Origin of the sequence: Variovorax paradoxus (assembly GCF_022009635.1) — a bacterium.
Classification (GTDB): domain Bacteria; phylum Pseudomonadota; class Gammaproteobacteria; order Burkholderiales; family Burkholderiaceae_C; genus Variovorax.
In genome coordinates, this window is the sequence record NZ_CP091716.1 from 3,258,146 (window position 1) to 3,313,686 (window position 55,541).

Annotated in this window: 51 protein-coding genes and 1 pseudogene (2 of these 52 running past the window's edge); 36 read left to right on the top strand and 16 right to left on the bottom strand. The window is 66.9% G+C overall.

The features are described 5' to 3' along the window. Positions 1-322 carry the 5' portion of an ABC transporter ATP-binding protein gene (locus L3V85_RS15090; RefSeq protein ID WP_237679940.1) on the bottom strand. The gene continues 1,535 nt to the left of window position 1, outside the view, so only the first 322 of its 1,857 coding nucleotides appear in the window; it begins with the start codon at positions 320-322; its stop codon lies off the left edge, out of view. 219 nt (positions 323-541) lie between these two features. Between L3V85_RS15090 and L3V85_RS15095 the strand changes: the two genes are divergently transcribed. From L3V85_RS15095 to L3V85_RS15120, 6 genes are all read left to right on the top strand, one after another. Continuing rightward, entirely contained in the window at positions 542-1,771 is a 1,230-nt protein-coding gene (locus L3V85_RS15095; RefSeq protein WP_237679941.1) for an ABC transporter substrate-binding protein, read from the top strand. 83 nt (positions 1,772-1,854) lie between these two features. Further along, on the top strand, positions 1,855-2,730 hold the full coding sequence (locus L3V85_RS15100) for a branched-chain amino acid ABC transporter permease (RefSeq protein ID WP_237679942.1): 876 nt from the start codon (positions 1,855-1,857) through the stop codon (positions 2,728-2,730). 25 nt (positions 2,731-2,755) lie between these two features. Then, positions 2,756-4,681: an ABC transporter permease subunit gene (locus L3V85_RS15105; RefSeq protein ID WP_237679943.1), complete on the top strand. Its 1,926-nt coding sequence runs from the start codon at positions 2,756-2,758 to the stop codon at positions 4,679-4,681. A gap of 34 nt (positions 4,682-4,715) precedes the next feature. Continuing rightward, positions 4,716-5,438: an ABC transporter ATP-binding protein gene (locus L3V85_RS15110; protein ID WP_237679944.1), complete on the top strand. Its 723-nt coding sequence runs from the start codon at positions 4,716-4,718 to the stop codon at positions 5,436-5,438. A 77-nt stretch (positions 5,439-5,515) separates the two neighbouring features. Continuing rightward, positions 5,516-6,400, top strand: a complete 885-nt coding sequence (locus tag L3V85_RS15115) for a LysR family transcriptional regulator (RefSeq protein ID WP_237679945.1) — start codon at positions 5,516-5,518, stop codon at positions 6,398-6,400. 121 nt (positions 6,401-6,521) lie between these two features. After that, a complete protein-coding gene (locus L3V85_RS15120; protein WP_237679946.1) occupies positions 6,522-7,346 on the top strand; it encodes a DODA-type extradiol aromatic ring-opening family dioxygenase in 825 nt (274 codons plus the stop codon). 3 nt (positions 7,347-7,349) lie between these two features. Here L3V85_RS15120 and L3V85_RS15125 read toward each other — a convergent pair whose 3' ends face one another. After that, positions 7,350-8,807, bottom strand: coding sequence for a glycosyltransferase family 2 protein (locus L3V85_RS15125; RefSeq protein ID WP_237679947.1), 1,458 nt, complete (start codon positions 8,805-8,807; stop codon positions 7,350-7,352). A gap of 137 nt (positions 8,808-8,944) precedes the next feature. On the opposite strand from L3V85_RS15125, the gene L3V85_RS15130 reads away from it, so the two are divergent. Both L3V85_RS15130 and L3V85_RS15135 read left to right on the top strand, forming a co-directional pair. Next, the gene (locus L3V85_RS15130; RefSeq protein ID WP_237679948.1) at positions 8,945-9,517 is read left to right on the top strand and encodes a cytochrome b; all 573 of its coding nucleotides are present in this window, start codon (positions 8,945-8,947) and stop codon (positions 9,515-9,517) included. Positions 9,518-9,525: 8 nt separating this feature from the next. Next, positions 9,526-10,377 carry an alpha/beta fold hydrolase gene (locus L3V85_RS15135; protein WP_237679949.1) on the top strand — a complete coding sequence of 284 codons (852 nt, stop codon included), beginning with the start codon at positions 9,526-9,528 and terminating at the stop codon, positions 10,375-10,377. Positions 10,378-10,395: 18 nt separating this feature from the next. Here L3V85_RS15135 and L3V85_RS15140 read toward each other — a convergent pair whose 3' ends face one another. Then, positions 10,396-11,412 carry a Bug family tripartite tricarboxylate transporter substrate binding protein gene (locus tag L3V85_RS15140; protein ID WP_237679950.1) on the bottom strand — a complete coding sequence of 339 codons (1,017 nt, stop codon included), beginning with the start codon at positions 11,410-11,412 and terminating at the stop codon, positions 10,396-10,398. Then, positions 11,409-12,404, bottom strand: coding sequence for a Bug family tripartite tricarboxylate transporter substrate binding protein (locus tag L3V85_RS15145; protein WP_237679951.1), 996 nt, complete (start codon positions 12,402-12,404; stop codon positions 11,409-11,411). Before L3V85_RS15145 ends, L3V85_RS15140 begins: the two co-directional genes overlap by 4 nt. A 155-nt stretch (positions 12,405-12,559) precedes the next feature. Between L3V85_RS15145 and L3V85_RS15150 the strand changes: the two genes are divergently transcribed. The 7 genes from L3V85_RS15150 to L3V85_RS15180 all read left to right on the top strand — a co-directional run bounded on the left by L3V85_RS15150 (position 12,560) and on the right by L3V85_RS15180 (position 20,661). Next, positions 12,560-14,011, top strand: a complete 1,452-nt coding sequence (locus L3V85_RS15150) for an FAD-dependent oxidoreductase (RefSeq protein ID WP_237679952.1) — start codon at positions 12,560-12,562, stop codon at positions 14,009-14,011. An 82-nt stretch (positions 14,012-14,093) separates the two neighbouring features. Then, on the top strand, positions 14,094-14,936 hold the full coding sequence (locus L3V85_RS15155; RefSeq protein ID WP_237679953.1) for an IclR family transcriptional regulator: 843 nt from the start codon (positions 14,094-14,096) through the stop codon (positions 14,934-14,936). Positions 14,937-14,992: 56 nt separating this feature from the next. After that, complete coding sequence (locus L3V85_RS15160; protein ID WP_237679954.1) at positions 14,993-16,288, top strand: aconitase X; 1,296 nt, start codon at positions 14,993-14,995, stop codon at positions 16,286-16,288. Beyond that, positions 16,285-16,737 carry an aconitase X swivel domain-containing protein gene (locus L3V85_RS15165; RefSeq protein ID WP_237679955.1) on the top strand — a complete coding sequence of 151 codons (453 nt, stop codon included), beginning with the start codon at positions 16,285-16,287 and terminating at the stop codon, positions 16,735-16,737. Before L3V85_RS15160 ends, L3V85_RS15165 begins: the two co-directional genes overlap by 4 nt. Beyond that, positions 16,734-18,434, top strand: a complete 1,701-nt coding sequence (locus L3V85_RS15170; RefSeq protein WP_237679956.1) for a dihydroxy-acid dehydratase — start codon at positions 16,734-16,736, stop codon at positions 18,432-18,434. The genes L3V85_RS15165 and L3V85_RS15170 overlap by 4 nt, the downstream gene beginning before the upstream one ends. Before the next feature lie 122 nt (positions 18,435-18,556). Continuing rightward, complete coding sequence (locus tag L3V85_RS15175) at positions 18,557-19,684, top strand: porin (RefSeq protein WP_237679957.1); 1,128 nt, start codon at positions 18,557-18,559, stop codon at positions 19,682-19,684. 14 nt (positions 19,685-19,698) lie between these two features. Continuing rightward, positions 19,699-20,661, top strand: coding sequence for a Bug family tripartite tricarboxylate transporter substrate binding protein (locus tag L3V85_RS15180; RefSeq protein ID WP_237679958.1), 963 nt, complete (start codon positions 19,699-19,701; stop codon positions 20,659-20,661). Here L3V85_RS15180 and L3V85_RS15185 read toward each other — a convergent pair. After that, a complete protein-coding gene (locus L3V85_RS15185; protein ID WP_414080219.1) occupies positions 20,648-21,589 on the bottom strand; it encodes an aldo/keto reductase in 942 nt (313 codons plus the stop codon). The two genes, L3V85_RS15180 and L3V85_RS15185, sit on opposite strands and share 14 nt — an antisense overlap. 90 nt (positions 21,590-21,679) lie before the next feature. Here L3V85_RS15185 and L3V85_RS15190 point away from each other — a divergent pair, with 90 nt between their 5' ends. Next, entirely contained in the window at positions 21,680-22,594 is a 915-nt protein-coding gene (locus L3V85_RS15190; RefSeq protein WP_237680568.1) for a LysR substrate-binding domain-containing protein, read from the top strand. Here the strand turns inward: L3V85_RS15190 and L3V85_RS15195 are convergent. Continuing rightward, positions 22,583-23,188: a 2-hydroxychromene-2-carboxylate isomerase gene (locus L3V85_RS15195; RefSeq protein WP_237679959.1), complete on the bottom strand. Its 606-nt coding sequence runs from the start codon at positions 23,186-23,188 to the stop codon at positions 22,583-22,585. The genes L3V85_RS15190 and L3V85_RS15195 overlap by 12 nt on opposite strands. Beyond that, the gene (locus L3V85_RS15200; RefSeq protein WP_237679960.1) at positions 23,185-24,024 is read right to left on the bottom strand and encodes a CmcJ/NvfI family oxidoreductase; all 840 of its coding nucleotides are present in this window, start codon (positions 24,022-24,024) and stop codon (positions 23,185-23,187) included. Before L3V85_RS15200 ends, L3V85_RS15195 begins: the two co-directional genes overlap by 4 nt. Before the next feature lie 174 nt (positions 24,025-24,198). Between L3V85_RS15200 and imuA the strand changes: the two genes are divergently transcribed. The 4 genes from imuA (at position 24,199) to L3V85_RS15220 (ending at position 30,679) form a co-directional block, all read left to right on the top strand. Continuing rightward, complete coding sequence (gene imuA / locus L3V85_RS15205) at positions 24,199-25,005, top strand: translesion DNA synthesis-associated protein ImuA (protein WP_237679961.1); 807 nt, start codon at positions 24,199-24,201, stop codon at positions 25,003-25,005. After that, positions 24,974-26,329 (top strand): Y-family DNA polymerase, encoded by a 1,356-nt coding sequence (locus L3V85_RS15210; RefSeq protein WP_237679962.1) that lies wholly within the window; start codon positions 24,974-24,976, stop codon positions 26,327-26,329. The genes imuA and L3V85_RS15210 overlap by 32 nt, the downstream gene beginning before the upstream one ends. Continuing rightward, complete coding sequence (locus L3V85_RS15215; RefSeq protein ID WP_237679963.1) at positions 26,322-29,675, top strand: error-prone DNA polymerase; 3,354 nt, start codon at positions 26,322-26,324, stop codon at positions 29,673-29,675. The genes L3V85_RS15210 and L3V85_RS15215 overlap by 8 nt, the downstream gene beginning before the upstream one ends. 74 nt (positions 29,676-29,749) lie before the next feature. Continuing rightward, positions 29,750-30,679, top strand: coding sequence for a hypothetical protein (locus tag L3V85_RS15220; RefSeq protein WP_237679964.1), 930 nt, complete (start codon positions 29,750-29,752; stop codon positions 30,677-30,679). Positions 30,680-30,695: 16 nt separating this feature from the next. Here the strand turns inward: L3V85_RS15220 and L3V85_RS15225 are convergent, their stop codons facing one another. From L3V85_RS15225 to L3V85_RS15240, 4 genes are all read right to left on the bottom strand, one after another. Beyond that, positions 30,696-31,712: a phosphotransferase gene (locus L3V85_RS15225; protein ID WP_237679965.1), complete on the bottom strand. Its 1,017-nt coding sequence runs from the start codon at positions 31,710-31,712 to the stop codon at positions 30,696-30,698. Between the two features lie 33 nt (positions 31,713-31,745). Continuing rightward, the gene (locus L3V85_RS15230) at positions 31,746-32,273 is read right to left on the bottom strand and encodes a 2'-5' RNA ligase family protein (protein WP_237679966.1); all 528 of its coding nucleotides are present in this window, start codon (positions 32,271-32,273) and stop codon (positions 31,746-31,748) included. 10 nt (positions 32,274-32,283) lie between these two features. Then, entirely contained in the window at positions 32,284-32,505 is a 222-nt protein-coding gene (locus tag L3V85_RS15235) for a hypothetical protein (RefSeq protein ID WP_237679967.1), read from the bottom strand. 78 nt (positions 32,506-32,583) lie between these two features. Continuing rightward, entirely contained in the window at positions 32,584-33,855 is a 1,272-nt protein-coding gene (locus L3V85_RS15240) for an SGNH/GDSL hydrolase family protein (protein ID WP_237679968.1), read from the bottom strand. 114 nt (positions 33,856-33,969) lie between these two features. Between L3V85_RS15240 and L3V85_RS15245 the strand changes: the two genes are divergently transcribed. After that, complete coding sequence (locus L3V85_RS15245) at positions 33,970-34,878, top strand: LysR family transcriptional regulator (RefSeq protein ID WP_237679969.1); 909 nt, start codon at positions 33,970-33,972, stop codon at positions 34,876-34,878. A gap of 18 nt (positions 34,879-34,896) precedes the next feature. On the opposite strand, the gene L3V85_RS15250 is transcribed toward L3V85_RS15245, so the two are convergent. From L3V85_RS15250 to L3V85_RS15260, 3 genes are read right to left on the bottom strand one after another with little or no spacing between them, the layout of a single operon-like run. Next, positions 34,897-35,418, bottom strand: coding sequence for a hypothetical protein (locus L3V85_RS15250; protein WP_337250118.1), 522 nt, complete (start codon positions 35,416-35,418; stop codon positions 34,897-34,899). A gap of 21 nt (positions 35,419-35,439) precedes the next feature. Next, positions 35,440-36,984: an amidase gene (locus L3V85_RS15255; protein ID WP_237679970.1), complete on the bottom strand. Its 1,545-nt coding sequence runs from the start codon at positions 36,982-36,984 to the stop codon at positions 35,440-35,442. Between the two features lie 9 nt (positions 36,985-36,993). Then, complete coding sequence (locus tag L3V85_RS15260) at positions 36,994-37,989, bottom strand: Bug family tripartite tricarboxylate transporter substrate binding protein (RefSeq protein ID WP_237679971.1); 996 nt, start codon at positions 37,987-37,989, stop codon at positions 36,994-36,996. A gap of 123 nt (positions 37,990-38,112) precedes the next feature. On the opposite strand from L3V85_RS15260, the gene L3V85_RS15265 reads away from it, so the two are divergent. Then, on the top strand, positions 38,113-39,024 hold the full coding sequence (locus tag L3V85_RS15265) for a LysR family transcriptional regulator (protein ID WP_237679972.1): 912 nt from the start codon (positions 38,113-38,115) through the stop codon (positions 39,022-39,024). Positions 39,025-39,231: 207 nt separating this feature from the next. Here the strand turns inward: L3V85_RS15265 and L3V85_RS15270 are convergent, their stop codons facing one another. Next, on the bottom strand, positions 39,232-40,140 hold the full coding sequence (locus L3V85_RS15270; protein ID WP_058142330.1) for a LysR family transcriptional regulator: 909 nt from the start codon (positions 40,138-40,140) through the stop codon (positions 39,232-39,234). Positions 40,141-40,264: 124 nt separating this feature from the next. Between L3V85_RS15270 and L3V85_RS15275 the strand changes: the two genes are divergently transcribed. Continuing rightward, entirely contained in the window at positions 40,265-40,543 is a 279-nt protein-coding gene (locus tag L3V85_RS15275; RefSeq protein ID WP_058142329.1) for a metal/formaldehyde-sensitive transcriptional repressor, read from the top strand. A gap of 195 nt (positions 40,544-40,738) precedes the next feature. Here the strand turns inward: L3V85_RS15275 and L3V85_RS15280 are convergent. After that, a pseudogene (locus L3V85_RS15280) lies at positions 40,739-42,031 on the bottom strand (heavy metal translocating P-type ATPase); the annotation flags it as partial. Between the two features lie 16 nt (positions 42,032-42,047). Between L3V85_RS15280 and L3V85_RS15285 the strand changes: the two are divergent. From L3V85_RS15285 to L3V85_RS15345, 13 genes are all read left to right on the top strand, one after another. After that, entirely contained in the window at positions 42,048-42,194 is a 147-nt protein-coding gene (locus tag L3V85_RS15285) for a hypothetical protein (protein ID WP_212635703.1), read from the top strand. 74 nt (positions 42,195-42,268) lie between these two features. Further along, the gene (locus L3V85_RS15290; RefSeq protein WP_058142328.1) at positions 42,269-42,553 is read left to right on the top strand and encodes a metal-sensing transcriptional repressor; all 285 of its coding nucleotides are present in this window, start codon (positions 42,269-42,271) and stop codon (positions 42,551-42,553) included. 59 nt (positions 42,554-42,612) lie between these two features. Then, positions 42,613-43,938 (top strand): MFS transporter, encoded by a 1,326-nt coding sequence (locus L3V85_RS15295; protein WP_058142327.1) that lies wholly within the window; start codon positions 42,613-42,615, stop codon positions 43,936-43,938. 41 nt (positions 43,939-43,979) lie between these two features. Continuing rightward, positions 43,980-45,806 (top strand): heavy metal translocating P-type ATPase, encoded by a 1,827-nt coding sequence (locus L3V85_RS15300; protein WP_201020794.1) that lies wholly within the window; start codon positions 43,980-43,982, stop codon positions 45,804-45,806. Positions 45,807-45,808: 2 nt separating this feature from the next. Next, a complete protein-coding gene (locus L3V85_RS15305) occupies positions 45,809-46,303 on the top strand; it encodes a hypothetical protein (protein ID WP_058142325.1) in 495 nt (164 codons plus the stop codon). Positions 46,304-46,378: 75 nt separating this feature from the next. Then, on the top strand, positions 46,379-47,503 hold the full coding sequence (locus tag L3V85_RS15310; protein WP_077190953.1) for an efflux RND transporter periplasmic adaptor subunit: 1,125 nt from the start codon (positions 46,379-46,381) through the stop codon (positions 47,501-47,503). Between the two features lies 1 nt (position 47,504). Next, a complete protein-coding gene (locus tag L3V85_RS15315; RefSeq protein WP_058142323.1) occupies positions 47,505-50,597 on the top strand; it encodes an efflux RND transporter permease subunit in 3,093 nt (1,030 codons plus the stop codon). After that, positions 50,590-50,892 carry a DUF3240 family protein gene (locus L3V85_RS15320; protein ID WP_058142322.1) on the top strand — a complete coding sequence of 101 codons (303 nt, stop codon included), beginning with the start codon at positions 50,590-50,592 and terminating at the stop codon, positions 50,890-50,892. The genes L3V85_RS15315 and L3V85_RS15320 overlap by 8 nt, the downstream gene beginning before the upstream one ends. Continuing rightward, the gene (locus L3V85_RS15325; RefSeq protein WP_058142321.1) at positions 50,889-52,130 is read left to right on the top strand and encodes a TolC family protein; all 1,242 of its coding nucleotides are present in this window, start codon (positions 50,889-50,891) and stop codon (positions 52,128-52,130) included. The genes L3V85_RS15320 and L3V85_RS15325 overlap by 4 nt, the downstream gene beginning before the upstream one ends. A gap of 193 nt (positions 52,131-52,323) precedes the next feature. Further along, positions 52,324-53,220 carry a LysR family transcriptional regulator gene (locus L3V85_RS15330; protein ID WP_058142320.1) on the top strand — a complete coding sequence of 299 codons (897 nt, stop codon included), beginning with the start codon at positions 52,324-52,326 and terminating at the stop codon, positions 53,218-53,220. Between the two features lie 562 nt (positions 53,221-53,782). Further along, positions 53,783-54,541, top strand: a complete 759-nt coding sequence (locus tag L3V85_RS15335; protein WP_058142319.1) for a hypothetical protein — start codon at positions 53,783-53,785, stop codon at positions 54,539-54,541. Positions 54,542-54,666: 125 nt separating this feature from the next. Beyond that, a complete protein-coding gene (locus L3V85_RS15340; protein ID WP_058142318.1) occupies positions 54,667-54,885 on the top strand; it encodes an AlpA family transcriptional regulator in 219 nt (72 codons plus the stop codon). Positions 54,886-54,925: 40 nt separating this feature from the next. Further along, positions 54,926-55,541 carry the 5' portion of a ParA family protein gene (locus L3V85_RS15345; protein ID WP_058142317.1) on the top strand. It continues 263 nt past the right edge of the window, so the window shows 616 of its 879 coding nt (coding positions 1-616); the start codon lies at positions 54,926-54,928; its stop codon lies off the right edge, out of view.

Genomic DNA, 55,541 nt, shown 5'->3' on the forward strand with positions numbered 1-55,541 from the left:
GCGTCTGGTGCTTGACGATGGTCTGCAGCGCCACCACGCCGATGCTGATCACCAGGAACGCGGCCAGCCACATCAGCGTGGTGCCGCGGTCTTCCCACAGGCGCGAAGGCACCTGCCCGCCGAGCCAGTCGACGATGCGCCCGAGGATCGCGAACAGCGCGGCCTCGAAGATCGACATGACCGCCGTGAGCACGGCCATGGCCGCGATCTTGCCGCGCACGCCGTGCGTGCAGGCCCAGAGGAATGCGAAGAAGCCCTGCGGCGGCAGCGAAGGTTCGGCGGCGGGGTAGGGATGAAGCAGTTTTTCGAAGAAGCGGAACAAGGCGAACGGTCTCCCAGAGAGCCTTTGACTGTAGCCGTGCATGCATGACCTTGCCCCGAAAAGGTGCGTTCCTCGGGTGTCGCCCGGGGAACAGTCCGGCTAGGGTTGTCACTCTCCGGAGGCCGAATCGTTATCGACTATGTTTTGGTGGCTTCGCGCTTGCGCGTCGTCGCTTTCGGTCCGACCAGAAATTTCACAACAACGTTGGAGACGTTTTCCATGCACTTTCGTTTCAAGCTGCTGGCGCTGACCAGCGCGCTCGCCTTCTCGATGGGCGCCCTCGCTGCCGATCCGATCAAGATCGGCGTGGACGGCCCCTTCACCGGAGGCTCGTCCTCGATGGGCGTGAGCATGCGCGACGGCGTTCGCCTGGCCGCTGAGGAGATCAACAAGTCGGGTGGCGTGCTGGGCCGGCAGATCCAGCTGATCGAGCGCGACGACGAGGCCAAGAACGAACGCGGCGTGCAGATCGCGCAGGAGTTCGTGAACAAGGAAAAGGTCGTGGCCGCCGTGGGCTACATCAACACCGGCGTGGCGCTGGCCTCGCAGCGCTTCTTCCAGGACGCGAAGATTCCGGTGCTCAACAACGTGGCGACGGGCTCCGTCATCACCCACCAGTTCGACAAGGACCCGGAGAACTACGTTTTCCGCAACGCCGCGCACGACAGCATCCAGGCGCCGATGATCGTGGAAGAGGCGATCACGCGGCGCGGCTACAAGAAGGTCGCCATCCTGGCCGACTCCACCAACTACGGCCAGCTCGGCCGCGAGGACCTGGAGCGCGCGCTCAAGAACAAGGGCATCACGCCCGTGGCGGTCGAGAAGTTCAACATCAAGGACGTCGACATGACGGCCCAGCTGCTGAAGTCGAAGGAAGCCGGCGCCGAGGCCGTGCTCACCTACGGCATCGGCCCCGAGCTGGCCCAGATCGCCAACGGCATGACCAAGCTGGGCTGGAAGGTGCCGATCATCGGCAGCTGGACCCTGGCGATGGCCAACTTCATCGACAACGCCGGCCCCGGCGGCGACGGCGCGCGCATGCCGCAGACCTTCATCCAGGAGCCGACGAACCCCAAGCGCAAGGCCTTCATCGACGCCTTCGTCGGCAAGTTCAAGCCCAAGAACAACCGCATGGATTCGCCGGTGTCGGCGGCGCAGGGCTACGACTCCATCTACCTGCTGGCGGCCGCGATCAAGCAGGCAGGCAGCACCGACGGGCCGAAGATCAAGGCCGCGCTGGAAGACCTGCAGGCGCCGGTCGAGGGCGTGGTGACGACCTACAACAAGCCCTTCACCAAGACCGACCATGACGCCATCACCGCCAACATTCCGGTGTTCGGCGAGGTCAAGGGCGGCCGCGTGGTGTTCGCCAACCCCGACGACCAGAAGAACGCCGGCACCGTCCGCATGAAGGACGTGGCGGCCAACGACGCCTTGCTGAAGAAGTAAGCAGCGGCCCGAGCGCCGGCGCCGCCCCGGGGCCTGTTCCCGCGGCGGCGCGTTTTTTGGTTCAACGCTTCTCTCGAGCCGCCATGCAAATCCTTACCCAACTCATCTTCAGCGGCATTGCGCTGGGCATGATCTACGCCGTCATCGCGTTCGGCTATCAGCTCACCTTCGCCACTTCGGACACGCTGAACTTCGGCCAGGGCAACGCCCTCATGCTGGGCGCCATGGTCGGCCTCACGCTGGTGAACATGGGGCTGAACTACTGGCTGATGATTCCGCTGGTGTGCCTGTTCGGCGCCTTCCAGGGGGCGGTGGTGGAGCGCATCGCGGTGCGCCCGGCCATCAAGATCAAGTCGGAGTTCGGCTGGATCATGTCGACCATTGCGCTGGGCATCATCTTCACCAACGTGGCAGAGAACGTGTGGGGGCGCGACGACCTGAAGTTCCCGTCGCCGCTGCCGGAATCGCCGCTGCATTTCCTGGGCGCCAACGTGCTGCCGATGGAAATCCTGGTGGTGATCGGCGCGCTGCTCATGATGCTGGCGGTGGAGCTGTTCAACCGCCGCTCGATCTACGGCAAGGCCGTGGTCGCGACCTTCAACGACCGCGACGCCGCCAAGCTCATGGGCATCAACACCGGGCTGGTCATCACCTTCTCGTATGCGCTGTCATCCATGACGGCGGCCTTTGCCGGCGTGCTGATCGCGCCGCTCACGCTGACCGGCGCCTCGATGGGCGCGGTGCTCGGCCTGAAGGCCTTCGCGGTCGCCATCATCGGCGGGCTCACCAGCGGCATGGGCATCGTGGTGGGCGGGATCATCCTGGGCATTGCCGAGACCACCACCGGCTTCTACCTGAGCACCGGCTACAAGGACGTGCCCGGGTTGGTTCTGCTGCTGATCGTGCTGGCCGTCCGGCCCTCGGGCCTGTTCGGCAAGGCCGCCATCAAGAAGGTCTGATCGCGTGGCCAAGAATCCCGAAAAAATGAAAACCAGCCATCTGCTTCTGGCGATAGCGGGCGTGGCGGCGCTGCTGCTGTTCCCGATCGGCATCGACAACCCGTACTACATCCACCTGCTCGAGACCATCATGATCTACGCGATCCTGCTGTTCGGGCTGGACATCGTGGTGGGCTACACCGGCCAGGTTTCGCTGGGCCATGCGGGCCTGTTCGGCCTGGGCGCCTACGCGGCCGGCGTGCTGGTGTTCAAGCTGTCGGCGCCGTTCTGGATCACAGTGCCTTTCGCCATCGTGTTCACGGCCGGCTTCGGCGCGCTGCTGGCTTTGCCGGCGCTGCGCGTGTCGGGGCCTTACCTGGCCATGGTGACGCTGGCCTTCGGCACCATCATCCAGATCCTCATCAACGAGATGAGCTTCCTGACCGACGGGCCGATGGGCATCAAGCTGGAGAAGCCCTCGCTCTTCGGCCACAAGCTCGACGACCGCGAGTACTACTGGGTGGTGGCGGTGCTGATGGTGCTGGCGCTGGTGGTGGTGCACCGCATCCTGCGTTCGCACCTGGGCCGTGCTTTCGAGGCGCTGCGCGGCAGCCCGGTGGCCTCCGACTGCATGGGCGTGTCGGTGTACCGCTACAAGGTCTACGCCTTCGTCATCAGCGCAGGCTTCGCGGGGCTCGCGGGCAGCCTCTATGCCTACTCCGAGCAATACATCTCGCCCAACTCCTACAACTTCGAGCTCACGGTGCTGTTCCTGCTGGCGGTGATCATGGGCGGGCGCAAGAGCCGCATCGGCTCCATGCTCGGCGCCACCATCATCGTGCTGCTGCCCAAGCTGCTAGACGACGTGGTGCTGTTCCGCTATGTGTCGGTGGGGCTGGCCGTGGCGGTGCTGGTGGCCGCGGTGGTCGCCATCAGGCGGCAGCGCGCCACGCCGGGGCAGATGGCCATTCCGGTGGTCGGCAGCATCGCGCTGGCGGGCCTGGCCTTCTGGCTCGACGCGATGACCGACTGGCGGCTGTCGATCTTCGGCGTGATCATGCTGTTCGTCATCTACTACCTGCAGGACGGCATCGTCGGCTTCGTGCGCAAGGCGCTGAACATGCGCCGGCCGGTGGCGTCGGTGGATGCGTCGGACGTCGACGCGGCACCGGCCGACGCGGTGTCCACCGCGGCCTATGCAGGCGGCACCGAAGACGTGCTCGAGGCCTCCGGCGTGCTGATGCAGTTCGGCGGCCTGAAGGCGCTCAACAACGTCGACCTGCGCATCAAGCGCGGCACCATCCACGGCCTGATCGGGCCCAACGGTTCCGGCAAGAGCACCATGATGAACGTGCTGACCGGCATCTACGTGCCGACGGCGGGCGCCATCTCCTTCGGGGGGCGTTCGCTGGTGGGGCGCACCTCGGCCGACATCGCGCTGTCGGGCATTGCGCGCACCTTCCAGAACGTGCAGCTGTTCGGCGAGATGACCGCGCTGCAGAACGTGCAGGTCGGGCTGCACCACAGCTTCGCGAGCAACCTGCTCGACGTGGCGGCCGGCACGCCGCGCTACCGGCGCGAGAGCGCCGCGGCGGTGCAGCGCGGGCTGGGCTTGCTGAAGTTCGTCGGCCTGGAATCGTTTGCCACCGAGGAGGCGCGCAACCTGCCTTACGGCAAGCAGCGCCTGCTGGAGATCGCGCGGGCGCTGGCGCTCGATCCGCAACTGCTGCTGCTCGACGAACCGGCCGCCGGGCTCACCGCGCCCGACATCAAGGAGCTGCTCGGCATCATCCGCAAGATCCGCGAGCACGGCGTGACCGTGATCCTGATCGAGCACCACATGGACGTGGTGATGAGCATGTGCGACACCGTCTCGGTGCTCGACTTCGGCCAGAAGATCGCCGAGGGCGAACCGGCCAGGGTGCAGGCCGACGAGAAGGTGATCGAGGCCTATCTGGGCGGCGGCGCATGACGGGCGCCGGCCACGCAAGACCAGGAACCCCAACATGCTGACCATCCAGAATCTTTTCGCGGGCTACGGCAAGGTGCAGGTGCTGCACGGCATTTCGATCGAGGTGCCCAAGGGCAAGGTCGTGACGCTGATCGGCTCCAACGGCGCCGGCAAGACCACCACCATGCGGGCCGTCTCCGGAATGATCGCGCCCACGGCCGGCGAGATCACGCTCAACGGCAAGCGCATCGACGGGCTGGAGTCGTACCACATCGCCAAGCAGGGCCTGGCGCATTCGCCCGAAGGCCGGCGCGTGTTCGCGACCATGACCGTCACCGACAACCTCACGCTGGGCGCCTTCCCGCGCCTGACCGGCAGCCGCCCGCGCGGCGACGTGGCGGGCGACCTGGAGCGCGCGCTCGAACTCTTTCCGCGGCTGAAGGAGCGCCGCACGCAACTGGCCGGCACGCTCTCGGGCGGCGAGCAGCAGATGCTGGCCATGGCGCGCGCGGTGATGCTGAACCCCGAGGTGGTGCTGCTCGACGAACCGTCGATGGGCCTGGCACCGATCCTGGTGGCCGAGGTGTTCCGCATCATCGAGCGGCTCAAGAGCGAAGGCGTGACGATGCTGCTGGTGGAGCAGTTCGCCGCCGCCGCGCTCGGCGTGGCCGACTACGGCTACGTGCTGGAGAACGGGCGCATCTCGCTGCACGGGCCGGCGGAGAAGCTGCGCAGCGATCCGGCGGTGAAGGCGGCTTATCTGGGGGGCGGGCACTAGGCACGGGCCGCTAGACTCCTGCGCGTGAAACCTGAAGGAACCCGGACCCTCGAGCCAGTCATCCCGCAAAGGCGCCCATGGACCGCATGACCAGCCTGCGCGTGTTCCGCGAAGTCGTCGAGGCGGGCAGCTTCGTGGCCGCCGCCGAGCGTCTGGGCATGTCGCCGCCCATGGCCAGCAAGCATGTGGCGCAGCTTGAAAAATCGCTCGGCGCGCGGCTGCTGCACCGCTCCAGCCGCCATCTGAGCCTGACCGAGGCGGGCACCGCCTGGTACGAGCAGAGCCGTCGCGCCCTCGACCTGCTGGACGCGGCCGAGGTCGCCATCGGCCAGACCCACGACACGCCGCGCGGCCAGCTCAAGGTGAGCGCGCCCGTGTGGTGCGCCACGCCGCGCTTTGCGCGCATGCTGGCCGACTACCGTGCGCAGTACCCCGAAGTGCTGGTCGACATGCACCTGGAAAACCGCAAGGTCGATCTCGCGGCCGACGGCTACGACCTGGCCTTGCGCGCCACGCAGGAGCCGTCGCCGGCGCTCATCGCGCGGCCGCTGTGCAGCGTGCCTTTTCATCTGGTGGGCACGCCGGCCTATGTCGAGCGCATGGGCGGGCTGCCCGCGCTGCCGGCCGACCTGGCGAAGCTGGGCGCCATCGTGCCGAGCTACGTGAACCTGGAGAACCTCGCGCTCAAGGGGCCGGGCGGGCGGATGTTTCCGCTGCGGCTGGCGCCGGCCATGCGCTCCGACGACACCACGCTCACGCTGCACGCGGTGCGCGCGGACATGGGCATCGCCTACATGCCCTCCTGGCTGGTAGAGGAAGACATCGAGGTCGGGCGGCTGCTGCGGCTGCTGCCGGAGTTCCATTCGGGGCCGGTCACGCTGTTCGCGGTGTACACGAGCCGGCAGTACATGTCGTCGAAGCTGCGGACCTTCATCGACTTCCTGAGCGAGCGGCTGGGGTAGGGCGGCGGAAAATCAACCCCTTCGATGTTTCCTGTGGGGAACTGATCCCATGCATGGGCGCCTGTCGATTTCCTCGCAGGAAATGTCTACAGTCGATGCAAAGCCTTCAAGGAGCATCGACTTGACCCACGACGACACCCGCACTTCACGTCTGCCCACGTACTTCATTTCCCACGGTGGCGGCCCCTGGCCCTGGATGAAGAAGGAAATGGGCCCCACCTACGACAAGCTCGCCGCCTCGCTGGCCGACATGCCGCGCCAGATCGGCCGCAAGCCCGCCGCCATCCTCATGGTGTCGGCGCACTGGGAGGCGCCTGCATTCACCGTGCAGGGCAACCCCAAGCCGCCGATGATCTACGACTACGGCGGCTTCCCCGCCCACACCTACGAAGTGCACTACGACTCGCCCGGCTCGCCCGAACTCGCGCGGCGCGTGCAGTCGCTGATTGCCGAAGCCGGCCTGCCGGTGCAGATCGACCCGGAACGCGGCTACGACCACGGCATGTTCTCGCCGATGGCGGCCATCTATCCGCAGGCCGACGTGCCGGTGGTGCAACTGTCGCTGCGGCGCGGGCTCGACCCGGCCGAGCACCTGGCGCTGGGCCGCGCGATTGCGCCGCTGCGCGACGAGAACGTGCTGATCGTCGGCAGCGGCCTGAGTTATCACAACCTGCGCAACTTCGGCCCGCAGGCGCACGGCGTGTCGAAGGCCTTCGACGACTGGCTCGATGAAGCGGTGGTGAAAAGCGGCGCCACCGAACGCAGCGCGCAGTTGCTCGACTGGGCGTCAGCGCCCGCGGCGCGCATGGCGCATCCGCGTGAAGAGCATCTGATTCCGCTGATGGTGGCGGTCGGTGCGGCGGAGGCCGAAGTAGGTGAGCGCGTCTATCACGAAGACGCGTTCATGGGCGGGCTCGTGGTGTCGAGCTTTCGCTTCGGCGCCTGAAGCTCAACTGCGGCGCACGCCGTCGGCATCCACCAGCCCGACGCGCGTCTGCCGCCCCCAGGTCCCGCGCCCTGTGAGGAACGTCCACCATCCCCAGGCCGCACCCGTGTGCCGCAGGATCTGGAAGGTGAAGGGCTCGACCAGCGCGGCCAGGAAGGCCTGGGCCATGTTGGCCTCGCTCTGCTGACCAATCCAGCGCCGATACAGGAACACCGACCACAGGTGGAAGAGCAGGTCGAGCACGATCTTCGCGCCGATCACGCCGGCCACCGGCGCCAGCACGCCGAAGTTGCCGCGCACCAGGTACATCAGCAGCAGGCCGAAGGCGGCCAGGCCGTAGAGCGGTTGCAGGGTGTCGATGGCCTTCACCGGCAGCATCGCGATGCCGAGCCAGCCGTAGCGCCGGTCGCCGACCATGGCGCGATACCAATACTGCGTCTGCAGGAAACCGCCGAACCAGCGGCGGCGCTGGCGCAGGAAGGCGCCGGTGCTGCTGGGCGCGTCGGTGTGGGCTTGTGCGTCGCCGAGCACGCGCACGGTCCAGGGCAGGCCGTGCGCCTGGGCGTGGCGGTGCAGGCGGTGGATGAGTTCGTAGTCTTCGACCAGGCAGTCGGTGTCGAAGCCGCCCACGGCGCGCACCGCATCGGTGCGAAAGCCGGCGAAGGCGCCCGAAATCAGCAGCAGCCCGTTGACGCGCATCCACGCATAGCGCGACAGGAAGTTGCGGATGTATTCGTATGTCTGGAACCACTGGAAGCAGCGCCCCGCCAGCGTGCGGCTGCACACCGGCGTGATGACGCCGGTGGCAGCCACGAGGTTCGGTTCGTCGGAGAAAGCCCGGCGCACTGCGGCGATGGCCTTGCTGTCGAGCAGCGTGTCGCCGTCCACCGTGAGCACGGTGTCGGTGTCGATGCACAGGATGGCCGCGTTCAGCGCCACCGCCTTGCCGCCGTGCGGCAGCCGCAGCCAGTAGAGCGCGGGGTGCGTGGCGCTGGCGGCGCTCAGTTCGCCCAATGCCGGTGCGACCAGGCCGTAGCGGGTGGTGAGCAGTTCGGCGGTGCCGTCGCTCGAGCCGTCGTCGGCGATCACGATGCGGTCGGGCACGTCGGTCTGGCCGAGCAGGGCGGCCAGCGTGACGGGTAGAACGGCGCACTCGTTGTGCGAGGCGACGATCACGCCCAGCGTGGTGCGGCGGTGCGTACCGGTCGACTGGGAGGGGGGGCGGGGCCGCAGGATCGGCAGCGTCATCCACCCGACGAACAGCAGCAGCACCGTGTCGTAGAGCACATAGGCCACGCCCACCGACCAGGCGCCGACGTTGCCGACGCGAAAAGCCATGGCGAAAAGCAGGCCCCACAGCACGAGCACGCCGCCATGGATCAGCCAGCTTCGCAGCGGGGTGGCGGGGGGAGACAGGCGCGGCGAGGCGGCCACGAACGCGGATTGGAGGGAATTGTTCAAGGGAGATGCCAAGGGATGCCAGGGCGACGAACGGTCATACGCAAGAACTGGGGCAGCGGTTTCCAAAAAGCCCGGGTGGAACCGGGACAATCGCAAAAGCCACAGACAGACTCGGCCCACGCCTGAAAATTCCCCGCATGCTCCCACAAACCCGCTACACCCGAACCGCGATGGCCTTGCACTGGCTCGTCGCGCTGCTCATGGCCATCAACATCGCGCTGATCCTGCTGGTCGACCACTACCCGGACGACTGGGTGCGCCCGGCGGTCGACACCCACAAGTCGATCGGCATCACGGTGCTGGGGCTGGTCATCCTGCGGATCTTGTGGCGCCTGACGCACAAGCCGCCGGCCATGCCGGGCTCCTACGGCGCGCTCGAGCGCCTTGCCGCGCACGCGGCCCACGGCGTGCTTTACCTGCTGATGGTGCTGCTGCCGCTGTCGGGCTGGATGCACGACTCGGCCTGGAAGGACGCCGGCACGCATCCCATGTACCTCTTCGGCCTGTTCGAATGGCCGCGCATCGGCTGGATCATGGCCATCGAGCCCGCGGTCAAGGAAACCTGGCACACCGTGCTGGGTGGCGTGCACGCCTGGGCCGGCTACGTTCTTTACGTGATGTTCGCGCTGCATGTGCTGGGCGCACTGAAGCACCAGCTGCTGGACGGCGAGCGCGAGCTGCAGCGCATGTGGCCGGGAGCACGCGGATGAGCGGCGGCATGAACGAAGAAGAAGCGCGCGCCGCCATCGCGCGCGTCGATGCGCTCTCGACCCGCCACGACCCGGTGCACGGCGGCGTGCGCGTGCGCTGGCGCCGCTTCGGCACCGACACCACCCGGCCGCCGCTGGTGCTGCTGCACGGCGGTCACGGCAGCTGGATGCACTGGCTGCGCAACGCCGAGGCGTTGTCGGCCGGCCGCACGCTGTGGCTGCCCGACATGCCGGGCTTCAACGAATCCGACGCGCCGCCGCGCGTGGCGCCCGGGCAAGACTCCCTGCCGCCCCTGCTCGACGCGCTCGGCGGCACGCTCGACCAACTGATCGGCGCGGGCACGCCCATCGACCTGGGCGGTTTTTCCTTCGGCGGGCTCACGGCCGCGCGCTTCGCGGTGCGGCGCGGCGCCATCCGGCGGCTGGCGCTGGTGGGCAGCGGCGGCCACGGCACGCTACGGCGCATGACGGTGCAGATGATCAACTGGCGCTCCGCCTCCGACCGCGAGCAGGAGCGCGCCGCGCTGCTGCACAACCTGGCCGCGCTGATGCTGCATGACAAGGCCGCCATCGACGCGCTGGCCTTCGAGATCCACGACATCTCCTGCCACGGCACGCGTTTTCGCAGCAAGGAGGTGTCGCTGTCGGGCGGCCTGCAGCAGGCCATCGACACGCTGGGCGTGCCCACGCTGCTGCTGTGGGGCGAGTTCGACGTCACCGCCGACCCGCGCCCGCTGGTGGCGCGGCTGGTGGCCGAAGGCCCGGGGCGCGAGGGCACGGTGATCGACGGCGCCGGGCACTGGGCGCAGTACGAGCGCGCCGACGAGGTCAACGCCCGGCTGCGGGCGTTCTTCGACTGAGGCGGCGCTCGCGGCGCTTCACTGCTGCTGCTTCACCAGCCCCAGCTTGCGGATGATGTCGCCCCACTGGTCGTAGGTGGCGCGCGTCAGCTCGGCCAGTTGTTGCGGGCTCGACGACTCGGCCTCGTAGGCGCCCTGGCGGAAGAAGTCGCGCGTGGCCGGCATCGCCAGCACCTGCGCGAGCGCCGCGTTGAGCTTCTCGACCACTGGCGCCGGCATGCGCGCCGGGCCGTAGAAGCCGAGCCAGCTCGGCATGTCGACGCCGCTCACGCCTTGTTCGGTCATGGTGGGCACGTCGGGCAGCATCGGGCTGCGCTTCGGCGCTGCCACCGCCAGCATGCGTACCTTGCCCGTGGCGGTGTTCTGGATGGCGTTGGGCGCGGCGTCGAAGTAGTACTGAACGCGGCCCGCGAGAAAGTCTTTCGCTGCATCGGCGCCGCCCTTGTACGGCACGTGCACCACGTCCAGCCCGGCCTGCCGCGCGAAGGCCTCGCCGTAGATGTGCGACGAGGTGCCGGTGCCGAAGGAGGCATAGCTCATCTTGCCCGGATTGGCCTTGATGTACGCCACCAGCTCCCGCACCGTGCGCGCCGGCACGCTCGCATGCACGGTCAGCACCAGCGGGCCGCGCGCGCCGAGCGAGATGGGCGTCAGGTCCTTGAACGGGTCGTAGCGCACCTGCGCCAGCGTCTGCGGGTTCTGCGCCACCACGGAGGAGGGCGCGTACATGAAGGTGTAGCCGTCGGGCGCGGAGCGGATCACTTCTTCCGTCGCCAGGATGAAGCTCGCGCCCGGCCGGTTCTCCACGATCACCGGCGTCTGCAGCACCTCGGCCAGCCTCAGCGCGACGAAGCGCGCCTGCGTGTCCGACGCGCCGCCGGCCGCCAGGCCCAGCACGATGCGGATGGGGCGCCCCTTCTCCGGAAAAGGCCCGGCGGCGCTGGCGCCCAGCGGTGCCAGGGCCGCGCCGAGGGCGCCGGCCGCGAGCGTGGCATTGAAGCGGCGGCGGCCCGGCATGGTCTGCACGGCGCTCATTGCTTGGCCAGCCCGACCTGCTGCACCATCGTTCCCCAGCGGTCGTAGGTCGCGCGCGTGATGCCGGCGAACTCCTCGGGCGTGGTGGCGCCGGCCTCGTAGCCGCCGCTTCGATAGAACTCCTGCACCTGCGGCATCGCCAGCACCTTGGCGAGCGCGGTGTTGAGCTTGGCGACCACCGGCGCCGGCATGCGCGCCGGCCCGTAGAAGCCCAGCCAGCTCGGCAGGTCGAGCCCGGCGTAGCCTTGCTCGGCGAAGGTGGGCACGTCGGGCAGCGCAGAAATGCGCGCACTGGCGGCCACCGCGAGGATCTTCACCTTGCCCGTGGCCGAGGTGATGACGGCCGACGAGGCCGAGTCGAACATGTACTGCACGCGCCCGCCGATCAGGTCTTTCGCAGCGTCGGAGCCGCCCTTGTAGGGGATGTGCACCGCGTCGATGCCGGTCTTCTTCACGAAGGCCTCGCCGTAGATGTGCGACGAGGTGCCGGCGCCGAAGGAGGCATAGCTCACCTTGCCCGGATGGGCCTTCACGTAGGCGACCAGTTCCTTCACGCTGTTCACCGGCACGCTGGTGCTCAGCGACAGCACCAGCGGCCCGCGCCCGCCCATCGAGATGGCGGTGAAGTCCTTGAACGGGTCGTAGGGCACCTGGTTGAAGGTGTGCGGGTTCTGCGCCATGGTGGACGAGGGCGCGTACAGCAGCGTGTAGCCGTCGGGCAGGGCGCGCGACACCTCGTTGGCCGCGAGCATGGTGCTGGCACCGGGCTTGTTGTCGACGATCACGCTGGTGCCCAGCACCTCGCCGAGCTTCTGCGCCACGATGCGCGCCTGCCCGTCGGTGCCGCCCCCGGCGGTGAAGCCGACCACGATGCGTATCGGCTTGCCGCGCGCCGGAAAGTCTTGCGCCACGGCCAGTGACGCCAGGCCAAGCAAGGCCGCGGCGCCAAGGGTCGAGCTGAAGGCACGGCGTGTGCCCCGAAGTTTCTTCATCAATGTCTCCGTTGGAATGTTTCTTTTATATTGATCTTGAAATCCATAAAAATCCATATCTTCCAGGGAATACCCTGAATATCACTCTTTTTGTTTTGACAAAATGGAAAGTGAAATCAAAATACGACGAAATAAGCCAAGCCGAGACCGCATCCATGAAAACTGTCGTCCGTACCGACGAGCGCATCCTGTCCTCCGACATCTTCGACCGCGACAGCCGCGTCAAGCGGCCTGACCACGGCAGCTGGGCCGAGCCCGGCAAGCGCATTCCCGTCTATCACCGCTGCGGTGTGCTGGTGGTGGGCGGCGGGCCGTCGGGCACCGCGGCAGCCGCAGCGGCAGCCCGCGCGGGCGCCGACGTCGCGCTGCTGGAGCGCTACAACCACCTGGGCGGCCTTTCCACCGGCGGCCTCGTCATCTGGATCGACCGCATGACCGACTGGGAAGGCAAGCTGGTGATCCGCGGCTTCGCCGAAGAGCTGTTCGACCGCCTGCCGGCCGAGGCCATCGCCGGCCCGGTGCGCGAGGACTGGGGCTCGCAGGACGCGGCCAAGGCCGCGCACTGGTCGCAGCGCACCGCCGCCTATCACGGCGTCGTCACCTGGTCGCCCACCATCGACCCCGAGAGGCTCAAGCTGCTCTCGCAGGAGATCGTGCTGGAGCGCAAGGTCAAGCTCATCTATCACTCGTGGGCCGCCATTCCCATCGTGCAGGACGGCGCCGTCAAGGGCGTGGTGTTCGAGAGCAAGGAAGGCCGCATGGCCATCATGGCCGACGTGGTGGTCGACGCCACGGGAGACGGCGACCTGTTCGCCCGCGCCGGTGCCGACTACGTGAACGACATCGAGGAAGCCGACGTGCACCACTGCATGAACACCTCCTGGCTGTTCGGCGGCGTGGACATGAACCGCTGGATCGAGTTCAAGGCCGGCCAGCCCGAGGCCTTCACCGCCTTCATGGCGGGCGGGCGCGCGCAGTGCGGCCTGTTCGAGCGGCCCTTCGTCTCGTGGCGCAACGACGTGGCTCTTTTCATGGGGCCGCGCCAGTCGGGCTATTCCGCGCTCGACGTGGACGACCTCACCGCCGTGGAAGTGCGCTCGCACCGCGCCATGGCCGCGCACCTGGACTACTTCCGCGCCCATGCGCCCGGCTTCGAGAACGCCTACCTGATGTTGAGCGCGCCGCAGATCGGCGTGCGCCACGCGCGGCGTCTCGTCGGCGTGGGCTCGGTGCTGCGCAGCCAGTGGCCCGACGGCGTGCCGCTGGCGGACGAGATCGGCGTGTCGCCCGCCGTTTCGCCCAAGTTCCCGAACATCTCCATTCCCTACGGCGCGCTGGTGCCGCAAAAGCTAGACGGCCTGCTGGCCTGCGGGCGCCATATTTCCTGCGACCGCAATTCGCACGGCTTCATGCGCGAGATTCCGCAGTGCTGGATCACCGGGCAGGCCGCGGGCGTGGCGGCGGCACTGGCATCGCGCGGCGGCATCGCGCCGCGCTTCGTCGACGTGGGCGCGCTGCAGTCCGGCCTGCTGGAGCAGGGCGTGTACCTGCGCGCAGCGGTGGGGCAGGGCGCGGCGTCGCCCGCCGCGGCCGAGGCCGGTGCCTGAGCCGCCGGCCATGAACTCGGACGCGCGCTCTTCGCGACCCTCTACATTGGAGCGTCCAGAGAGTCTTGTGAAGGGTTCCTCCATGTCCACTGAAAAAAACGACACCTCCTTTTCCGCGGCCGAGCCGGCCGATGCGCGCGGCGAGCGTTCCGACACGGTGAGCGCGCTGGAGCGCGGCATCTCGGTGCTGCGCTGCTTCAGCGAAGAGCGCCCGGTGCTGGGCCATGCCGATCTGGCGCGCATCACCGGCATTCCGCGCCCCACCGTCAACCGGCTGGTGGCCACGCTGCTGTCGCTGGGCATGCTCAAGGCGGCGCAGGCGCCCGACCGCTTCATGCTCGGGCCGGGCGTGGTGTCGCTGTCGCGCGTGTTCCTCGGCAGCCTCGACGTGCGGGCCGCCGCGCGGCCGAGCATGCAGGCGATGGCCGAAGAGGTCGGTGCCTCGGTCTATCTCGCGATCCGTGACGGCATGGAAATGGTGCTGATCGAAGCCTGCCGCCCGCGCTCGTCGATGCTTTCGGCGCGGCTGGACGTCGGCTCACGCGCCCCGCTGGCCAACTCGGCGCTGGGCCGGGCCTACCTCTCGGCGCTGCCCGAGGCGCAGCGCAACCAGCTGGTCGATTCGATGCGCCTGCTGCGCGGCCCCGAGTGGGACAGCATCGCGCCCAACATGAACCGCGCCATCGGCGAGTCGAAGCGGTTGGGCTACTGCCTGTCGCTCGGCGAGTTCCACCGCGAGATCAACTCGGTGTCGGTGCCCCTCGTCGGGCCCGACGGCGAAGTGATGGCGCTCAACGGCGGCGGCGCCGCCTTCGTGTTCACAGAAGACCGGCTGCGCAACGAACTCGCGCCGCGCCTGCACGACATCGCGCTGAGCATCGCGCGCGACATCGGCGGCCACGTACCCACGCCCTCGCCGGGTTAGCAACCCGGCCGGGGTTTCATTCCCCTGAGACGACAGAAGAACGGAGACAACAGGCCATGCACCTGAGCGATGAAGAAAAAGCCATGTACGACGGGCGCGACGGCCCGGCCGTGCAGAAGGCGATGGACCTGCTGATGCGCTACGGCGAAGCCCTGGGCGCCGAGCGGCTGGTGGAAACGCGCAACGTCTGCGCCACCATCACTTCGACCACGCCCTTCCAGCGCGACTTCGCGCTCGCCAAGGGCGGCGGCATGGACGCGGTGTTCTCCGAATTCAGCCTCGACAGCCAGGAGACCGTCGAGATTCCGAAGTTCAAGGTCTTCACCAGCCACCTGCAGTTGGGCTTCGACCCCGGCCAGCCCGAGCGCATGGGCGTGAGCGAGGAGATCGTGCAGTTCTACAACCGGAGCGAACGCCACGCGGCCGGCCTGGGCGCGCAGATCATGAACACCTGCACGCCCTACCAGGTCGGCAACATCCCGACGCGCGGCGAGCACTGCGCGTGGATGGAGTCGTCGGCCGTGGTGTATTGCAATTCGGTGCTGGGCGCGCGCACCAACACCGAAGGCCGCGAGAGCACCGGCGCCGCCATGCTCACCGGCCGCATTCCGTACTGGGGCTATCACCTCGACGAAAACCGCCGCGCCACGCACGTGGTCGAACTCGACATCGAGGTCGAATCGGTGCAGGACTGGGGCCTGCTGGGCTATTTCATCGGCGAGCATGTGCAGGAGCGCGTGCCGGTGGTGCACAGCCGGCGCGGCATCTCGCGGGTGCCGAACCTGCCGCGGCTCAAGCACTTCGGCGCGGCTGCATCGTCCTCGGGCGGCGTGGAGATGTATCACATCGCCGGTGTCACGCCCGAAGCGTTGACGCTGGAACAGGCGCTCGGCAACAGGGCGCCGGTGGAGGTGCTGCGCTACGGCGAGGCCGAGCGCCGCGCCACCTACGAGAAGATCAACACCACCGGCAAGGACGCCGAGGTGCAGTACGTGATGCTGGGTTGCCCGCACTACACCATCGAGCAGATCTGGGAGGCCGCGCAGCTCATCGAGGGGCGCAAGGTGCACCCCGATTGCGAGCTGTGGATCTTCACGCCGCGCGCCATCAAGTCGCTGGCCGACCGCAACGGCTACACGAAGATCATCGAGGACGCGGGCGGCATCATCATGAGCGACAGCTGCTCCGCCATGAGCCGCGCCGTGCCCAAGGGCACGAAGACCGTGGCGCTCGACTCGGCCAAGCAGGCCCACTACCTGCCCGCCATCCTCGGCGTGCAGGCCTGGTTCGGCAGCACCGCCGAATGCATCGACGCCGCCTGCACCGGCCGCTGGAACGGAGGCTACGCATGAGCACCGAAGTCATGACCGAACGAACCATCGTCATCCGCGGCCGCAAGGTGGTGGGCGGCGTGGCCGAAGGCGAGGCGCTGGTCACGCGCGACCGCATCTCCGGCTGGGGCGGCATCGACCCGCGCACCGGCACTGTCATCGAGACGCGGCACGAGCTGCGCGGCCAGAGCTTCGCGGGCAAGGTGCTGGTGTTTCCAGGGGCCAAGGGCTCCTCGGGCTGGTCGGCCATGTTCCACATGACGCGGCTCATGAACTCGGCGCCGGCCGCGTTCCTGTTCAACGAGATGACGACCAAGATGGCGCTGGGCGCCGTGGTCACGCACGCGCCCTCGATGACCGACTTCGAGCGCGACCCGCTCGAATGCATCGAAACCGGCGACTGGGTGCGCGTGGATGCTGACCGCGGCGTGATCGAGATCACGAAGAAAAAGGCCGGAGGTGCCGCATGACCAGACCCTTGCGCAGCAACTTCCCGCGCGGCTCCTACCTGTGGTCGGTGCGCAATGCGCATTGGCGCGCGCTCGGCATTCCCGAGGAGGACTGCGAGAAGCCCAAGATCGCCATCGTCAACAGCTCGTCGGAGCTGGCGGCATGCTTCAGCCACCTCGACCGCGTGGCGGTGGAAGTGAAGGCCGCCATCCGCGCGGCGGGCGGCGTGCCCTTCGAGATCCGAACGGCAGCGCCCAGCGACTTCATCACCGGCGCGGGCGCGCGCGGCGCCTACATGCTGGCCGCGCGCGACCTGGTCACCAACGACATCGAGGTGGCCGTCGAAGGCGCGCAGCTCGACGGCATGGTGTGCCTCACTTCGTGCGACAAGACGGTGCCGGGGCAACTGATGGCGGCGGCGCGGCTCAACATCCCGACGCTGCTGGTGCCCTGCGGCTACCAGCCCAGCGGCGAGTACAAGGGCCACCACATGGACATCGAAGAGGTGTTCATCGGCGCGATGCATGCCGTCACCGGCAACCTGCCGGTGGAGGAACTGGTCGGCATGAGCCGCGAAGCCATCCGCGGCCCCGGCGTGTGCTCGGGCCTGGGCACGGCCAATTCGATGCACATCGTGTGCGAAGCGCTCGGCCTGGCCCTGCCGGGCAGCGCGCCGGTGGCCGCGCTCAGCCCGAAGATGATGGCCGACGTGCGCGCGGCCGGCACGCGCATCGTGCAAATGGTGCTGGACGACCTGAAGCCGCGCGACGTCCTCACGCACGGCGCCTTCGTCAATGCGGTGCGCGCGGTGCTGTCCATCGGTGGCTCGCTCAACACCGCCAAGCACCTGCAGGCGGTCGCCACCGAAGGGGAGTGCGGCGTCGACGTGTACGGCCTCTTCGAAAGCCTCGGCCCCACGACGCCCGTGCTGGCCGGCGTGCGGCCCATCGGAAGCGATTCCATCGAAGCCTTCGAGGCGGCGGGCGGTTGCCGCGCGCTGATGAAGCAGCTCGAGCCGCTGCTGGACACCAACGCGCTCACGGTCACCGGCGCCACCGTGGCAGACAACCTGCGCAACATCGACGTGGCAGATGCCGAAGTGATCCGCCCCATCGGCCGCCCGGTCGCGCCGCTGCCGGCCATCGTGCTGCTGCGTGGCAACCTCGCGCCGGAGTCGGGCCTCATCAAGACCGGCATCGTCGAGCGCAAGGTGCGCCGCTTCACCGGCCCGGCCGTGTGCTTCTGGACTTCAGACGCGGCCATCGCCGCGCTGAAGAAGGGCGAGATCGTGCCCGGTCAGGTGGTCGTGATGCGCGGCGCCGGCGCCTGCGGCGGGCCGGCCATGGGCGGCGGCGCGTCGCGCATCGTCTTCGCCATCGACGGGGCCGGGCTGGGCGACCAGGTGGCGCTGCTGACCGACGGGCATCTCTCGGGCCTGGTCTGCAAGGGGCTCGTGGTGGCCGAGGTGTCGCCCGAAGCCGCGCTGGGCGGCCCGCTCGCGCTGGTGCGCGACGGCGACAGCATCACCATCGACCTCGACGCGCGCCGCCTCGACATCGCGCTGACCGACGCCGAACTCCAGGCCCGCCGCGCCGACTGGCAGGCGCCGCCGCCGGTGCATGACACCGGCTGGCTGCAGCAGTACCGGCGCAACGTGGGGCCGCTCTCGAAGGGCGCCGTGCTCGTGCGCACCGAACGACCCCGGCCCCCGGGCTAGCCCTTTTTTCCGGCTTTCGCCAACCGGTGCGGACTCCTGTTCGCAGCCGGTGGCGCAGCCCTGCGCGCGTCGCGTTCGTTCCGAGTTTTTCAACCAAGAAAAGAAGCAGGAGACAAGAAACCATGAAGAGATTTTTGATGTGCTCGGCGCTGGGGCTGGCCGGCGCGGGCGCGGCGCACGCGCAATCGAGCGTCACGATGTTCGGCGTGATGGACCTGGGCATCCAGTACACGAAGGGTGACGGCAACGGCTCGGTGAAGGCGCTGTCGAACGGCGGCCTTTCCACCAGCCGCATCGGCTTTCGCGGCACCGAAGACCTGGGCGGCGGCCTGCGCGCGGGCTTCTGGCTCGAAGGCAGCCTGAACCCCGACCTCGGCACCGGCCGGCCGAGCAACAGCAACAACCAGACCAGCGGCGCGGGCACGGCGGGGCCGATCACCTTCGACCGCATGTCTTTCGTGAGCATCTCGTCGGACACGCTGGGCGAGCTGCGGCTGGGCCACGACTTCATTCCCACGCACTACAACAGCATCTACTTCGACCCCTTCAACGCCAACGGCGTGGCGCGCGCGGGCAACCTCACCTTCGCGACGGTGGGCACCGGGCCGCTGCCCACCACCATCACCGGCAGCAACACCGTGAGCTACTGGCTGCCGCCCAAGCTGGGCGGCCTCTACGGCATGGCGATGGTGGGCACCGGCGAGAACGACTCCACCGCGCTGAATCGCGACGACGGCAACTTCGCCGGCGCGCGCCTGGGCTTCGCCTCGGGTGCGTTCGACATCGCGGCGGCCATCACGCGCTCGCATTTCAATTCCACGGCCACCATCGGCAACTACACGCACGCCAACATCGGCGCCTCGTGGGACGCGGGCTTCGCGAAGTTCTTCGCGCTCTACAACACGGTGCGCGTGAATATCGTGGCGGGCACGGTGCGCAAGAACACGGCCGAGATCGGCGCGCACATCCCGGCCTTCGAGGTCGGCCGCATCCGCATCAGCTACGCCTACCTGGACGACCGCAGCGACGACAGCGTGCGCAACGCCGACGGCATGCCGCGCAACCGCGACGACGCCCGGCAGTTCGGCATCGGCTACGTGCACAACCTCTCGAAGCGCACCGCGCTCTACGGCACCTATGCGCGGCTGATGAACAGCGGGCAGGCGCGCTACGTGGTCAGCGGCGGCGTGGCGCCGGCGGCCGGCCAGCGCTCGACGGGCTGGGAGTTCGGCGTGCGCCATCTCTTCTGAAGCGGAGGCACCTCATGCGACGCAGAACCCTGACTCTCGCGGCCCTGGCCGCCACGGCGCTGCCCGGCGCGGCGGCCTGGAGCGCCGATGCGTATCCGAACAAGCCGCTGAAGCTGATCGTCGGCTTTGCCGCGGGCGGCGGCGCCGATTCGCTCACGCGCATCATCGCGGAGGGGCTGGCCAAGCAGCTCGGCCAGCAGGTGATCGTGGAGAACCGCCCCGGCGCCGACGGCGTGCTCGCGGCGCAGGCCACCTCGTCGGCCAAGCCCGACGGCTACACGCTGCTGATGGGCACCAACACCGCGATGGTGGCGGCGCCCACGCTGCGGCCGACGCCGCCCTACGACCCGTTCAAGGCCTTCACGCCGATCAGCTCGGCCGGGCAGTTCTCGATGTTCCTGGTGGTGCCGTCCGGCCTGCCTGTGAAGAGCGTGAACGAGCTGCTGGCGCTGGTGGCCTCGAAGCCCGGTGCGCTCAATTCGGCTTCGAGCAACAGCGCCTCGGAACTGGCAATGCTGCAGCTGCTGGGCGAGCGCAAGGTGGTCAACGCGCGCTACAAGGGCGACATGCAGGCCATGACCGACCTGCTGGGCGGGCAGATCCACATGATGTTCACCACCGGCACGCTGGCGCCGGGCTTCGTGAAGGAAGGGCGCATCCGCGCGCTGGTGACGCTGCTGCCCCAGCGCAGCGGCCTGCTGCCCGACGTGCCCACCGGCGGCGAGCTGGGGCTGGGCAAGCTCACCATCACGCCGTGGGCCGGCTTCTTCGGTCCGCCGGGGTTGCCGCAGGCCATCACCGACCGGCTCTCGCAGGAGTTGCAGAACACGCTCAAGCGGCCCGAGGTGCATGCCCAGCTGGTGCAGCAGGGCTTCGAGGGCTACGGCATGAGCCCCGCGAAGTTCGCCGAGTTCTTCCGCACGCAGTACGACGCCTTCGGCGCCACGGTGCGGGAGCACAACGTCAAGTTCGAATAGCGTCGGCCTCGCGCCGCCAGAAGGCCGCGTCGGGGAAGCTGCCGGTGCCGGCCGCCGCGTTGTCGGCCATGTGCTCGGCGCGGCTGGTGCCGGGGATCACGCATGTCACCGCGGGGTGGCTCAGCACGAACTTCAGCAGCACCTGCGCCCAGCTGGTGCAGCCGATCTCGCCGGCCCACGGCGGCAGCGGCTTGTCGCGCAGTCGACGCAGCAGTCCGCCGCCGCCGAAGGGCAGGTTGACGATCACCGCCACGCCGCGCTCGGCCGCCAGCGGCAGCAGGCGCTGCTCCGCCTCGCGCGCGTCGAGCGAATAGTTGATCTGCAGGAAGTCGAGCTTCTCGGCCTTCAGCACGGCCTCGACCTCGCCATAGGCCGAGGCGGTGTAGTGCGTGATGCCGATGTAGCGCACGCGGTCCTTGTCTTTCCAGCCGCGCAGCGTGGCCAGATGGGTGCGCCAGTCGACGAGGTTGTGCACCTGCATCAGGTCCATGCGGCGGGTGCGCAGCCGCGCGAACGACTGCTCCATCTGCGCGATGCCGGCCTCGCGGCCGGAAGTCCAGACCTTGGTGGCGAGGAAGGCCTTGTCGTGCCGGCCAGAGGCGGCCAGCAGTTCGCCGGTGGTTTCCTCGGAGCGGCCATACATCGGCGAGCTGTCGATCACCGTGCCACCGGCCGCGAACAGCGCGTCGAGCACGCCGGGCAGGCGCTTGTATTCCGCCGTGCCCGGCCGCTGGTCGAAGCCGATCCAGGTGCCGCAGCCGATCACGGGCAGGGCTTCTCGGGTGGAGGGAATGGGACGGGTGTTCATGGCGGGCATGGGCGGTCGTTGCGCGAAGGCGGGGAGCGCGGCGCCGGCGCACAGCGCTGCGCCCAGGCGCAGCAGCTCGGCGCGGGTGAGGTGGAAATCCTTCGAGGGCAAGGGCGGCATCTGCGGCCAGTATCCGGCCGAAGGCGTCGCGCGCAACATTCCGGCCTGTGCTCCAATCCGGCTTTTCGCCGCCTCACATTCATCATGGGAATGCCACTCTCGCTGCTTCGCATGCCTTCACTGGACCTGGTGCGGGGCTTCGTGGCGGTGGGCCGGCGCATGAGCATCTCGCTCGCGGCGCAAGACCTGTGCCTCACGCAGTCGGCGGTGAGCAAGCAGGTCCATGCGCTGGAAACGCTGCTCGGCGTGAAGCTGCTGGTGCGCGGCCACCGCTCGATCGCCTTCACGGCCGAGGGCGAGCGGCTCTTTCGCAGCGCCGACGGCGCGGTGCAGCAACTGCAGGACGTGATGGGCGGCATCCGCCAGTCGGGCGAGCAGCGCCCCGTGACGCTGAGCGCGAGCATCGGCATGACGGGGCTGTGGCTGCTGCCGCGGCTGGGCAGGGTGCAGAAGCTGCATCCGGGCGTCGACGTGCGCGTGTCTTCCAACAACCGGCTGGCGGACATGCGCAACGACGGCATCGACCTGGCCATTCGCTACACCACGCCCGCGCTTGCGCCGGCCGGCGCTGTGCGGCTCTTCGGGGAAACCGTGGCGCCGGTGGCGCACCCGTCGCTCGGGCTGGCGTCGCTGGCGTCGGCGCGGGCGCTGTCGGGGCTTTGCCTGCTGGCCTTCGACGATCCGCAGCACCCGTGGCTGCAGTGGAACGACTGGCTCGCGGCGGTGGGCTGGGCCGATGCCCGACCACAGGCCATGCTGCACTTCAACCAGTACGACCAGCTCATCCAGGCCGCTCTGGCCGGCCAGGGCGTGGCGCTGGGGCGGCTGGAGCTGATCCAGCCGCTGCTCGACGACGGGCGGCTGGCGCGCGTGGAAGCACCCGCGCCGGCGCAGCCCTCGGGCCATGCCTACTGGCTGATCCATGCCGACGAGGCGCCGCGCGAAGACGTGCGCCACGTGGCCGCCTGGCTGATGGACGAGGCGCGGCAGTCCTCAGGGCACTGAGGGCATCGCCTTGCAATGCGCGATCGCCTCGTCGAGCCGGTCGTTGCCCCAGAACATCTCGTTGCCGGCAAAGAAGGTCGGCGCGCCGAAGATGCCTTTCTCGGCGGCCGTCTCGGTCTGCCTGCGCAGCCGCAGCTTGTTGGCGTCGGACAGCGCTTCTTCGAGGATGCGGTGCGCCGGCAGGCCGAGCGCGGCGAGCAGGTCGCGCATGGCCTCGGGCGAATCGATGTCGCGGTCTTCGGCGAAGTTCATCGTCATCGTGCGGCGGCAGAATTCGCCCATCCACGGCTGCGTGGCGCCCGCCAGCGCGATGCGCAGCGGCAGCACGGCCGGGCGCGGAAAGCGCGTCGGTTGTTGCCACGGCAGGCCGTATTTGCGGCACTGGCGGGCCATGTCTTTCCACGTGTAGTCGCCTTTTTCCTTCTGCAGCACGAAGGGCGATGTCTCCCAGCCGAAGGAGCGGAAGATCGGCCCCAGCAGGAAGGGCTGCCAGCGGATGCCGATGCCGTGCGCGGCCGCCTCCTGCTCCACGCGCATCACGCTGAGGTAGCTGTAGTTGCTGCCGAAGTCGAACCAGACGTCGAGCGCGTTCATTCGAACACCACCAGGCAGCGGGCCTCGATGCTTTCGCGCAGCGGCGCGTCGGCGGGGGCTTCGGGATGGTCGAAGGCGGCGTGCGGCGTGTAGCGCGAGACGCCGCTGAGCTGCGAGTCGTATTGCTTGAACACCAGCGCCTCGTGCCGGTCCATCGCCGAGAAGTACGACCAGCGGTGCGAGGGCGAATGCGTTGCCAGGTAGATCTCGCCGGTGCGGCGCGGATAGCGCACTTCGGCGCCGACCAGGTCCCGGGCCATCACCGAACGGGCATCGCACACGGCCAGCGGCGTGTCGAGCACCGGCCCCCTGATCGAGCGCCAGATGTTGACGATGCAATAGCGCCGCACGGCCGCGGCCTCTTCGGGGTCGGGCAGCACCAGGGCCAACCGGCGGCGGCCGGACTCCTCGGTGTAGTCGTTGTGGATGCGGCCGTTGGCGGCGGCGCGTCCGTCGGCCGCGCGGCGGCCGAAGCTCAAGGCGGCGCGGTCGGCTTCGCGCCTGCGCACCAGGTGGTCGAAGACATGGGCGCGCGTGCCGCCGGTGACGGCCAGCGCCAGCTCGGCCGCTTCGCGGTGGTAGACGGCCGTGACCTCCGCGTCGTCGAGGAAGTCGCGCACGGCCGTGGGCGCGTCGCGCAGCACGAAACCCTCGCGCTCGATGTCGGGTGGCGTGGCGGCCGCGCGTGCATCGGCGATGGGCATGGGGCGCAGCTCGTAGTTGCCGCTTTCCCAGGGCGTGTCGGGCGGCGGCTGGAAGGCGTAGCTGACGGGGCGCAGGGCGGACGGCTGGAGGTAGTTCAGGCCGGCGGTGACGGTGGTGTTCGGGGTGGTCATTCGATGGCTCCTTGGTACGACTCCATTGGAGCCAGGCGGCGGGCGCCGCTCAAACGACTTCTGGGCGCCTTCGCATGAGCAACAGGAATATGAAATTCCCGGTGACGAAGAAAAACAGCTTTTTTGTCGCGGCCTGCCTAATACTGTATAAAAATACAGTTAACAGTCTTCACCATGGGCCTTCCTTTCCTCGACTCCTTTTCCGCTGCCGCGGGCCGTGGCGTCTGGCATGCCGACGAACTCGGCCTGGCCGACGCGCAGGTCGTCGCCACCGGCCACGACGCGCTCGACGCGGAGTTGCCGGGCGGCGGGTGGCCGGTCGGCGCGATGACGGAGCTGCTGCAGGCCGCGCCCGAAGCCCATGTCTGGCGGCTGCTGCTGCCCGCGCTGGCACAGGCGGTGCAGGCGCGCGGCGGGCCGGTGGTGCTGGTCGGCCCGCCTTACGAGCCCTGCGGGCCGTCGCTCGCGGCGCAGGGGTTGCCGGTGGAAGCGCTGATGTGGGTGCGCAGCGAGGCGCCGGCCGCACGGTTGTGGGCCTGCGAGCAGGCGCTGCGCTGCGCCGACGTGGCGGCCGTGGTCGCGTGGCTGCCGCAGGCGCGGGTGGCCGAACTTCGGCGGCTGCAACTGGCCGCCGCGCAGCACGAGCTGCTGCTTTTCGTGTGCCGGCCCGGGTCGGTCGCGTTGTCGGCATCGCCCGCGCGGCTGCGCATTCGCGCCGAGCGCTGCGAGGCCGATGCTTCGCGGATCGCGCTGCACATCCTCAAGCGTCGCGGGCCGCCGCTGGCCGCGCCGGTCATGCTGCCCGCGCGCAATGAGCGCATGGCCGCGCTGCTGGCCGCCGCCCGGCTGCGCCGCAAGCTGCGGGCGCAGCAGCAAGGGACCGTGGAGGCGGGCGATACGGCCGCGTCCGCCAAGGTGGTGCGCATCGACGCGTGGAAAGGAGGCCCCAGTGCACTGGATCGCCTTGCGGTGGCTACTTGACGACGCCGCCACGCCCGGCGACGCCCTGAGCCTGCCCACGCCCGAGGCCCTGGGCTGGTGGGCGCTGCGCTACACGCCCCACGTCGCCTGGCAGGACGAAGCGCTGATGCTCGAGGTCTCGGCCTGCGAGCGCCTCTGGGGCGGCCGGCTTTCGCTGATGCGCCTGCTGCTGGCCGACAACCCCGTGCCCGACGCGCGCATGCTGGGCACGCAGGGCGCCACCAGCCTGATCGCGCTGGCGCGGCTGCGGCTTTTCGCGCGCGAGGAGAAGCGGCCGAAAGACATGCCCGCCGGCCTGCCCCTGGACACCCTGAGCGCTGCGCGCGCCCACCTCGACCTGCTCGCGCGGCTCGGCTGCCGCACCTGGGGCGACGTGGCGGCGCTGCCGCGCGGCGGCCTCACGCGGCGCTTCGGCGCCCAGTTGCGCGATGCGCTCGATGCCGCCTGGGGCCTGTGCCCCGAAAGCCATGCCTGGCTCACGCTGCCCGACGTGTTCGAGCAGAAGCTCGAACTGCCCGCGCTGGCCGAAACCGCGCCCGAACTCATGTGGTCGGCCAACCGGCTGCTGGCGTCGCTGCAGCTCTGGCTGCGCGCCCGACAGCGCGGCGCGCGCGCGCTCGAGCTGCAATGGACGCTCGACCTCAAGCGCTTCAACGGCGTGAACCTGCCGCCCTGTCAGCAGGTCACCGTGCGCACGGCCGAGCCCACGCAGGACATGGCGCACCTGCGCCGGCTGATGTCCGAAAAACTCGCGCTCACCACGCTCTCGGCGCCCGCGAGCTGGCTGCGGCTGCGCACGCTGGAGACCGACCCATGGGCCGGCGCCAGCACCAGCTTCCTGCCCGAGGACAACCGCAAGGGCGACAAGCTGCACGAGATGGTCGAGCGGCTCAGCGTGCGGCTCGGTCCGTCGCAGGTGCTGGTGCCCTCGGCGCAGGCCGACCACCGGCCGGAGCGCAAGCAGGCGTGGCGGCCCGCGCTGCACAAGGACAAGACCCCGCCCGACAAGGCGCGCAGGCAGGCGCAGGCCAATGCGTCGCAGCCCGATGCCATCTACCCGCCGTGGCTGCTGCCCGAGCCGCTGCGGCTCGAGATGGACGGCGAGCGCCCCTGCTATCGCGGCACGCTGAACAGGCTGGTCGGGCCGCAGCGCGTCGAGACGGGTTGGTGGGGCGACAAGGAAGAAGGCGGCCAGCCCGCGATGCGCGACTACTACGTCGCGGAAAGCCCCGAGGCCGGTCTCGTGTGGATATTCCGCGAGCGGCCCGCGGCGCTCTTTTCTTCGGGCGAGGTGCGCTGGTATCTGCAGGGGTTCTATGCCTGAGCTGAGCGGCAAGCAGGAAAGCAGGCGCCAGCCTGCCAAGGTGCATGCGCTGCCGGTGCCGCTGCGCCGGCCGCCTGCGCTCACGCTGCCCGACTATGCGGAGCTGCATTGCCTGACCAACTTCAGCTTCCAGCGTGGTGCATCGACGCCCGAGGAGATGGTGGAGCGGGCCTATCAGCTCGGCTACAAGGCACTGGCCATCACCGACGAATGCTCGGTGGCGGGCATCGTGCGGGCGCATGTGTGCCTGCGCGGCATGGAACACAAGCTCGACGAATACGAACGCGAGCATCCCGACGAGCCGAAGATCCCGCGCAACCCCACTTTCCGCCTGCTGTTCGGCAGCGAGTTCCAGTTCGAGCGCTTCAGGCTCGTGGTGATTGCCAACGACACCGAAGGCTGGGGCAACCTGTGCGAGTTCATCACCGCCGCGCGCAACACCGAACTGCCCAAGGGCGAATACCGCGTGGGCTGGGAAGAGAGCGACGTGGCATCGCTGCAGCACTGCCAGATCCTGTTCGTGCCGAACCGCAACCCAGGCGGGGCAATGGACAAGGCCACGCTGCATGAAGACCTGTTGGCCGCCAGGGCGCTGTACGGCGAGAACCTCTGGCTGGCGGTGGAGCTTTTCAACGAACTCGACGACGACCTCTGGCTGGTCACGCTGATGGAGGTGGGCGAGCAAGCCGGCGTGCCGCTGGTGGCGGCCGGCGACGTGCATATGCATGCGCGCTCGTGCAAGCCGTTGCACGACGTGTTGACTGCGGTGCGCGAGGGCAAGACGGTGGCTGAGTGCGGCTTCGCGCTGCAGTCGAATGCGCAGCGGCACCTGCGGCCGCGCATGCGACTGGCGGAGATTCATCTGCGGCGGATGCTGGAGAACACGCTGGCGGTGGCGGGGCGATGCAACTTCGATCCGGAGGTGATCCGGGAGAACTACAAGTACCCGCTGGAAACCCTGGGCAGCGATGAGACGCCTGCGCAGACGCTGGTGCGCAAGACGTGGGAGGGGGCGCGAGGTCGCTATCCCGAAGGCATTCCCGACAAGGTGCGTGCACAGGTCCAGAAAGAACTGGACATCATCATCGATCTGAAATACGAGATGTTCTTCCTCACCGTGGAGAACATCGTCAGCTTCGCCAGGTCGCAGAAGATCCTTTGCCAGGGACGCGGCTCATCGGCCAACTCCGCTGTCTGCTTTTGCCTCGGCATCACGGCGATCGATCCGACGAAAGGGCATCTGCTGTTCGAGCGCTTCCTGAGCCGGGAGCGCCATGAACCGCCCGACATCGACGTCGACTTCGAGCACCAGCGGCGTGAAGAAGTCATCCAGTACATCTACGCGAAATACGGACGGCATCGCGCCGCCATTGCCGCCGTCGTCATCTGCTACCGCTCGCGCAGCGCATTGCGCGACGTGGGCAAGGCCATCGGCATCGACGAGCGGCTGATCGACGAATTCGCGAAAGACCACTACTGGTTCGACGACACCGTGCTCGGCGAGCAACTGCGGCAGGCGCAGGCGCGCGTCGGCGTGGTGGAGGACGAGCTCAAGCTCGTGCACTGGATCGAAATGACGCAGAAGCTCAAGGGCTTCCCGCGCCACCTGAGCCAGCACGTGGGCGGCTTCGTGCTCACGCACACCAGGCTCACGCGGCTGGTGCCGGTGGAGAAGGCGTCGATGAAAGACCGCTCCGTCATCCAGTGGGAGAAGGACGACCTCGAGGCCATGGGCATGCTCAAGGTCGACGTGCTCGCGCTCGGCATGCTCAGCGCCATTCGCCGGGGGCTCGAGCACATGAACCGCTGGCGCGGCTCGACGATCGAGATGCACCAGATTCCCAACGACGACCAGAAGGTGTTCGACATGATCTGCGACGCCGACACCATCGGCGTGTTCCAGATCGAGAGCCGGGCGCAGATGTCGATGCTGCCGCGGCTGAAGCCACGCACCTATGAAGACCTGGTGATAGAGGTTGCCATCGTGCGGCCGGGGCCCATACAGGGGGGCATGGTGCATCCATATCTCAAGCAGCGGGAGCGGGTGCGCAAGGGCTTGCCGATCCACTACGAGAAAGAGGAACTGCGCGAGGCGCTGGAGCGCACGCTGGGCATCCCGATCTTCCAGGAACAGGTGATGCAGATCGCCATGATCGCGGCCAAGTTCACGGCCGACGAGGCCGACCAACTGCGCCGCGCCATGGCCGCTTGGAAGCGCAAGGGCGGCCTCGGCAAGTTCCACGACAAGCTCGTGAACGGCATGACTCTCAACGGCTACAAGGCCAGCTTCGCCGAAGCCATCTTCAAGCAGGTCATGGGCTTCGGCGACTACGGCTTCCCCGAAAGCCACGCCGCCAGCTTCGCGCTGCTGGTCACGGTGAGCAGCTGGCTCAAGAACTACGAGCCCGCCTGCTTCCTCGCCGCACTGCTCGATTCCCAGCCGATGGGCTTCTACAGCCCGTCGCAACTCGTGCAGGACGCGCGCCGCCATGGTGTCGAGGTGCGTCCTGTCGATGTGACGAGAAGCGACTTCGACACCACGCTCGAAGCGCGGGAGCCCGATGCGCCGCGTCCTTCCGGCATCGACGAACGCTATGCCGACCGCCTCGGCAACGAGAACCAGCCTGCCGTGCGCCTGGGCCTGAACCGCATTGCCGGCTTCAGCGCGGGCGGCGTCGAGCGCCTGCTGAAGGCCCGCGCCGCGGCACCCTTCACGAGCACCGAAGACCTCGCCCTGCGCGCCGAACTCGAAGGCAAGGACATGGCCGCGCTGGCCGCGGCCGATGCGCTGATGTCCCTTTCCGGCCACCGCCGCCAGCAGGTGTGGGACGCCACGGCGCAACGCCGGGCGCCGGCCCTGCTGAGGGGCGTGCCCATCAACGAACAGGCGCTGCTGCTGCCGGCCGCCTCCGAAGGCGAGGAGATCGTCGGCGACTACGCATCGCTCAGGCTCACGCTGCGCCGCCATCCGCTCGCGCTGCTGCGCCCACGCCTGGCGCGCATGAAGCTCATGAGCGCGGCCGAGCTGCGTTCGGTGCCCAACGGCCAGACCGCGCGCGCCTGCGGCATCGTCAAGGGCCGGCAACGGCCGCAGACGGCCAACGGCACCATCTTCGTCACGCTGGAGGACGAGACCGGCAACGTCAACGTGATCGTCTGGAGCCATGTCATCGAGGCCTGGCGCGAGCCGCTGCTCAAGTCGCATCTGCTGGCGGTGCAGGGCACGTGGCAGCGCGACGACGAGACCGGCGGCAAGGTGCAGCACCTGGTGGCCACCGGCTTCAAGGACCTGACGCCGCTCATGGGCCGGCTCGCGCAGAGCAACACCAGCCGCGACTTCCACTGAAGGAGCATCGATTGATGCAACCGATCGTTCCATGCCTCGCGTTCCGAACGACTTTTCGATAACCTGCCAGAGCCATGTCCGAACTCGTCCTCGACCCCGTCATCGCCACGCCCATCGGTCCGCCGCCGCCCGCACCCGACGTGCCGGTGCCCATGCCGCCGCCACCGCCGCCCGTGCTGCCCCCGGAGGGCGATCCGCCGCCGGTGATGCCGCCCGTGACCGACCCCGGTTTTCCGCCGCCGGTGGTCGAGCCGCCGCCGATGCAGTCCGCCTCCTGTGAAGTGATCGAGGTGCCCTTCGGCAAGCTGCACGCACGACGCCTGCGCGAGATCTACCGCTCGGCCGGCTGGCCTTGCTGCGACGCCATCGAGGTCGAGCTGCTGGCGGGCGGCTTCCTGGAGCGCGTGCGCAGCGCGCACGGCCACGAGACGCTGCGCGTGACCGACGCAGGCATCGCGCGCATCGCGACCACGCTCACCATCAACCGCGCGGCCATGTCGCCGCACGAGGCGCTGGTGGAGCGCGTGGCGCGCGAGATGACGCGCGGCGGCCGCATCGCATGGCGCGGCCTCGGGTTGCGTGCCAGGCTGCCGCCGCTGGAAGAGGGCGGCAAGCAGCGCTGGTGCATTGCGCGGCCCGATGTGTTCTCGATCCGCAATACCAGCGTCGAGGCTTATGCGCACCCCATCGTGCACGAGGTGAAAGTAAGCCGCGCCGACCTGCTGGGCGACCTGCGCAAGCCCGACAAGCGCGCCGCGTACCTCGACCTGGGCGGCGAGTGCTGGTACGTGCTGGGCAACGACGCGAAGGGCCGCTGCATCGCCAAGCCCGAAGAAGTGCCGGCCGAGTGCGGCGTGATGGTGCTCGAAGGCGAACGGCTCGTGGTGGCGCGCGCGGCTGTGCATCGCAGCTTCGAGCGCATTCCGTTCGGGATATGGCTGGCGCTGGCCAAGGCCCAGCCGATGGCCGGCTTCGAGGACGACGCGCAAGACCTGCTGATCTGACGCGCCAGTGCCTGGCTCAGGTCACGGCGTCGTAGCTCTGGTGCGCGATGGCGACGACGCCGTTCGGCACGAACAGGCTCTGCATCCGGCGCAAGCCTTCTTCTCGCTCTTCTGCGCTGGCGTTGGCGCTGTCGAGTATCCGGTCGCAGAGTTCGAGCACATCTTTGGTGATGCGCTCGTAGCGGTAGTAGGCCAGCGCGACCGCGTCGATGTCCGCCGGGCCATAGCCTTCGTTGAACAGCGCTTGCTGCCCGGGCTGGTTCCACGTGTTGCCGACGCCGCCGCCGATGAACATCAGGTCGCGCTCCTTCGGCGCGAGGATCGGCGCGTGCCAGCCGACGATGGCCAGCCGTTCTCCATCGCCCGCGAGGACGTTGCCCGCATGGATGTCCGAGTGGCACGGCACGAGCCGGGGCGGGCGTTCGAGCAGGATGGACGCCAGTTGCTCGCTGCGGTAGACGACGGTGTCGATCTCTTCGGCATGCTCTTCCCAGAACGCGAGAAAGCGCTGGACGATGCCGTCGCCAGCGATGCCGTTGATGAAGCGGCGCTGATAGCGGCGAACGCCTTCGCGCCATTGGTGCGCGTAGCTTTCCTTGGGGAGGCTGGCGAGCAGGGCTTCGGGCAGTTCGCTGCGGTGGATGGCGGCGAGCGCTGCGCCGAGTGCGATCCATTGCCGATCGGACAGGGCGCGGTCGAAGCCGTTCTGGCCGTCGAAGAAGGGGTAGAGCGCCCAGTCGAGGCCTTGGCTTTGGGTGCTCAGCGCGCCGTCTGCCGTAGGTATGGGGGCGATCACGGGCTCGATGCCCTTGTCGTGATGAAGAAAGGCGGGGAGGGCGAGAGTGGACGGATTGACGTCGCTGCGGCGCAACTGCAGGAAGTACGGCGTGCCGTCATCCGCCTGAACACGGAAGGCCGCTGATCCGATGCCTGCTCCCCGTGGCAGGAATTCGGACCGCGTGATGCGAAGCCGGTAGGCCTGCGCAAGATGTCGGGCGATGGTCTCGTGCGAGATGTCGGGTGGCGTCAGCATGCGATCACTGTAGCGCCTGACGCATGTTCTGCCTCAATGCAGAGGATACGAATCCAGTGGCTCATGACGAAACGGGCGGGTGAAGTGCGAGCGGACCAGGCGGAATTCACTGGCGGTCCAGTGAATCGGTTCGAGGGACATGGGGCCGGCGGCGCGCTCTGAATTGCGTGCGATCGTGATGTGCGGCGTCCATCCGCCGGAGAGCCGCGAGGAGAAGCCCGAGCGCCGCAGCGCAAGGCTGATGTCGTGCTGCAGGCGGCGCAGCCCTTGGTGTTCCGAGAGTTGCACGACCGAGACTGGATCCTCGTTGTCGACCCACGTGCACGAGCGGTCGAGCGTGAGATCCAGCGGCTGCATCGTCACGCCGGCAAGAGCGGCGCGCAGGTGCCGCTCCGCGTCGCCTTGCTGATCGTCGAGGTATTGGAGCGTCAGGTGCAGGCGTTCCTGTGGTGGAAACGAGCAACGCTTCGGCCACCACCAGTCCTGGCGGTGCGCGTGGATCGCCGCCTGCACTGGTTCAGTAGGGAAGAGTCCGATGAGAAGCTGTCTGCTTTCGGTCATGGTCGTTCCTTCAGGATTCCGACGGCCACCAGCTCTCGGCCGTCGTGCGGATGACGCGCGCCGCCTGGACGCGAACGTCGTTCTTGTCATCGATGTCGCCGTGGCCATGCTCGCGGGCCACCTTGAAGGGCCAGGTGGAGACTCGGCCCTTGCGGGAACGGGGCTGCAACGGATGCAGCCTCGAGAAGAAAAGAGCCTGCGCGGAGGGCGCGGGCGGGTTGGCGGTGGTCATCGGCGTCGCCTCGATGTTGTTCTTGGAGACGACGAATTTTAGAGAAATACTGTATGTATGTACAGTATATTTGCGAGCTCAGGGCGCGATGCCGAGCAGGGCATCCAGGTCGATGGCTGCGGCCATCGCCTTGTAGCCGGCGTCGCCCGGATGCAGGTGGTCGCCCGAGTCCATGGCCGCCTTCAGGCGCGACGGATGGGCCGGGTCGCGCAGCAGCGCGTCGAAGTCGACCAGCGCGTCGAACGCGCCGCTTTCGCGGATCCAGCGGTTCACGGCCTGGCGCACCTTGTCTTTTTCGGGGGAGTAATGGCCTTCGAGCGGCGTGCCTTTCAGCGCGCCTTCGTTCGGTGGAATGGTGCCGGCCACGATGCGCACGTTGTGGGCATGGGCCATCTCGATCAGTTGCCTGAAGCCCTGAATCAGCTCTTTCGCGCGCATCGCGGGTTCGGCGGGAGCGAAGGGCCCGCCGGGCCAGCCGATGTCGTTGGTACCCAGCAGCACGACCATGGCCCGCACCCCCGGCTGCGCGAACACGTCGCGGCCCGCACGCTCAAGGCCGGCGCGGCCCATGCCGTCTTTCAGCAGCCGGCCGCCGGAGATGCCGGCGTTCAGTACGGCGACGTCGCGGACTGCCAGTCGCTCGGCCAGCGCATCGGGCCAGCGGGTATTGGCGCCGGGCGTGGAGCCGTTGCCGTCGGTCAGCGAATCGCCGAGGGTGACGACGGTGGTAGGGGGCTTTTGCGTTTCGACGATCAGGCCGCTGACGTAGACGCGGGTGCTCCACTGGCTGGCTGCGACGGGCATGCGCGGTGCGGCGGTCAGGTCGCCGTCCGCCAGGTAGGCCGTCTGCCGGGCGTCGAAGTGAAAGCCCGCGGGCTGGCTGGGGCGCGGCAGGTAGAGCGACACGGCAACCTCGCCGAGCGGTGGCAGCGCGATGTCGACCGGATCGCTGACGAGCCGGGCGCCGGGCGGCACGGTCACTTCGGCCTGGCCGCCGAAGCGCAGCGGCCGGTCGCTGCCTTCTGCGATCGCGGAGCCTTCCGCATGGCGCGCCACGTGGGCCGCACCGATGTGCAGCGGCGAGGTGCCGCCTTCATTGCTGATCACCACGCGCAGCCGCGTGCCGCCGATGCTCAGCCGCGCCACCTGGCGCACGGTCTGCCGGTTGAACTGGAATGGCAGGCCCGGGGGCAACGCGAAATCGCCGCTCCAGATGGGCTGGGTGCTGGCCATCCAGCTGGGGCTCCAGTGGGTGGATGCGGGCTCGGCAGCCGATGCGGCGACGGCGCCGGCAAGCGAAAGCGCGAAGGCGCCGCGACGGATGAGCGAGGTGAACCTGGATGCGGTCATTTGCATGTCCTTGGATGAAAAGCGGATCGGTGAGCCGGACTTTCATTCATGCATAGAAAGATGGGTAGTCGGCAGAATGGCATCCACACCATTCCATATTCGAATACACCTGGCATGGACACCTTGCGCGCCATCGAAGCATTCGTTCACAGCGTCGAGCTGGGCAGCCTGTCGGGTGCGGCGCGTGCGCTCGGCACCACGCAGCCCACTGTCAGCAAACTCGTCGCGGGGCTGGAGCGTTCGCTCGGCGTGCGGCTGTTGCGGCGAACCGCCGCGGGCCTGAGCCTGACGGAGGAGGGGCAGCGCTTTCACGAGCGCTCGCGGCGCGTGCTGGAGGACTACGGCGAAGCGGTGGCCGATGCGCGCGAAGGCATCCAGCAGCCGCGCGGCCTGCTGCGGGTGAGTGCGCCGGTGACGCTGGGCCAGCGTCATCTCAATGCGATGGCGCTGGAGTTCCTGGCGATGTACCCCGACATCGAACTTGAGTTGGTGCTGGACGACCGTTTCGTCGATCCGCTGGAGGAACGCATCGACGTGTCGCTGCGGGTCGGCGGCACGCTGCCGCCCGATCTTGTCGGCCGCCACCTCGGCACATGGCCGCGCGTGCTGGTCGCATCGCCCGATTACGTCGCCGCGCGCGGCAAGCCGCGCAAGCCGCAGGACCTGCTGACGCACGACTACCTGCGCTATGCGGGCGGAGACGACGGCCTGCTGTTGCAAGGACCGGGCGGGCCAGAGATGGTGCCGGTGCGCAGCCGCTACCGCGTCAACAACGCGGTGGCGATGCTGGACAGCGTGCTCGGCGGCGCCGGCATTTCATTGCAGCCGACATGGATGGTGGCGGACCTGCTGGCGCAAGGCCGGCTGGTGCGGGTGCTCGGCCGGCACACGGGGCCCGCGCAGGAGCTGCACCTTCTGTATGCGCCGCGCCGTCATCTGCCGCAGCGGGTGCGGGTGATGGTGGACTTCCTGGCCGAGCAGGTGTCGCGCCTGCCGGGGGCGGTGCCGGCAAAACGGAGCTGAGAACGGGGCTGAGAGTACTCAGTCGGCGCGGACTTCGAAGTACGCCTCGTCGGTTTCGCCCAGGTCGCGAAAGCCGGCGGTCCGTGCGGCGTCGTAGGCCTTTGCCCAGCGCTTGGCCATTGCGATTTCCGCCTTCGAAAGTTCGCTTTCGCTCGACTCGCTGGCATTCTGGAATGCCCGCAGGGCGGCGATGACGTCGCTGCCCAGTTGCTTGTCGATTTCGCGCCGGAAGCGTTGCTCGGCCACCCTTGCGGCGTCGGCTGACGGCAAGGCGTAGTCGGCCAGCCGCACGGTGTAGGCCTCTGGTGGCGAGGCATCGGCTTCTTCGGCCTCTGCTTCGACCTCCACGAAGTGGAGCGGGGTATCGAATTCGGGCAACGAAGTGACAGGCATGGGGGCCGGCGTGGTTGCGCGGGGAAAAAACAGTTCAGCTTGGTTCATCGTCCTGGTGTGCTTGGGGCAATTGACCGGGATTGGGAATTTCAGAACTCCCGTGAAGTACTGTTTGAATATACAGTATTTTGATGCGAGAGCAAACAAGCCGAAACCCGCCGACGAGCCTCAGACAACCGATATGCCGGAGGCTCCCATGGCCCCGCGGTCGAAGACGGGCGGCGTCCTGACGATCGATGTCAGCGCAGGCTCGGCCGCTCGCAGCGCGGCCAGGTCGGGGCGCGGACGGCGCAGTTGCGCATCGCGGGAAAAGGCGGCCTCCATGGCGTGCGCCGCGCCCAGCACCTGGTGGTCCGCCCTGAATCCACCGACGACCTGCAGCCCGAAAGGCATGCCTGCGTGGTCGACGCCGCAGGGCAGCGAGATTGCCGGGTGCGTCGTGAGCGTGACCACGTAGGTCAGCGCCAGCCAGCGGTAGTAATTGGCCTGCGCCTCGCCGTTGATGGTGTCCGCATACGGCTGCGTCCATGGAAAGGGCGAGACCGGCGTGGTCGGCGACAGCACGAGGTCGTAGTCGGCGAAGGTCGCCTGGAAGCGCTTGAGAAGACGCGTCTGCTCGGCCTGCGCCCAGGCGCTGTCGAGCAGACTCATGCGCGCGCCCATTTCGTAGTTCGCGCGCGAGTTGGGGCCCAGGCTGTCCGGGTCTCGCTCGTACGCCGCCTGCATGCCCGCCACGAAGGCCTCGGCGCGCAGCACGTCGAAGCAGCGATGCGCCTCGCCCATGTCGAACTCGACCTTGTCGCAACGCCGGAACAGGTGTCGCATTGCTTCGATCTTTCGGCGGAATGTGGCGCGGATGCCGTCGTCCACCGCGCAGGTGCCGAAGTCTTCGGTCCATGCCACGCGAAGGCCGGCCAGATCGATCTGGGCCGGCGTGAGAAAAGACAACGGGTCCAGCGGATGGCTGAGCGGGTCGCCCGCGTGCATGCCGGCGGCCGCGGCCAGTTGCAGGCAGGCATCTTCCACGGTGCGGCCCATGGGGCCGACCACCGAGATCGGCGTCCAGCCCAGCGGCTTGCGCACGCTCGGCACGATGCCCGGCGAAGGCCGGAAACCCACAACGCCGCATTTGGCCGCCGGAATGCGCAGCGAACCGCCGGTGTCGGAGCCGGTGCACACCGGCAGCATGTCGCAGGCCAGCGCGGCGGCGGAACCGCCGGAAGAGCCGCCCGCATTCAGGTTCGGATTGAAGGGGTTGCCAGTGGCTCCCCACACTTCGTTGCGCGAGTTGGCACCCGCGCCCATCTCGGGCACGTTGGTCTTGCCCGCCACGATGGCGCCCGCGCGGCGCAGGCGGGCCACCAGCTCGATGTCTTCCGTCGGCACATGGTCGCGGTAGATGGCGGAGCCCCAGGTCGTGAGCAGGCCTTGCGTGGGCTCGAGGTCTTTCACGCCCAGCGGCAGGCCGTGCAGCAGCCCGAGAGGGGCGCCGCGCATGACCGCGCTTTCCGCGTTCCTGGCTTCGGCGCGCGCGCGCTCGAAGCAGGTGGCGGTCACTGCGTTGACGAAAGGGTTTACGCGCTCGATCCGCGCGATGCAGGCTTCCAGCAGTTCGACCGGCGAGACGGCCTTGCTGCCGATGAGGCGGCGCAACTCGACGGCGGATCGTTCGACGAGTTCAGTGCCGGGCGGGATGTTCGATGCAGGGCTCATGGGGCTTCTTCAATCGGCGGTGATGTTCGCGCGCGCGGCCACGGCACGCATCACGGGCAGCTCGCGGTTGATGAGTTCGCTGGCCGCGGCGGCATTGCTGTAGGCCGGCTCCAGCCCCTGGCCCAGCAGCTTGGCGCGCGTGTCGGGGTCTGCGATGGTCACGGCCAGGGCTTTTTCGAGCCTGGCCTTCACGTCGGCGGGCAGGCCCTTCGGCGCGGCCAGCATCAGCCAGGTGTCCATGTCGATGTCGTTGTAGCCGCTCTCGGCCATGGTCGGCACATCGGGCAGCAGGGCGGAGCGCTTGGCGGTGGTCACGGCGATCGCCTTGATCTTGCCGCTCTTGAGCTGCGGTATGGCCGCGCTCACGGTGTCGATGCTGAAGGGAATCTGCCCGCCCATCAGGTCCGTCATGGCCGGCGCGCTGCCTTTGTAGGGCACATGCGTCATCTTCAGTCCGGCTGCGTGCAGGATGCTTTCTCCGACGAACTGCGAGGTGGTGCCGGTGCCGAAGGAACCGTATGAATACTTGCCCGGCGACGCTTTCACGTAGTCGACGAACTGCTTCACCGTCTGCACCGGCACCTCGCTGTTGGCCAGCAGGATCAGCCCGGTGCGCCCCGCGATGCCGATCGGCTCGAAGCTCTTGACGGGGTCGTAGGGCAGGTTGGCGCGGATGGCCGGGTTGACGGTGAAGGTGGTGCCCGAGCTGACCAGCAGCGTGTAGCCGTCGGGCGGAGCCTTCGAGACGTAGCTCGCGCCGATCACCGTACCCGCGCCCCCGCGGTTCTCGATGATGACGCTCTGGCCGAGCTCCTTGCCCAGCCGCTGCGCGATCACGCGGCCGTTGACGTCCGTGGCGCCTCCGGGCGGGAAGGGGATCACGAGCGTGATGGGGCGCGTGGGGAAAGCCGTCTCCGCTGCAGGCGCGGTCAGCGGCACGGCGGCAAGGCCGAAGCCATACAGCAAGGCGAAGGTCGCGCGGGCCATGGACGGAAGACGGTTCATCGGGGCTCCTGTGGTTCGAGAGAGTGCGTAACGAAACCATCCTAGGAGCCGTGGGTCGATGCAACAAGCGCAATGTTTAGAATCTTTCGTTGCCGAATCGGCAATCGAGAACTGGAGAATTCCATGCCATTTCGTGCATTGCAGGAAACCGCGGTCCGCTACTTTCTCGAGGTCGTGAAGACCGGTTCGGTGAAGGAAGCGGCGCTCAAGCTCAACGTCGCGCCATCGGCGGTGAGCCGCCAGGTGGCGCGGCTGGAGCGCGAACTCGACACGCTGCTGTTCGAGCGCCACGCGCGCGGCATGGTGCCCAACGCCGCCGGCGAACTGCTGGCGGCACACGCCAAGCGGGCGCAGCAGGACATCGAGCGGGTCGCCAACGACATCGCCGGCTTGCGCGGTCTGCGCAGCGGACACGTGCGCGTGGCGAGCACCGAGGGCTTCGCCTTCGACTTCATCCCGACCCTGATCGCACGCTTCCGGCGCAAGCACGAGGGCGTGCGCTTTCATCTGCAGGTCTGTTCCCCGGCCGACATCTCGAGGCATGTGCGCGACGGCGAAGCCGATGTAGGCATCACCCTGAGCGCCATGCCAGAGCCCGGCATCGAGGTCGAGCTGCGGCACCCCAGCCCCATCCTGGCCGTGATGGGCAAGGATCATCCGCTGGCATCACAGCGGCAGTTGTCGCTGCGCCAGGTGGTGGCGTATCCGTTGGGATTGCCGCAGGAAGACAGCTCGATACGGCGCTTGCTCGACGCCAGTTGCAGCCGGCAGGGGCTGCGCTATGTGCAGGCCATGTCCAGCAACCACGCGAGCGCGCTGCTGAGCTTCGCGGCGGCGGGCGGGGACTGCATTGCCTTCTACGGTGCGTTGTCGATGAAGCCGCTGCTGCAGAGCAAGGCGCTGGTCGTCATACCGCTGAAGGACCGCGAGATGAACGAGCGTCACCTGGCGATAGAGACCATGGCGGGCCGCTCGCTGCCCGACGCGGGCAAAGCCTTCGTGCGCTTTCTGGTCGACGCGGTGAAGGCTACGTGACGCGACTCAGGGGAGGGGGATTGGAGCGGGCGAAGGGAACAATCCCAAGCATCCAACCCGTTGATTGACAACTGGATTTTCCCATTCACCGCACGGGAAAAGACCACATATTGTACCAGTCAATCGTGCTCGTCAACGCATTGCTTCCGTCGCCGTCTGGGGACGATCAGCAACAGCCACCAAAGCTCAGGTTCTGGCGGCTCGCGTTCAAGCGCCAGTCTCACCGCCTGGTGCCCCGCCAATCGCCTTCACGCGACTGATGAAGCGCTTCATCGGCTCGGACGGCTCTCCCTGGCGGCGCAGCAGGAACGTGGTCAGCGTCGGCGCCGTGCCGGCCAGCGGCCGGATTGCGATGTCCGGGCGCTGCCAAGTCTGCACCTGCGAACCGATCGCGAAACCAATGCCATAGCCTGCGCCCACCAGTGTCAACATCACGCCCAGGCTCGTCACGTGGTCGGCTACCTTGGGTGTTACGGCTGCTCCATCCAGCACCGCCTGGATTTGGCTGTGACAGCCCGAACCTGCATCCGGGTGGCACAGCACCAACGGGAACTTCAAGGCATCCTGCAACTTGACTTGGACATGAGCAAGCAGCGGATGGCGCGCCGGCACAATCACCGACAGCGGATCGCTCCAAGCCGGCTCGGCCACCAGCCCGTCGTTGACTCCATCCGATAGCGCAAAGCCGATGTCGAGCAGGTCGTTGTGCAGGCCTTTGAGCTGCTGCGAGAACGGCAACTCAAAGACGCGGATGCCCAACTCTGGCTCTTCCTCGCGGCTACGGGCCAACAGCAACGCGATGCGCGGCTGGGCCAGGCTGTCGCAGATGCCGATGCGCAATGTGCCCTGATAGCCTTGGGCCGCGCTCTTGGTCGCCTGTACCGCATGATCGACCGTTGCGAGCACGCGCCGGGCTTCGCCCAACAGCACTTTGCCAGCCCAGGTCAGGCGCGTTTGGCGCGTGCTGCGGTCGAACAACTGCACGTCAAGCAAACGTTCGAGGTCGCGCATCGCACGCGACACCGGCGACTGCTCGATGCCTAAACGTTCGGCCGCTCGGGCCAAGTGCAACTCCTCCGCTACGGCGATGAAGTAGCGCAACAACCTGAACTCCATAGCGGCCTCCTTTTCGCGTTGTTTTGGTGTGGCCGACCCGCCCAACACGTCCGCCCCATTCTTGTTCCAAGGATGAAGTCAATATACCATACCCCCCTATCCTAAACAAAGATGAACATCTATCATGAATCACACAGTCAGGGAGAAGCCAAAGCTCCTCGCTCGTGTGCGTCGCATCCGCGGACAGCTAGAGGGGATCGAGCGTGCTCTGGAAGCCGAAAAGAGATCTGCCGAGGTCCTGCATCAGATCGTTGCGGCACGCGGCGCGCTGACGGGCTTGATGCGCGAAGTCATGGAGGGGCACATCAACTCGCACATCGCCAATCCGCAGGACCCCGGAGACGGTACGCGCGAGCAAGGCGCTGCGGAACTGATCGCAATTCTGCGCAGCTATATGAAGTGAATCCGATGCCGCCTATGGGCGCAGACCTCTTGGGAGGATCATCGACGATCGCGCATCACGAGCGAGTGGATGGGGACCTGTCCTGGTTGCCACCGCAGAGCGCCATCGACAGTAGGCCGAGTGCCATGACCGTAGGGTGGCTATCGCTCAGCGGACGAATGCAGTTGTTGAGCCGCAGCACGCTGCCGCGACCGTTCAGGCTTTCTGCGCTTTGCCCAGCAACCGCAGTCCGTTGAGCACCACCAACAGGCTGGCCCCCATGTCGGCGAAGACCGCCATCCACATCGTTGCGTTTCCAAAGACGGCGAGCACAAGGAAGACGGCCTTGATGCCGAGTGCCAGCGTGATGTTCTGCCACAGCACTGCATGGGTCGAACGCGACAGTTTTACCGTTTCGGCGATGCGCCGCAGATCATCGTTCATCACGACGACATCGGCTGCTTCCATCGCGGTATCGGTGCCGGCCGCGCCCATTGCCACGCCGATGTCGGCTTGCGCGAGAGCGGGCGCGTCGTTGATGCCGTCCCCGGTCATCGCGGTTGGTCCTAGATCGCGCTGCAACGTCTTGATCGCTTCGAGCTTGTGCTCGGGCAACAAGTCGCCGCGTGCCTGCGCGATGCCGGCCTCCAGCGCGACAGCCGTGGCGGTGGCCTGGTTGTCGCCGGTCAGCATGACCGGGGTGATGCCCAGCGCCTGGAGCGACGCGACGGCCTCGCGCGAGGAGGGCTTGATGGTGTCGGCGACTGCGAACAGCGCGAGGACCCTCTCCGGCCTGGCCAGCAGCGTGACGGTGCGGCCCATCTCCTCATGCTGCTTCAGCCGCTGCTCCAGCGCCGGCGAGCACTGCCCACGTTCTTCGATCAGGCGGTGGTTGCCGAGCACATAGGTCACGCCACCGACCTCGGCCTGCACACCACGCCCGGCCAGCGCCCTGAAGTCCCGCGCCTCGACACCGTTGGGCTTCAGGCCGGCAGCAATCGCGCGCGAGACCGGATGGTCGGAGTGGCTGGCCAGCACCACGGCGACGTGTTCGGCCTGCGCCGCCTCGGTTTCCAGATCGACGACGGCCCAATCCACCAGCCGCGGCTTGCCCTCGGTGATCGTGCCCGTCTTGTCAAGCGCGATCGCCTTCAGCTTGCGCGCCTCTTCGAGGTAGATGCCGCCCTTGACCAGGATGCCGCGACGGGCGGCCGCCGCCAGGCCGCTGACGATGGTCACCGGCGTCGAGATCACCAGCGCGCAGGGGCAGGCGATGACCAGCAGCACCAGCGCCTTGTAGATGGCCTGCATCAAGCTCCAGCCGAGCAGCCACGGGCCGAGCAGCGCAACCGTCAGCGCGATCATGAAGATCGCCGGCGTGTAGACCGCCGCGAAGCGGTCGACGAAGCCCTGCGTCGGCGCGCGCGTCGCCTGCGCTTCCTCGACAGCATGGATGATGCGCGCAAGCGTCGAATTCGACGCCGAAGCCGTGACCTCGAACTCGAAGACTTCCAGCACCCGGCTATTGAAAAGCTTGTCGCCGGGCGCGGGTGGCGCGCCTTCACTGCATCAGCGGATCGGTGCGGTGTACGACTTCGTGCGCAACGAGATCGCCTACGGCTGCAACGAGGCGGATGAGTTGCCGGCCTCGTGGGTGCTGGCTGACGGCTAAGGGCAGTGCAACACCAAGGGGACTAAACCCTGTAAGATATCCCCTCCAGGGGCATAGGATCAAGGCGCTCGGTTATGCACACACATCACTCCGATACACATCAGTCACATCCCGCGATCGTTAAGCGGCTGCGCCGCGCCGGAGGTCATCTGAACAGCATCGTGGAAATGATCGAGCAAGGCCGCTCCTGCCTCGACATCGCACAGCAGCTACAGGCGGTGGAGAAGGCGATTCAGCAGGCGAAGAAGACGCTCATTCAGGACCACCTTGATCACTGCCTGGAGGATGTGGTTGGCCCCTTGGCGCGCGATCAACGCGAGTCCATGGCCGAGTTCAAAGAGATCACCCGATACCTGTGAGCCTTCTATGCCGTCTCTTGCCGAACTGATTCACCAGGGAACCGCGAGCGTCTGACGCCATGCTGCAGATTCTTGCCAACCGCACGTACCGACACCTGTTTCTCGCACAGGTGATCGCGCTCGTCGGTACGGGATTGGCGACGGTGGCGCTCGGGCTGCTGGCATACCAGTTGGCCGGCGCGGATGCGGGAACGGTGCTCGGCACCGCATTCGCGATCAAGATGGTGGCCTACGTCGGTGTGGCGCCGGTCGCAACTGCGCTGGCTGACCGATTCCCTCGCCGCACGATGCTGGTCTGTCTGGATCTGGTACGTGCTGCCGTTGCGCTACTGCTGCCTTTCGTTTCGCAGGCGTGGCAGGTCTATGTCCTGATCTTCGTACTGCAAGCGGCGTCGGCGGCCTTCACGCCCACCTTCCAGGCGACGATCCCCGACGTACTGCCCGATGAGAAGGAATACACCCAGGCGCTCTCGCTTTCGCGCTTGGCCTACGACCTGGAAAGCCTCGTGAGCCCGATGCTGGCGGCGGCGCTTCTAACGGTCGTCAGCTTTCACAACTTGTTCGCCGGCACAGTCGTCGGCTTTCTTGCGTCCGCCGCGCTTGTGGTTTCAGTCGTGCTGCCGAGCCCCAAGGCGAGCGAGCATCGCGGCATCTACGACCGCACGACGCGCGGCCTGCGCATCTACCTCGCGACTCCCCGGTTGCGGGGACTATGGGCCGTGCAGGCCGGCGTAGCAGCGGCCGGTGCCATGGTCTTCGTGAACACCGTGGTGCTGGTGCAGTCCGCTTGGAGCTTGAGCCAAACCCAGGTCGCATTGGCCTTGGCGACATTCGGTGCAGGGTCCATGGTGGCAGCGCTGGCCTTGCCCCGGGCACTGGAGCGCTTACCCGATCGGCCAGTGATGCTCGCAGGTTTAGCCGTGCTGGTGCTGGGCCTGGCCCTTGGGTCGATCGTTCAGGGAATGAATGGCCTGCTGCCGTTGTGGTTCGTGCTCGGCCTTGGATACTCCGCTGCTCAGACGCCTTCGGGTCGGTTGCTGCGCCGCTCTGCGCATCCAGAAGATAGACCGTCGGTGTACGCGGCGCAGTTCGCGCTATCACATGCCTGCTGGCTGGTGTTCTATCCATTGGCCGGGTGGCTTGGGGCAAGAGCGGGGCTTCCCTGGGCCTTCGCAGTGCACTGTGCGGCAGCGATCGTCGCGCTTGTACTGACCCTCAAGCTATGGCCGGCCGATGACCCGGAAGTGCTTGAGCATGAGCACCATGACCTACCGCCAGGTCACGCGCACGCGGATGGCACCGAGCCAAGGACCGCAGGACTGCGCCATACCCACCCCTATGTGGTGGACGACTTGCACCCACGCTGGCCGGGCTTAGAACGATGAACCACCTAGCTGATACATCTAAGAGTAGCGTCCTCGGGCTCATGACGCGGGAGCGCTGGATCGAGGTCGGGCGCATCGTGTTGACGGGAGCCGTCGCACTGCTCTATTGGCGGCAGCTTGTCCCGCTCTACGTCCTGTGGGCAGCGGTCGGCATCGGCCTTTACCCGCTAGTCAAGACCGGGCTGATTGATCTGTTCACCGAACGAAAAATCGGTACCGAAATCTTCGTCACGATTGCAACGCTCGTCGCGGTGTTCGGCGGCGAAACGGTTGCCGGCGCTGTGTTGATGGTCATCATCCTCATTGCCGAGTTCATCGCCGAGTTGAACACTGATCGCGCGCGGGCATCCATCAAGGAACTGATCGGCGCTGTGCCGCAGACGGCACTGGTCCGCGAGGATGGCACGGAGCGCACAGTGCCCATCACCGCGGTCAAGGCCGGGCAAGTCGTTCTCGTGCGTACCGGCGAGAAGATTCCGGTTGACGGCGTGGTGGTCGGCGGCAGCGCTGCAGTGAATCAGGCGCCGATCACTGGCGAAAGCGTGCCCCAGGACAAAACCGAGGGCACGCAAGTCTTCGCCGGAACAATCGTCGAATCCGGTGCGATCGACGTGCGCACGGATAGGGTCGGCGGCGACACGATCTTTTCCCGCATCATTGCCTTGGTCGAGAGCGCCGAGTCCGAAAGAGCACCAGTACAGAAGCTGGCGGACAAGGTGGCGAGCTGGCTGATCCCGGTCGTTCTGATCTTTCTGGTCGGCGTATTCCTCGTCACGCGCGATGTCTCGAAGGTGGTGACGCTGTTGATCTTCACATCGCCGGCAGAGCTTGGCTTGGCGACACCGCTCGTCATGATTGCCGCAATCGCCCGCGCCGCGCGGAGCGGCATTCTGATCAAGGGCGGCCTCTATCTGGAGCTGCTGGCGAAGGCCGACGCGGTGGTCTTTGATAAGACCGGCACGCTGACCGCGAATAAGCCGGAGGTCGTACAGGTTCAGTCCTTTGACCCGACCCTCAATGAGGACGATCTTCTGCGCCTTGCGGCTGCGGCAGACCGACGCTCTGCGCATCCGCTGGCCAAAGCTGTTTTCGAGGGTGCGACGCGCCGAAGCATTCAGGTACCGGAGCCACAGACTTTTGAACAGTTGCAGGCACGCGGCGTCAAGGCGACCGTCGACGGCAAGATCGTACTGGTGGGCAATCCGGCGCTGCTGCTTGAAGCCGGGGTGACGATCGACCAACCTGTCGCAGAGTCCGGCCGCACCCCGGTGCATGTGGCGGTAGACGGCAAGCTTGTCGGTGTCATCTTCATTGCGGACACGTTGAGGCAGGGAGCGCGTGCGGCGATTGCCTCGCTCAAGGAAAGCGGCGTCAAGCGTGTCGTCATGTTGACAGGAGACAACGCCGCAACGGCCAACGCGATCGCGGGCGAACTCGGAGTAGATGACGTTAAAGCCGACCTGATGCCGGAGGGCAAGGTCGTCGCGATCTCAGAACTTCAGAAGCAAGGGCTCAAGGTCGCCATGGTCGGCGATGGCGTCAACGACGCGCCCGCACTGGCGAGCGCAGATGTCGGCATCGCCATGGGCGGCGGCGGTGCCCAAGCAGCCCTTGAGGCCGCAGACATCGCGTTGATGACCGACGACCTGAGCAAGATCGTGGCTGCACGCAGCATTGCACGCCGCTCCTACCGCACCATCCAGGAGAACCTGTGGGTTGGTGTCGGTGTCGTGCATGTGCTGGGAATCACCGCCGCGTTGCTGGGATGGATCGGACCGATTCAGGCCGCCTTCATCCACCTCGGCCCTGACGTCCTGGTGTTCCTGAATTCCGTGAAGCTGTTGCGGGTGAAGATCGCTGGTACGTGACGATGACAATCCAGCAGCCTCCATCCCCGACAGCCACGGTGCACGCTACGCCAGCGAACGCTGTCGTGCGCACATTCGCATGGATGGCGCGACTGGTCCTGGTGTTGCTGCTGGTGGTCGATCAGGTAGGAGCACCGTTGCATGCGCATCACCATGACTTCGGTGTCGATGGTCTGGCCCTCGCCGACGTGCATGCGCACAACGCCGAGGTGCATGACGGGCACACCGTAGACGCTCGGCATATCGAGGATTGTTCGGGAATCGGCGGCGGCCATTCGGTCCTCGCACTTCGCGTTGAGGGCAGGACGTTCGTCGCTTCGTCCGAGAAGTCCGATGGCGACCAGCAGCATGCAGCCTTCGTTGCGCTGCTCATGGCAGTGGCAGCACCGTCGGTCGATATTCGCCGGCAGCCTGACGATTGGCCCCGCCAGGCGGCACCCCTGTACTCCACAGGCGTAGTCCGTCCACAGGTAAGAGCGCCCCCACTCCGCGCTTGACGTCAGTTCCCCATTGACCAGTCAAGGGCCTGCTCGCCGGTTGCGGCGGCGGGCTGGCATTTCCGCGGAGTATTTATGTCTTACCAATCTTCACTTTGGACGCGCACGCTCTGCGCTTCCGCAATCGCGTTCTCTCTCTCGTCGACGGCCTTGGCTGCCGACGAGTTCGCCGTTTCCACCGCGCAGATGCAGGCCCTGGGCGTACAGCTACAGCGCCTGGACAAGCCTGCATCCATTCCGGGCATGACCTATCCAGCCCGCGTCGTGCTGCCTCCCTCGCAGGAATACGTCGTCAGCGCGCCGCTGGCCGGCGTGGTCGATCAATTGCTGATCGGTCAGAACGAAGCCGTCAAGCCGGGGCAGGCCTTGCTCCGCTTGGCCAGCCCGGAATTGGGCGAGCAGCAGCTCAAGCTGATGGAAGCGGCCTCACGCAACCGCTTGGCGCAACGAACCCTGCAACGAGAGAAGCAACTGGCATCCGAAGGTATCGTGCCCGAGCGCCGGGCGCAGGACGCACAGAACGCCGCCGCCGAGGAGCAAGCCCGCGTGCGACAGGCTGAGGCCGCCTTGCGGCTGGCCGGATTGGATGCCGCATCCATACGCCGCGTTGCTGAAGGCAGCGCCATGCAGGATGCGCTAGTCATCCGGGCACGCGCCGGGGGCATCGTGACCGAGCTGAGCATCAAGCCCGGCCAGCGCGTAGCACCCTCCGATCCCTTGGTGCGGGTTGCCGACACCGGCAAGCTGTGGCTCGACATTCAATTGCCGGTGGAGCGTCAGTCGCAGGTGACGGCACGCGGCGGTCAAGTGGGCATCGTAGGTCGGGATGCGAGCGCCGTCACCGCAAGCCTGGGCAGCACGGTCAGCGACAACCAGACCATCGTGCTGCGCGCGCAGGTCACGCGCGGGGCGGCGTTGCTGCGGCCGGGCGAGTTCGTGCAGGCCCAAGTGGCCTTTGCCGGTGGCGGCGAAGGCTGGCCGGTGCCGGTCGCCGCCGTGGCGCGACAGGACGGCAAAGCCTATGTCTTTGTGCGCACCGACAAGGGCTTCGTGGCCACGCCGGTGGAGGTACTGGACAGCGCCGGCCAGGCCCTGCGCATAAAGGGCGCGCTGCGCCCCGGCCAGGAGATCGCCATCACGTCCGTGATCGGCCTGAAAGCAGCCTGGCTCGGCAAGGGCGGCGGCGAGAAGGGTGAATGACATGCTGACCCGTCTCGTTCAATTCGCGCTCGCGCAGCGCTTGTTCGTCCTGCTGGCCGGCGCCTTGTTGGCCGGTGCGGGCTGGTATGCCTTCCGCAACCTGCCGATCGATGCGTTTCCCGACGTAGCGAGCACGCAGGTCAAGATCATCATGAAGGCCCCGGGCATGACGCCCGAGGAGATCGAAACTCGCATCGCCGTACCGATCGAAGTCGAGATGCTGGGCATTCCCAACCAGCGCATCCTGCGCTCGATGTCCAAGTACGGCATCGTCGACATCACGGTCGATTTTGAGGACGCCACCGACATCTATTGGGCACGTCAGCAAGTGGCTGAACGGCTGTCCAACATCAGTGCCGATCTGCCTAGCGGCATCAGCGGTGGCATGGCGCCGATCACGACGCCGCTCGGCGAAATGTTCATGTTCACCGTCGAGTCCAAAGAGATGTCGCTGGAGGAGCGACGTAGCTTGCTCGACTGGGTGATCCGGCCCGCCCTGCGTTCGGTGCCGGGCGTGGCGGATGTCAATGCGCTGGGCGGCAAGGTGCGCACGTTCGAGATCGTTCCCGACCCAGTGAAGCTCGCCGCGGTGGGCCTGTCCACCACGCAGTTGCGGAAAGCCATCGAGGAAAACAACCGCAATGACGGCGCTGGCCGTCTGCGTGAAGGCGATGAAGTGCTGCTGGTGCGCAGCGAAGGCAGCATCAGGACCATGGAGGATCTGCGCGCCATCGTCGTCAAGGCCGAGGGCGGCGCGAGCGTGCGCGTTGCCGACGTTGCCCAGGTGCGCGAGGGCTATCTCACGCGCTACGGCGTGGTGACGCAAAGCGGTAAGGGCGAGGCCGTGGAAGGCCTGGTGCTCGGGTTGGCCGGCGCCAATGCACAGAAAGTTGTGCAAGGCGTGACGCAGAAGCTGGAAGAACTCAAGCCCACCTTGCCCAAGGGCGTCGAGATCAAGGTCTTCTACAACCGCGCCAATCTCGTGGAGACGGCCGTGGGCACCGTGTCTAAGGCGCTGCTGGAGGCGACCGTGCTGGTGCTGGTGCTGCTGGGGGCCTTCCTGGGCAACCTGCGGGCCGCGGTGACGGTGGCTGCGGTGCTGCCACTGTCAGCGCTGGCCACCTTCATCCTGATGCGCTGGTATGGCATGTCGGCCAACCTGATGAGCCTGGGTGGTCTGGCTATCGCGCTGGGCATGCTGGTGGACGGTGCGGTGGTGGTGGTCGAAAACATCGTCCAGCACCTGGCCCATGACGGCAAGGACAAGCTACCGCGCCAGCACGTGGTGTTCCGGGCGGTGCGCGAGGTGGCTGCCCCCGTGGCTGCCGGCATTCTGATCATCGCCGTCGTGTTCCTTCCCTTGATGACGCTGCAAGGTCTGGAAGGCAAGTTCTTCGTGCCCGTGGCGATGACGATCGTGTTCGCGCTCGCCAGTTCGCTCATCCTGTCGCTGACCGTCATTCCCGTGCTGTCGTCCTTCCTGTTCAAGAAGGTGCAGCACGACGATCCCTGGCTGCCGCGCCAGGCACTGCGGCTGTATTCGCCGATCCTGGACTTTGCCCTGCGCCGGCAGACGCTGGTCTTCATCGTGGCTGGCGTCATGCTGGCGCTCGCGGTGGGTGTCTACACCCTGGTGGGCAAGACCTTCATGCCGACCATGGACGAAGGCGACATCATCGTCGGCATCGAGAAGCTGCCCTCGGTGAGCCTGGAGCAGACGGCGGAACTCGACCTCAAGATTCATCAGGCGTTGATGAAGGGCGTGCCCGAGATCACCGGCGTCGTCGCGCGAGCCGGCGCCGACGAGATCGGCCTGGACCCCATGAGCCTGAACCAGACCGACACCTTCCTCGTGCTCAAGCCACGCAGCGAATGGCCCGCAGGCGGCAAGCCGGCGCTGGAAGACAAGATTCGCGGCGTGCTCGACCAGTTGCCGGGCGTGGTCTACAGCTTCACGCAGCCGATCGACATGCGCGTGTCCGAGATGATCATCGGCGTGCGCGGCGACGTGGCGATCAAGATCTTCGGGCCGGACTTGAAAACGCTCAATGACCTCGCCGCCCAGGTCGAAAAGCTGGTCAAGGAAGTGCCCGGCAACCAGGACGTCTACACCGTCGAGAACGATGGCGTGCAGTACCTGCGTGTGGTGGTCGATCGGCTGGCCGCAGGACGCTACGGTCTGTCGGTTGAGGAGGTGCAGGACGCCCTGCGTGTGCAGATCGAGGGTATGCGCGCCGGCACGGTGATCGACGGCAACCGGCGCATCCCGATCGTGGTACGCGGGCCGGACGGCGTGAAGGTGTCACCGGCAGAATTCGCGGCGCTCCACATCACCACGCCTGGCGGACAGAGCGTGGCGCTGGATCAGCTTGCCAGGCTGGAGCGCGAAAGCGGCCCAGTGAAGATCGACCGCGAGATGGGCAGCCGCTATGGCGTGGTGATCGCCAACGTCACCGGGCGCGATCTGGTGGGCTTCGTCGAAGAGGCCAAGGCCAAGATCGCGCAGTCGGTGCAGCTACCCACCGGCTACCGCATTGCCTGGGGTGGGCAGTTCGAGAACCAGCAGCGCGCGGCCGCGCGCTTGGCACTGGTGGTGCCGTTGTCGCTGGGCTTCATCTTCGTGATCCTGTTCTCCACCTTTGGCTCGGTGCGCCAAGCCCTGCTGGTGCTGAGCAATGTTCCCTTCGCGCTGGTGGGCGGCATCATGGGGCTGTGGTTGACGGGCGAGTACCTGTCCGTGCCGGCCTCGGTGGGTTTCATTGCCCTGCTGGGCATCGCCGTGCTCAACGGCGTGGTGCTGGTGAGTTACTTCAATCAGTTGCATGCCGAAGGCCTGCCGCTCGTCGAGTGCGTCACCCAGGGCGCGAGAAGGCGCTTGCGGCCGGTGCTGATGACCGCATCGATCACCGCTTTCGGGTTGATACCACTGTTGTTCGCCACCGGCCCAGGCTCGGAAATCCAGCGCCCGTTGGCCATCGTTGTCATCGGCGGACTGATCACGGCCACCGCCCTGACGCTGATCCTACTGCCCATCCTTTACCTGAGATTCGCACACGCCAAGCCGTCGGCGGCCCCGGAGGTGAGTCATGCCTAAGTCCTGCTTGACCTTGATTCTTGATCCGCAGATTGAGGAGAAGCTGCTCGACCTGCTGCTCGAAGTCGCAGGTGATGAACTCTTCGTCAGCACGCCGGCGTTCAGCCACGGCACAACCCACGGGCGGCTGTCGGAAGAGGAAAAAGTGATGGGGCGCAGCCACGCGGTCCGGGTGCAGATCCTGGTCACCGAGGAACGGCAGGAGCAACTCCTGCAACTGCTGCGAGAACGTTTTGCCGGCACCGGATTGCGTTACTGGGCAACACCGTTGTCGATCGATGGAGAGATTGCATGAAGTCTTGGATCATGATGACCTTGGGGTGGGCGCTGGTGCTGCCGCTGCAGGTGGTTGCGCAGCCCGCCACTCCGTCCGACCTACCTCCTGCCGAACTTGCACGTGCGGCCATCGAGCAGGAGCCTTCCGTGGTGAAAGCCCGGTATGCGCTGGAAGCAGCAGGCCATGCGGGGCGCAGGATCGCTGCATCACCCTACGAGTGGTCTGTAGGAGTCGACGGCCAGAGACGCCGCTACGACACAGGTGGCAATTCCAACGAATGGACCGCCAGGATCGAGCGGCCGATCCGAATTGGCGGCAAAGCCGAACTCGACCAAGGCCTGGGCGACGCTACCGAGCGGATAGCTCGTGTCGAGTTGGCGCAAGCGCGGCATGAAGCGGCGCGTGCATTGGCTGACTTGTGGATCGACTGGCTGGCAACTATCCAAGCGCGAGAACTGGCCAAAGAGCAACTCGGCTTCGCCGAATCGAGCGCGTCAGCAGTCGCCGGGCGCCGCAAGGCCGGCGATGCGTCGCTTCTGGATCTCAACGCTGCGCAAGCGGACGCAGCCGAAGCGCGCCGACAGTTCGATGCCGTGCAGGCACAGGAGGCCAAGGCGATCCTTCGCCTGCGCGCACGTTTTCCGTCCCTGGTGATGGAGCCGCGGTCCTTAAGCGAGCCCGTGGAACTAGACATGGAGGAGGTGCAGTGGCGCGAACGGGTCCTGGCCGAGAGCGAAACGCTGCGGATCATGCAGGAATCGCTGAAGCGGGCCGAACTGACGGCCGATCGGGCACGGGCCGATCGGATTCCTGATCCCACGGTTGGCATTTACACGGCCTCGGAGGCTCGTCGCAGTGAACGCATCGTCGGTGTCAGCGTGAGCATCCCGCTCGGAGGGACCTATCGCAGGGAGACCATGCAAGAGGCGCTCAAGCAGGTAGACGTGACGCGGGCTGAACTGGAGCGCCAGCGCAAGGAAGTCGACCTGGCGATTGCGGAAACCATCAACGATGCCCGCACTGCACTGCGGCGATGGAGGTTGGCCGAGCAGTCCGCACAGATGGCCCGCGAGAACGCCAGGCTCGGCCAGCGTGGCTATGCCCTCGGCGAGGGGGATCTGCAATCGCTGCTGCTGCTACGTCGGCAATCCGTTGATGCTGTCGGCGCATCGCTTTCATCCCGCATCGAAGCGTTGAAGGCGCGCAATCGACTGCTGGTCGATGCCCATTTGATTTGGGGGTTAGCCGATGAGTAAGGCTGCGCCGCTGCGCCGCGTGCCATCTTGAACGATCAAGCTGCTTTAAGTGGCTTGAAGTGGACCTGCCGGGAATTCAATCCCGGCCCTGAAACCGGAAGCGTGAAATGCAAGGTGGAACCGTAAGACCGTTCAGGAGCGCATTCATGTTGGTCCTTCGTGCTGCAAGCAGCGGCCTCATGACGGAGAGAACATGGACCTGCGTCACATCCGGGCCTTCATTGCAGTGGCCGAGGAGTTGCACTTCGGCCGCGCGGCGAAGCGCCTGCATATCGAGCAATCACCCCTATCCCGCACGATCCGCAAGCTGGAGGCCGACTTGGGAGTGACCCTGCTCCAGCGCACGCCGCGCGGTGCCAGCCTAACCTGGGCCGGGCGCGCCTTTCTGCAGGATGCCCGCCGCGTCATACTGGCCGTCGAGCACGCCGAAGCCAGAGCACGCGCGGCGGCCGAGGGGTATCAGGACACGCTGCGCATTGCGCTGGCGGGCGACATCGGACGGGTTCGACTGTCGACGTTGCTCGCACTGTGCCGACAGGAAGCTCCGCAAGTGAACATCCGGCTGTCAGAGGTGCCACTCGCTCAATTGGTGCATGGACTGAGCACGGACCTGTTCGATGCCGGCCTTGCGATGATCGATGACGTGGACGCTGGGATTGTTGCGGCACCGTTGTGGGAAGACCCGTTGGTGGTCGCTCTTCCTGCGCGACATCCGCTACTGGTCTTCAAGGAGGTGCCCCTGGAAGAAGTGGTGAGCTATCCGCTGGTGCTGTGCGATCCACAGGTTTGCGAAGGCTGCAGCCGACAGCGCGAACGGCTGTTCCGATCAGTCGAGGCTCGGCCGATAGTGGCTGAATATGTCACTACTCATGGCCTGATGTTGGCGCTGGTGGCCGCGGGCTACGGAATCGGCTTTTCGAGCGCTGCACACGTTGCTGATTGCCAGCATGCCGACGTGGTGGCTCGACCGCTGGCCGATCGGGTGGCATCTCTGACCACCTATCTGCTGCGGCTAGAAGGAGAGATGAGGGACGCACTGAGGCAATTCATCGACCGTGCTCAGCGTGCGGCGCCACCGTCAGGCGCCTGATAGACGGTCGGTTTAATGACCGCCTATCGGAGGGCGTGATTCTTTTTCGGTCTTACGTCTGACCCAAATTGCATCGCGGCAAGCGGCTGCGCACCTGCTCTTTGTGAACAGCCAAATATGCCAATCTGTTGCTGATGCGTGACTCACCATTCGCTGCCAGAAAAATCAGTGAGGTGACACGGAAGGCATGTGCACCTGCCGGCTGCAAATCGGCTCGGAGCAGTGACACATTGGCTCTTTACCCCTCGATGACTTCGGGCAAAAACTTTGTCGAAGGTTTCCGGGTAGAGCGCAGGCCACTCGTGCTCTGTTGATGCATGGAGGCGCACGACCTTTCAGGCTGTTTCTCCAGGTAACGGAGTATTTCCACGGGGCATTATGGCGGAGGACTACGGCGCGTCGCAAGGTGTGATCGACCAATTTTGATCGGCTGTATCACCGACGGGCAACATCCTCTCCAACGATGAAGGCCCCGCGCTTCATCCGGATTTCTTGGGCGATCGCCGCACCCATGGGGGCGCGCGTCTGCCGGAGTTCAATCCGACGATGGGAAGCGCGCGATATGCCGAAATCGAGCTGCCTTGCATTTGGCACCAAGACGTATTACCGACCGATCGAGGTGGCGATCCGTTGGGCGGGCCTCTTGCGTTTTGAGTTGCGGATCCTGGAAGCGCTAGGCTCGCGCGCTATTCCCGATATGAGCGACTTCCCGCGCTGGCCGATGCTGCGGCTGTTCGCGGAGCGCATCTTCGATGCGCTGGCGCACGATGAACTGCCCTTCGGCAAGGCTGGCATCGCACATGAATCGCAGCGACTGGCACTCGATGACCCTGACTTGATCGTGCGTCACGTCGATCTGAGGGCATGGATGTCGTACTACTACCCCGGCGAGCGGCCGCAGTTCCTGTTCGACGAGATCGAGCGCGAGCTGCATCCGGCGGTGAACCTGGCAACGCTGAACGTGCTGCTGGCCGATCGCGAAGCGTCCAAAGTGCAGCTCGCAGAACTCGTACAACTGCATGCGGCATTGCGGGCTCAGTATGAAGCGTTGGCGAAGGAGCACGCCGTCCGCATAGCCGAGAGCGGCGGCGAACGTGAGCTTGGACTGCGCAGCGAATCAACATATCTGAACATCATCGGCGGTCTGCTGACTTTGCTGTTAGGCAAGTCACCCGCGGGCAAGTCCTATTCATCCTTCCAGAACATGGACGCCGTGGTCAGTGCGTTGTTGGCCCACCATGAAGGACGGCCCGGCATCAGCGAGCGCACGCTGTGGAGCAAGCTCGCCCAGGCTCGCCGCCACTTGGAGGCATCGCGCTAACCCCACAGCGCACTTACTGCAATTGCAGTGGCGAGTTCTGCTGTTGCAGTGAATTCCGCGGCTGCGGCGTATGGAATGCAAGGCATTTTCTGAACAGCGCCATCGAGCGTCTAGGAGTGCCTACCATGTCTTCGCAGACCACCGCGCCGGCCTTGGCGCCTGAACACCGCATCATGCGCCGCGCCGAAGTCGAGGCCAAGACCGGATTCAAGCGCGCCCACATCTACAGCCTGATGAAGGAAGGCAAATTCCCCAAGGCCATGCGCCTGGGTGTGCGCGCGGTCGGCTGGGATTCTGTGGAAATCGAACAGTGGATCGCTGACCGCCGCAACGATCGCGCCTGACGCGGCTTCTCCCCTCATGCCATTGAACAAGGAGAAGCCCATGCAGGTGGTTTCGATCATTTCGACCAAGGGTGGCGTGGGCAAGACCACGACGGCCGCCAATCTAGGCGGCTTCGCCGCCGACGCCGGGCTGCGCGTGCTGCTGCTAGACCTAGACGTGCAGCCCACACTGTCGAGCTACTTCACACTGGCCGTTCGTGCACCCGCCGGCATCTACGAGATGCTGACGGTCAACGAGCACCGCGCCGAGCAACTGGTGTCCCATACCGCCATTGCGCGCCTGCATCTGGTGCTCTCCAATGACGACCGCGGCGAGCTGAACACGCTGCTGCTGCATGCGCCCGATGGCCGCTTGCGATTGCGCCATCTGCTGCCTGCGCTGGCGCCGAGCTACGACCTGGTGCTGATCGACACGCAGGGCGCGCGCAGTGTGCTCCTGGAGATGGCAGTGCTGGCCTCGGATATGGCGCTGTCGCCGGTCACGCCGGAAATCCTCGCAGCGCGCGAACTGCGCCGCGGCACCTTGCAGCTCATCGAGGACATCGCGCCGTACCGGCACCTCGGTATCGAGCCACCGCCATTGAATCTGCTCATCAACCGCGTGCATCCGGTGTCGTCGAACGCGCGGCTGATTCAACAGGCGCTGCGGCAGGTGT

What these genes read in the sequence shown, in the direction of transcription:
- L3V85_RS15095 (WP_237679941.1), top strand. Translation starts at nt 542, where the DNA reads ATGCACTTTCGTTTCAAGCTGCTGGCGCTGACCAGCGCGCTCGCCTTC.
- L3V85_RS15100 (WP_237679942.1), top strand. Translation starts at nt 1,855, where the DNA reads ATGCAAATCCTTACCCAACTCATCTTCAGCGGCATTGCGCTGGGCATG.
- L3V85_RS15105 (WP_237679943.1), top strand. Translation starts at nt 2,756, where the DNA reads ATGAAAACCAGCCATCTGCTTCTGGCGATAGCGGGCGTGGCGGCGCTG.
- L3V85_RS15110 (WP_237679944.1), top strand. Translation starts at nt 4,716, where the DNA reads ATGCTGACCATCCAGAATCTTTTCGCGGGCTACGGCAAGGTGCAGGTG.
- L3V85_RS15115 (WP_237679945.1), top strand. Translation starts at nt 5,516, where the DNA reads ATGGACCGCATGACCAGCCTGCGCGTGTTCCGCGAAGTCGTCGAGGCG.
- L3V85_RS15130 (WP_237679948.1), top strand. Translation starts at nt 8,945, where the DNA reads ATGCTCCCACAAACCCGCTACACCCGAACCGCGATGGCCTTGCACTGG.
- L3V85_RS15135 (WP_237679949.1), top strand. Translation starts at nt 9,526, where the DNA reads ATGAACGAAGAAGAAGCGCGCGCCGCCATCGCGCGCGTCGATGCGCTC.
- L3V85_RS15140 (WP_237679950.1), bottom strand. Translation starts at nt 11,412, where the DNA reads ATGAGCGCCGTGCAGACCATGCCGGGCCGCCGCCGCTTCAATGCCACG.
- L3V85_RS15145 (WP_237679951.1), bottom strand. Translation starts at nt 12,404, where the DNA reads ATGAAGAAACTTCGGGGCACACGCCGTGCCTTCAGCTCGACCCTTGGC.
- L3V85_RS15150 (WP_237679952.1), top strand. Translation starts at nt 12,560, where the DNA reads ATGAAAACTGTCGTCCGTACCGACGAGCGCATCCTGTCCTCCGACATC.
- L3V85_RS15155 (WP_237679953.1), top strand. Translation starts at nt 14,094, where the DNA reads ATGTCCACTGAAAAAAACGACACCTCCTTTTCCGCGGCCGAGCCGGCC.
- L3V85_RS15160 (WP_237679954.1), top strand. Translation starts at nt 14,993, where the DNA reads ATGCACCTGAGCGATGAAGAAAAAGCCATGTACGACGGGCGCGACGGC.
- L3V85_RS15165 (WP_237679955.1), top strand. Translation starts at nt 16,285, where the DNA reads ATGAGCACCGAAGTCATGACCGAACGAACCATCGTCATCCGCGGCCGC.
- L3V85_RS15170 (WP_237679956.1), top strand. Translation starts at nt 16,734, where the DNA reads ATGACCAGACCCTTGCGCAGCAACTTCCCGCGCGGCTCCTACCTGTGG.
- L3V85_RS15175 (WP_237679957.1), top strand. Translation starts at nt 18,557, where the DNA reads ATGAAGAGATTTTTGATGTGCTCGGCGCTGGGGCTGGCCGGCGCGGGC.
- L3V85_RS15180 (WP_237679958.1), top strand. Translation starts at nt 19,699, where the DNA reads ATGCGACGCAGAACCCTGACTCTCGCGGCCCTGGCCGCCACGGCGCTG.
- L3V85_RS15185 (WP_414080219.1), bottom strand. Translation starts at nt 21,589, where the DNA reads ATGCCGCCCTTGCCCTCGAAGGATTTCCACCTCACCCGCGCCGAGCTG.
- L3V85_RS15190 (WP_237680568.1), top strand. Translation starts at nt 21,680, where the DNA reads ATGCCACTCTCGCTGCTTCGCATGCCTTCACTGGACCTGGTGCGGGGC.
- L3V85_RS15195 (WP_237679959.1), bottom strand. Translation starts at nt 23,188, where the DNA reads ATGAACGCGCTCGACGTCTGGTTCGACTTCGGCAGCAACTACAGCTAC.
- L3V85_RS15200 (WP_237679960.1), bottom strand. Translation starts at nt 24,024, where the DNA reads ATGACCACCCCGAACACCACCGTCACCGCCGGCCTGAACTACCTCCAG.
- imuA (WP_237679961.1), top strand. Translation starts at nt 24,199, where the DNA reads ATGGGCCTTCCTTTCCTCGACTCCTTTTCCGCTGCCGCGGGCCGTGGC.
- L3V85_RS15215 (WP_237679963.1), top strand. Translation starts at nt 26,322, where the DNA reads ATGCCTGAGCTGAGCGGCAAGCAGGAAAGCAGGCGCCAGCCTGCCAAG.
- L3V85_RS15220 (WP_237679964.1), top strand. Translation starts at nt 29,750, where the DNA reads ATGTCCGAACTCGTCCTCGACCCCGTCATCGCCACGCCCATCGGTCCG.
- L3V85_RS15225 (WP_237679965.1), bottom strand. Translation starts at nt 31,712, where the DNA reads ATGCTGACGCCACCCGACATCTCGCACGAGACCATCGCCCGACATCTT.
- L3V85_RS15230 (WP_237679966.1), bottom strand. Translation starts at nt 32,273, where the DNA reads ATGACCGAAAGCAGACAGCTTCTCATCGGACTCTTCCCTACTGAACCA.
- L3V85_RS15235 (WP_237679967.1), bottom strand. Translation starts at nt 32,505, where the DNA reads ATGACCACCGCCAACCCGCCCGCGCCCTCCGCGCAGGCTCTTTTCTTC.
- L3V85_RS15240 (WP_237679968.1), bottom strand. Translation starts at nt 33,855, where the DNA reads ATGACCGCATCCAGGTTCACCTCGCTCATCCGTCGCGGCGCCTTCGCG.
- L3V85_RS15245 (WP_237679969.1), top strand. Translation starts at nt 33,970, where the DNA reads ATGGACACCTTGCGCGCCATCGAAGCATTCGTTCACAGCGTCGAGCTG.
- L3V85_RS15255 (WP_237679970.1), bottom strand. Translation starts at nt 36,984, where the DNA reads ATGAGCCCTGCATCGAACATCCCGCCCGGCACTGAACTCGTCGAACGA.
- L3V85_RS15260 (WP_237679971.1), bottom strand. Translation starts at nt 37,989, where the DNA reads ATGAACCGTCTTCCGTCCATGGCCCGCGCGACCTTCGCCTTGCTGTAT.
- L3V85_RS15265 (WP_237679972.1), top strand. Translation starts at nt 38,113, where the DNA reads ATGCCATTTCGTGCATTGCAGGAAACCGCGGTCCGCTACTTTCTCGAG.
- L3V85_RS15270 (WP_058142330.1), bottom strand. Translation starts at nt 40,140, where the DNA reads ATGGAGTTCAGGTTGTTGCGCTACTTCATCGCCGTAGCGGAGGAGTTG.
- L3V85_RS15275 (WP_058142329.1), top strand. Translation starts at nt 40,265, where the DNA reads ATGAATCACACAGTCAGGGAGAAGCCAAAGCTCCTCGCTCGTGTGCGT.
- L3V85_RS15290 (WP_058142328.1), top strand. Translation starts at nt 42,269, where the DNA reads ATGCACACACATCACTCCGATACACATCAGTCACATCCCGCGATCGTT.
- L3V85_RS15295 (WP_058142327.1), top strand. Translation starts at nt 42,613, where the DNA reads ATGCTGCAGATTCTTGCCAACCGCACGTACCGACACCTGTTTCTCGCA.
- L3V85_RS15300 (WP_201020794.1), top strand. Translation starts at nt 43,980, where the DNA reads ATGACGCGGGAGCGCTGGATCGAGGTCGGGCGCATCGTGTTGACGGGA.
- L3V85_RS15305 (WP_058142325.1), top strand. Translation starts at nt 45,809, where the DNA reads ATGACAATCCAGCAGCCTCCATCCCCGACAGCCACGGTGCACGCTACG.
- L3V85_RS15310 (WP_077190953.1), top strand. Translation starts at nt 46,379, where the DNA reads ATGTCTTACCAATCTTCACTTTGGACGCGCACGCTCTGCGCTTCCGCA.
- L3V85_RS15315 (WP_058142323.1), top strand. Translation starts at nt 47,505, where the DNA reads ATGCTGACCCGTCTCGTTCAATTCGCGCTCGCGCAGCGCTTGTTCGTC.
- L3V85_RS15320 (WP_058142322.1), top strand. Translation starts at nt 50,590, where the DNA reads ATGCCTAAGTCCTGCTTGACCTTGATTCTTGATCCGCAGATTGAGGAG.
- L3V85_RS15325 (WP_058142321.1), top strand. Translation starts at nt 50,889, where the DNA reads ATGAAGTCTTGGATCATGATGACCTTGGGGTGGGCGCTGGTGCTGCCG.
- L3V85_RS15330 (WP_058142320.1), top strand. Translation starts at nt 52,324, where the DNA reads ATGGACCTGCGTCACATCCGGGCCTTCATTGCAGTGGCCGAGGAGTTG.
- L3V85_RS15335 (WP_058142319.1), top strand. Translation starts at nt 53,783, where the DNA reads ATGCCGAAATCGAGCTGCCTTGCATTTGGCACCAAGACGTATTACCGA.
- L3V85_RS15340 (WP_058142318.1), top strand. Translation starts at nt 54,667, where the DNA reads ATGTCTTCGCAGACCACCGCGCCGGCCTTGGCGCCTGAACACCGCATC.